55 protein-coding genes and 1 tRNA gene (2 of these 56 cut by a window edge) are annotated in these 57,671 nt (G+C 38.9%); 17 read left to right on the top strand and 39 right to left on the bottom strand.

What is annotated here, in order from left to right; translation table 11 throughout:
* The 12 genes from ABJN95_RS08720 to ABJN95_RS08665 form a co-directional block, all read right to left on the bottom strand.
* Positions 1-1,642: the 5' portion of an efflux RND transporter permease subunit gene (locus tag ABJN95_RS08720; RefSeq protein ID WP_348369995.1), read on the bottom strand. Its footprint begins 1,622 nt before the window's first position; 1,642 of the gene's 3,264 nt are visible here — the first part of the coding sequence; the start codon lies at positions 1,640-1,642; its stop codon lies beyond the left edge, outside the window.
* Complete coding sequence (locus ABJN95_RS08715) at positions 1,642-2,772, bottom strand: HlyD family efflux transporter periplasmic adaptor subunit (RefSeq protein WP_348369994.1); 1,131 nt, start codon at positions 2,770-2,772, stop codon at positions 1,642-1,644. The genes ABJN95_RS08720 and ABJN95_RS08715 overlap by 1 nt, the downstream gene beginning before the upstream one ends.
* Before the next feature lie 109 nt (positions 2,773-2,881).
* Positions 2,882-3,349, bottom strand: coding sequence for a MarR family transcriptional regulator (locus tag ABJN95_RS08710; RefSeq protein ID WP_348369993.1), 468 nt, complete (start codon positions 3,347-3,349; stop codon positions 2,882-2,884).
* Between the two features lie 410 nt (positions 3,350-3,759).
* Entirely contained in the window at positions 3,760-4,662 is a 903-nt protein-coding gene (locus ABJN95_RS08705) for a DUF5777 family beta-barrel protein (protein ID WP_348369992.1), read from the bottom strand.
* Positions 4,652-5,197: a YceI family protein gene (locus tag ABJN95_RS08700; RefSeq protein ID WP_348369991.1), complete on the bottom strand. Its 546-nt coding sequence runs from the start codon at positions 5,195-5,197 to the stop codon at positions 4,652-4,654. The genes ABJN95_RS08705 and ABJN95_RS08700 overlap by 11 nt, the downstream gene beginning before the upstream one ends.
* On the bottom strand, positions 5,190-5,531 hold the full coding sequence (locus ABJN95_RS08695; protein ID WP_348369990.1) for a hypothetical protein: 342 nt from the start codon (positions 5,529-5,531) through the stop codon (positions 5,190-5,192). Before ABJN95_RS08695 ends, ABJN95_RS08700 begins: the two co-directional genes overlap by 8 nt.
* 207 nt (positions 5,532-5,738) lie before the next feature.
* Complete coding sequence (locus ABJN95_RS08690) at positions 5,739-7,298, bottom strand: hypothetical protein (protein WP_348369989.1); 1,560 nt, start codon at positions 7,296-7,298, stop codon at positions 5,739-5,741.
* 481 nt (positions 7,299-7,779) lie between these two features.
* Positions 7,780-8,040, bottom strand: coding sequence for a hypothetical protein (locus ABJN95_RS08685; protein WP_348369988.1), 261 nt, complete (start codon positions 8,038-8,040; stop codon positions 7,780-7,782).
* 14 nt (positions 8,041-8,054) lie between these two features.
* A complete protein-coding gene (locus tag ABJN95_RS08680; protein WP_348369987.1) occupies positions 8,055-8,906 on the bottom strand; it encodes a DUF5777 family beta-barrel protein in 852 nt (283 codons plus the stop codon).
* Position 8,907: 1 nt separating this feature from the next.
* Positions 8,908-9,315 (bottom strand): hypothetical protein, encoded by a 408-nt coding sequence (locus tag ABJN95_RS08675; RefSeq protein WP_348369986.1) that lies wholly within the window; start codon positions 9,313-9,315, stop codon positions 8,908-8,910.
* Entirely contained in the window at positions 9,312-9,869 is a 558-nt protein-coding gene (locus ABJN95_RS08670; RefSeq protein WP_348369985.1) for a YceI family protein, read from the bottom strand. The genes ABJN95_RS08675 and ABJN95_RS08670 overlap by 4 nt, the downstream gene beginning before the upstream one ends.
* Before the next feature lie 34 nt (positions 9,870-9,903).
* The gene (locus ABJN95_RS08665) at positions 9,904-10,290 is read right to left on the bottom strand and encodes a hypothetical protein (RefSeq protein WP_348369984.1); all 387 of its coding nucleotides are present in this window, start codon (positions 10,288-10,290) and stop codon (positions 9,904-9,906) included.
* A gap of 222 nt (positions 10,291-10,512) precedes the next feature.
* On the opposite strand from ABJN95_RS08665, the gene ABJN95_RS08660 reads away from it, so the two are divergent.
* The 3 genes from ABJN95_RS08660 to ABJN95_RS08650 all read left to right on the top strand — a co-directional run bounded on the left by ABJN95_RS08660 (position 10,513) and on the right by ABJN95_RS08650 (position 13,015).
* Positions 10,513-11,622, top strand: a complete 1,110-nt coding sequence (locus ABJN95_RS08660) for a LytTR family DNA-binding domain-containing protein (RefSeq protein ID WP_348369983.1) — start codon at positions 10,513-10,515, stop codon at positions 11,620-11,622.
* A gap of 321 nt (positions 11,623-11,943) precedes the next feature.
* Positions 11,944-12,360: a hypothetical protein gene (locus tag ABJN95_RS08655; protein WP_348369982.1), complete on the top strand. Its 417-nt coding sequence runs from the start codon at positions 11,944-11,946 to the stop codon at positions 12,358-12,360.
* 31 nt (positions 12,361-12,391) lie between these two features.
* Complete coding sequence (locus ABJN95_RS08650; RefSeq protein WP_348369981.1) at positions 12,392-13,015, top strand: FISUMP domain-containing protein; 624 nt, start codon at positions 12,392-12,394, stop codon at positions 13,013-13,015.
* Between the two features lie 334 nt (positions 13,016-13,349).
* Here ABJN95_RS08650 and ABJN95_RS08645 read toward each other — a convergent pair.
* The 8 genes from ABJN95_RS08645 to ABJN95_RS08610 all read right to left on the bottom strand — a co-directional run bounded on the left by ABJN95_RS08645 (position 13,350) and on the right by ABJN95_RS08610 (position 22,129).
* A tRNA-Arg gene (locus ABJN95_RS08645) sits at positions 13,350-13,423 on the bottom strand.
* An 87-nt stretch (positions 13,424-13,510) separates the two neighbouring features.
* The gene (locus ABJN95_RS08640; protein ID WP_348369980.1) at positions 13,511-14,365 is read right to left on the bottom strand and encodes a fumarylacetoacetate hydrolase family protein; all 855 of its coding nucleotides are present in this window, start codon (positions 14,363-14,365) and stop codon (positions 13,511-13,513) included.
* Between the two features lie 29 nt (positions 14,366-14,394).
* On the bottom strand, positions 14,395-15,171 hold the full coding sequence (locus ABJN95_RS08635; protein WP_348369979.1) for an SDR family oxidoreductase: 777 nt from the start codon (positions 15,169-15,171) through the stop codon (positions 14,395-14,397).
* Positions 15,172-15,198: 27 nt separating this feature from the next.
* A complete protein-coding gene (locus ABJN95_RS08630) occupies positions 15,199-16,629 on the bottom strand; it encodes a c-type cytochrome domain-containing protein (RefSeq protein WP_348369978.1) in 1,431 nt (476 codons plus the stop codon).
* A 3-nt stretch (positions 16,630-16,632) separates the two neighbouring features.
* A complete protein-coding gene (locus ABJN95_RS08625; protein WP_348369977.1) occupies positions 16,633-18,093 on the bottom strand; it encodes a DUF1501 domain-containing protein in 1,461 nt (486 codons plus the stop codon).
* A gap of 3 nt (positions 18,094-18,096) precedes the next feature.
* Positions 18,097-20,439 (bottom strand): PSD1 and planctomycete cytochrome C domain-containing protein, encoded by a 2,343-nt coding sequence (locus ABJN95_RS08620; protein ID WP_348369976.1) that lies wholly within the window; start codon positions 20,437-20,439, stop codon positions 18,097-18,099.
* Positions 20,440-20,538: 99 nt separating this feature from the next.
* Positions 20,539-21,072, bottom strand: a complete 534-nt coding sequence (locus ABJN95_RS08615) for a YceI family protein (RefSeq protein ID WP_348369975.1) — start codon at positions 21,070-21,072, stop codon at positions 20,539-20,541.
* Positions 21,073-21,082: 10 nt separating this feature from the next.
* On the bottom strand, positions 21,083-22,129 hold the full coding sequence (locus tag ABJN95_RS08610; RefSeq protein ID WP_348369974.1) for an SUMF1/EgtB/PvdO family nonheme iron enzyme: 1,047 nt from the start codon (positions 22,127-22,129) through the stop codon (positions 21,083-21,085).
* A 162-nt stretch (positions 22,130-22,291) separates the two neighbouring features.
* Between ABJN95_RS08610 and ABJN95_RS08605 the strand changes: the two genes are divergently transcribed.
* On the top strand, positions 22,292-22,975 hold the full coding sequence (locus ABJN95_RS08605) for a head GIN domain-containing protein (RefSeq protein ID WP_348369973.1): 684 nt from the start codon (positions 22,292-22,294) through the stop codon (positions 22,973-22,975).
* 31 nt (positions 22,976-23,006) lie between these two features.
* On the opposite strand, the gene ABJN95_RS08600 is transcribed toward ABJN95_RS08605, so the two are convergent.
* The 4 genes from ABJN95_RS08600 to abc-f all read right to left on the bottom strand — a co-directional run bounded on the left by ABJN95_RS08600 (position 23,007) and on the right by abc-f (position 27,191).
* On the bottom strand, positions 23,007-23,189 hold the full coding sequence (locus tag ABJN95_RS08600; RefSeq protein ID WP_348369972.1) for a CPXCG motif-containing cysteine-rich protein: 183 nt from the start codon (positions 23,187-23,189) through the stop codon (positions 23,007-23,009).
* A 113-nt stretch (positions 23,190-23,302) separates the two neighbouring features.
* On the bottom strand, positions 23,303-24,172 hold the full coding sequence (locus tag ABJN95_RS08595; RefSeq protein WP_348369971.1) for a hypothetical protein: 870 nt from the start codon (positions 24,170-24,172) through the stop codon (positions 23,303-23,305).
* 44 nt (positions 24,173-24,216) lie between these two features.
* Entirely contained in the window at positions 24,217-25,110 is an 894-nt protein-coding gene (locus ABJN95_RS08590) for a leucine-rich repeat domain-containing protein (protein WP_348369970.1), read from the bottom strand.
* Between the two features lie 167 nt (positions 25,111-25,277).
* Entirely contained in the window at positions 25,278-27,191 is a 1,914-nt protein-coding gene (gene abc-f, locus ABJN95_RS08585; protein WP_348369969.1) for a ribosomal protection-like ABC-F family protein, read from the bottom strand.
* Between the two features lie 180 nt (positions 27,192-27,371).
* Here abc-f and ABJN95_RS08580 point away from each other — a divergent pair, with 180 nt between their 5' ends.
* A complete protein-coding gene (locus ABJN95_RS08580; protein WP_348369968.1) occupies positions 27,372-27,761 on the top strand; it encodes a DUF983 domain-containing protein in 390 nt (129 codons plus the stop codon).
* Here the strand turns inward: ABJN95_RS08580 and ABJN95_RS08575 are convergent.
* The 9 genes from ABJN95_RS08575 to ABJN95_RS08535 all read right to left on the bottom strand — a co-directional run bounded on the left by ABJN95_RS08575 (position 27,751) and on the right by ABJN95_RS08535 (position 39,996).
* The gene (locus tag ABJN95_RS08575; protein ID WP_348369967.1) at positions 27,751-28,806 is read right to left on the bottom strand and encodes an FAD-dependent oxidoreductase; all 1,056 of its coding nucleotides are present in this window, start codon (positions 28,804-28,806) and stop codon (positions 27,751-27,753) included. The genes ABJN95_RS08580 and ABJN95_RS08575 overlap by 11 nt on opposite strands.
* A 183-nt stretch (positions 28,807-28,989) precedes the next feature.
* On the bottom strand, positions 28,990-29,892 hold the full coding sequence (gene gldN / locus ABJN95_RS08570) for a gliding motility protein GldN (RefSeq protein ID WP_348369966.1): 903 nt from the start codon (positions 29,890-29,892) through the stop codon (positions 28,990-28,992).
* Between the two features lie 56 nt (positions 29,893-29,948).
* Positions 29,949-31,517, bottom strand: coding sequence for a gliding motility protein GldM (gene gldM / locus ABJN95_RS08565; RefSeq protein WP_348369965.1), 1,569 nt, complete (start codon positions 31,515-31,517; stop codon positions 29,949-29,951).
* A gap of 57 nt (positions 31,518-31,574) precedes the next feature.
* Positions 31,575-32,225: a gliding motility protein GldL gene (gldL, locus tag ABJN95_RS08560; RefSeq protein WP_348369964.1), complete on the bottom strand. Its 651-nt coding sequence runs from the start codon at positions 32,223-32,225 to the stop codon at positions 31,575-31,577.
* 255 nt (positions 32,226-32,480) lie between these two features.
* Positions 32,481-33,836, bottom strand: a complete 1,356-nt coding sequence (gldK, locus tag ABJN95_RS08555; protein ID WP_348369963.1) for a gliding motility lipoprotein GldK — start codon at positions 33,834-33,836, stop codon at positions 32,481-32,483.
* A gap of 120 nt (positions 33,837-33,956) precedes the next feature.
* Positions 33,957-35,114, bottom strand: a complete 1,158-nt coding sequence (locus ABJN95_RS08550; RefSeq protein ID WP_348369962.1) for a formimidoylglutamase — start codon at positions 35,112-35,114, stop codon at positions 33,957-33,959.
* A 146-nt stretch (positions 35,115-35,260) separates the two neighbouring features.
* The gene (gene topA / locus ABJN95_RS08545) at positions 35,261-37,753 is read right to left on the bottom strand and encodes a type I DNA topoisomerase (protein WP_348369961.1); all 2,493 of its coding nucleotides are present in this window, start codon (positions 37,751-37,753) and stop codon (positions 35,261-35,263) included.
* A 119-nt stretch (positions 37,754-37,872) separates the two neighbouring features.
* The gene (locus ABJN95_RS08540; protein WP_348369960.1) at positions 37,873-39,174 is read right to left on the bottom strand and encodes a hypothetical protein; all 1,302 of its coding nucleotides are present in this window, start codon (positions 39,172-39,174) and stop codon (positions 37,873-37,875) included.
* Between the two features lie 78 nt (positions 39,175-39,252).
* Positions 39,253-39,996 (bottom strand): hypothetical protein, encoded by a 744-nt coding sequence (locus ABJN95_RS08535; RefSeq protein WP_348369959.1) that lies wholly within the window; start codon positions 39,994-39,996, stop codon positions 39,253-39,255.
* Positions 39,997-40,139: 143 nt separating this feature from the next.
* Between ABJN95_RS08535 and miaB the strand changes: the two genes are divergently transcribed.
* The 7 genes from miaB to groL all read left to right on the top strand — a co-directional run bounded on the left by miaB (position 40,140) and on the right by groL (position 47,037).
* Positions 40,140-41,582, top strand: a complete 1,443-nt coding sequence (gene miaB / locus ABJN95_RS08530; protein ID WP_348369958.1) for a tRNA (N6-isopentenyl adenosine(37)-C2)-methylthiotransferase MiaB — start codon at positions 40,140-40,142, stop codon at positions 41,580-41,582.
* A gap of 33 nt (positions 41,583-41,615) precedes the next feature.
* Positions 41,616-42,884, top strand: a complete 1,269-nt coding sequence (locus ABJN95_RS08525) for a sigma-54 dependent transcriptional regulator (RefSeq protein ID WP_348369957.1) — start codon at positions 41,616-41,618, stop codon at positions 42,882-42,884.
* Between the two features lie 77 nt (positions 42,885-42,961).
* Positions 42,962-43,480 (top strand): LptE family protein, encoded by a 519-nt coding sequence (locus ABJN95_RS08520; protein WP_348369956.1) that lies wholly within the window; start codon positions 42,962-42,964, stop codon positions 43,478-43,480.
* A 107-nt stretch (positions 43,481-43,587) separates the two neighbouring features.
* Positions 43,588-44,502, top strand: a complete 915-nt coding sequence (locus ABJN95_RS08515) for a hypothetical protein (RefSeq protein WP_348369955.1) — start codon at positions 43,588-43,590, stop codon at positions 44,500-44,502.
* Between the two features lie 2 nt (positions 44,503-44,504).
* A complete protein-coding gene (secG, locus tag ABJN95_RS08510; protein ID WP_348369954.1) occupies positions 44,505-44,870 on the top strand; it encodes a preprotein translocase subunit SecG in 366 nt (121 codons plus the stop codon).
* 137 nt (positions 44,871-45,007) lie between these two features.
* Entirely contained in the window at positions 45,008-45,286 is a 279-nt protein-coding gene (locus ABJN95_RS08505; protein ID WP_348369953.1) for a co-chaperone GroES, read from the top strand.
* A gap of 119 nt (positions 45,287-45,405) precedes the next feature.
* A complete protein-coding gene (gene groL, locus ABJN95_RS08500; RefSeq protein WP_348369952.1) occupies positions 45,406-47,037 on the top strand; it encodes a chaperonin GroEL in 1,632 nt (543 codons plus the stop codon).
* A 97-nt stretch (positions 47,038-47,134) separates the two neighbouring features.
* Here the strand turns inward: groL and ABJN95_RS08495 are convergent, their stop codons facing one another.
* The 6 genes from ABJN95_RS08495 to ABJN95_RS08470 all read right to left on the bottom strand — a co-directional run bounded on the left by ABJN95_RS08495 (position 47,135) and on the right by ABJN95_RS08470 (position 53,305).
* Entirely contained in the window at positions 47,135-48,208 is a 1,074-nt protein-coding gene (locus ABJN95_RS08495; RefSeq protein ID WP_348369951.1) for a DUF3179 domain-containing protein, read from the bottom strand.
* A 5-nt stretch (positions 48,209-48,213) separates the two neighbouring features.
* Complete coding sequence (locus ABJN95_RS08490) at positions 48,214-49,182, bottom strand: hypothetical protein (RefSeq protein WP_348369950.1); 969 nt, start codon at positions 49,180-49,182, stop codon at positions 48,214-48,216.
* Positions 49,183-49,250: 68 nt separating this feature from the next.
* Entirely contained in the window at positions 49,251-49,610 is a 360-nt protein-coding gene (locus tag ABJN95_RS08485; protein WP_348369949.1) for a metal transporter, read from the bottom strand.
* A gap of 133 nt (positions 49,611-49,743) precedes the next feature.
* Positions 49,744-52,005, bottom strand: a complete 2,262-nt coding sequence (locus ABJN95_RS08480) for a TonB-dependent receptor (protein WP_348369948.1) — start codon at positions 52,003-52,005, stop codon at positions 49,744-49,746.
* A gap of 6 nt (positions 52,006-52,011) precedes the next feature.
* The gene (locus ABJN95_RS08475; RefSeq protein WP_348369947.1) at positions 52,012-52,737 is read right to left on the bottom strand and encodes a MauE/DoxX family redox-associated membrane protein; all 726 of its coding nucleotides are present in this window, start codon (positions 52,735-52,737) and stop codon (positions 52,012-52,014) included.
* Between the two features lie 151 nt (positions 52,738-52,888).
* Positions 52,889-53,305 (bottom strand): hypothetical protein, encoded by a 417-nt coding sequence (locus tag ABJN95_RS08470; protein WP_348369946.1) that lies wholly within the window; start codon positions 53,303-53,305, stop codon positions 52,889-52,891.
* A 129-nt stretch (positions 53,306-53,434) separates the two neighbouring features.
* Between ABJN95_RS08470 and ABJN95_RS08465 the strand changes: the two genes are divergently transcribed.
* The 5 genes from ABJN95_RS08465 to ABJN95_RS08445 all read left to right on the top strand — a co-directional run.
* Positions 53,435-53,890, top strand: a complete 456-nt coding sequence (locus ABJN95_RS08465; RefSeq protein ID WP_348369945.1) for a GAF domain-containing protein — start codon at positions 53,435-53,437, stop codon at positions 53,888-53,890.
* 215 nt (positions 53,891-54,105) lie between these two features.
* Entirely contained in the window at positions 54,106-55,635 is a 1,530-nt protein-coding gene (purH, locus tag ABJN95_RS08460; protein WP_348369944.1) for a bifunctional phosphoribosylaminoimidazolecarboxamide formyltransferase/IMP cyclohydrolase, read from the top strand.
* Between the two features lie 65 nt (positions 55,636-55,700).
* Entirely contained in the window at positions 55,701-56,729 is a 1,029-nt protein-coding gene (locus ABJN95_RS08455) for a rod shape-determining protein (protein WP_138657482.1), read from the top strand.
* Positions 56,730-56,815: 86 nt separating this feature from the next.
* Entirely contained in the window at positions 56,816-57,634 is an 819-nt protein-coding gene (gene mreC, locus ABJN95_RS08450; protein ID WP_348369943.1) for a rod shape-determining protein MreC, read from the top strand.
* Positions 57,627-57,671, top strand: partial view of a rod shape-determining protein MreD gene (locus ABJN95_RS08445; RefSeq protein WP_348369942.1) — the 5' end (the start) only. 465 nt of this gene lie beyond the right edge of the window; only the first 45 of its 510 coding nucleotides appear in the window; it begins with the start codon at positions 57,627-57,629; its stop codon lies off the right edge, out of view. The genes mreC and ABJN95_RS08445 overlap by 8 nt, the downstream gene beginning before the upstream one ends.

Genomic DNA, 57,671 nt, shown 5'->3' with positions numbered 1-57,671 from the left:
TCAAGGCCATGGCAAAAAAACCGAATACCAATAATTTATACTTCAAAGAAAAGCGGAGCAACGGACTATATAAAGTATCACGCATCCACGCCATAAAGCGATCTCCGGCTTGGTTGATCTTCCGTAATTCGGCAAATGCCTTGGCAATCCCCTTCTTTGGCTTATCTGTTCTGGGCTTTAACGCTTTTGAATGTGCTAAGTGTGCCGGTAATATAATCAAGGCCTCAACTAAGGATACTACCAAGGTGAGAATTACAATTACAGAAACTTCCCCGAAAAATTCACCTATTCTACTATCTAAGAACAGGAATATGGAAAAAGCCAATATTGTGGTGATAATTGCCGAAAGTATTGGTGGAAGCACTTCCAAAGTGCCATCAACAGCCGCCCTAACTGGAGACTTTCCTTTTTCGTAATGTTGATAAATGTTTTCCGCTATAACGATGCCGTCATCCACCAAAATTCCAATTACGATAATCATCCCGAAAAGAGAAAGTACATTGATGGTCACATTGAAAAATCCTGCAAAAACGAACATCCCTAAAAATGCAACAGGAAGACCGAATGCAACCCAAAAAGCGAGTCTGGTATTCAGGAAAAGTGAAAGAAAAATCAACACCAACAACATACCCTGCCAAGCATTTTTTACCAAAAGCTTCGTTCTACCCGTAAGCACCTCTGACTGGTCGCTAACTACGGTTAGCTTTATGTTATCATATTTCTGATTAAAAGTCTCTATATATTCGTTAACCATATCAGCAGAACCAATTAAATCTTCGGTATTCGTACTGGTAATTGAGGTGTTGACCGATAAGTTGCCATTGAAGAATGAGGCATTTGGAGTCTCTGAAAAACGATCGCGTATGGTAGCTACATCCTTTAGGCGAACAGTTTGACCCGAAGGATCGGCCCTTACTATGATATTGGAAAGTTCGTCTCCGTAATAGGAACGGTTATTGGCACGAATCAAATACTCTTCGGCATTGGTCTTTATATTTCCGCCGGTTACCAAAATGTTTGCATTACCCACTGCCTGAGATACTTCTGAAAAAGAAATGTTGTAGGCCAGCAAGCTATTCTCATTCACCGCAATCTCTATTTCTTCCTGAGGATAACCCGTAATCTCTATTTTAGAAATCCCCTCCATTGCCCTAATATCATTCTCAATTTGTCGTCCAATTTGCTTTAGGGTAACCAACGGTATTTGTTCTCCACTTATAGCAAAACTGATGGTTTGGCGAACGAATTCAAACTTTGACACTATTAGGGGCTCCATTCCTGTGGGAAAGGTCGGCACCCTATCTACAGCATTTTTTACCTGTAGTAACATGAAATCAATATCCCGTCCTTTTTCGATTTCAACGTTAATACTGCCGCTATTTTCACGTGAAGTGGAGGTAACCCTATCCACGCCTTCCAATCCCTTAAGATTATCCTCTATTTTCAGAACGATACCTTCTTCGACCTCTTGAGGTGAAGCTCCCGGATACGTTATGGCAATGGAGATATTCTTAGATTCGGTGAGTGGAAAAAAGGAGGATTTCAATGACTTTGCACCAACTATACCGAAAACGGCAAAAGCAATTATTATCACATTTACTGCTACATGGTACTTTATAAAATATTCAATGACCTTGCGCATTATCCTTTTGTATTTGCTGATTTATCTTCATACACTTTTACTGCCATTCCAGTATATGCCCCTAATAGGGGCTTAGACATAATTTTAATCCCATCAGGTACTTCTTTCAATACAACTCTTTTATCAGTAAAATAGACAGGCTTGACATCGATCATATCTAAAATGGTATCTCGTACTACAAAAATCTTATCTCCCTCTAACAACAGGCTTCTATCTATTTCAATGGCGTTGGTCTCCTCCTTGGCATCTAAATTCGCCTCTAGATACATTCCCTCACGCAAACTTTTATCCTTTACCTCTATAAAAGCCTTTATAGTTTGTGATGCTTGGTCCACCCTGCCATTGATCCTTGCCACTTTACCGATATAGGTCTTATCGTCATCTAGAGCTGACAATTCTACTTTTTCACCTACTTTCAAAAGGTCACTAAAAGCTTTGCTCACCGAGACCTCTAACTCATAAACATCTGTATTGATGAATTCGCCCAACTTCTGACCTGATCTTACTAGCGTTCCCTCAGTTACCAATGTTTCAGTGAGAACACCGCTAAAAGGGGCAGAAATTCGATATTTTGAAAGTCTTTGTTCAAGGTTTTTCACATTGTAAAAGCTGGTCAAAATTCCTCTGCCGCTTATGAAAAAACGCTCCTTTTCAAGGGTCATTTCGGGTAAAGGAGGGGTTACACCCTTCATGTCAAAACCGCTGAGATAGGCTTGCCATTTGGGAAAAATTTCAGGATAATCTAAACGCAAATCTGGCATTACCGAAGTCAACTGATTATAAAGATTACTCTTTGCCGATTGTACACTGGCGGCATATTCGGAGGCATCTATACGAATGATAGTTTCTCCTTTGCGATAGGTCTCCCCTGTTTTGAAAAGTTTATTCCCTTTTCTGAACACCCCTTGAACTTCGGCATAAAGTTCCACTCTATTTTTTGCAATCAGGTTTCCGTTTGCCGGAACCACAATCGGAACGGTACCATTGGTTACAACTTCGGTAAACACAGTTTTCACAACTTTTTGCGCTCTTGGTTTAAAACTCTTTTTGTTATCAATGATGGTTTTGGCTCCAAAGAAGCCCCCTACAATCAGTAAAACACCCAAAACAGATAATATTATTTTTCTCATACGTTGATAATTCTAAAAACATTTTTGTCGCAACCGATATTTAAATGTATTATCCATTCATCGGAATTAGACCATAGCATTTCATGCGGGTTTAACCTATAGTTGTTAATCATTTATTAAAAGTTAACTCAGGTTCAAAATTTACTTGCACTTTTTGAAGTAAGTCTATCATTTGCACTTTCTCTTCTGTACTTATATTCTGTTCCATTTTGTTAATTAGCTTTTTAATAACCGGTCTTGTTTTTAAATACGTTGCTCTTCCTGTCTTGGTCAAAAAAACTTGATTAACTCTTTTGTCATCAGTACTCTGTTTTCTAATGATGTACTTCTTTCGCTCCATTTTAGATAACAGTCTGGCCAAAGAAGACTTATCACGATAGGTAAGAAAGGCCAACTCATTTTGGTTTAGGCCATCTTTCTGGTGCAATTTCTTCAAAACGACCATCTGTTCTTTGGTCAGATCCAAACCGGCCGACTGAAGAGCTTCATGCATATGATAATCGAGCAACTTCATGGTTCTACCTAGCCATGGTCCGATAGACCTCTCAAAATCAATATGAACCTCTTTAGTTTTCATTCGGCAAAACTAGTTCAAATTCAAATAGTTGCACATGCAACTATTGTTAAATATATCTTAAATCTTGTTTAATATAAACACCATTTAGTTCCACAAAAAAAGAGTGTATGTAATCCGAAGAGCATCGAGGCGTGTATTACAAGCAGATTACCTGTTTTGGCTGTCTCAAAAACAAAAGTCCAGAATGGATGTAATCTACTCTGGCCCAAAATCATATTTAGCGAATACTTTAGTTTCCTAAACTCAAGGAGATACTTCAATCAACAATGAAGTCAATTAATTTGGCTTAACCACTACCGTTTGGTGGCACTAGTATTTAGGCATATACCGTTGATTGGCTGATACCCTAAAGCGCATTTAAACCAACAGCTAATTCATAAGGCTGCACAACTACTGTAAAGTACTTGACTCTATTTATTCTTCTTCAAGCCCTTTTTAAAATGTATGACATAGGCCACATTAAAGCCAAAATTTAGATTGGGGTTCCTAAAATTGAAGTTGTTTCTCGTTTGGGTGATAAATGAATCTTCAACCATGCGCACCGCATTGGTGAGCGAAAATTGTAGCATCACGTCACCAATCTCCCAATTAACACCCACCGCGAAGGGGCCGTAAGTATCAAAAGATGTTATGGGGTTTGTGTTGTAATAATACTCGGATACAAAAGAAACATGGTTGCCCAGCTTATATCGTATTCCCAAGCCAATGGCAAAGTGATTTTGAGGATCTTCTTCAGAATAAACCAGGCCACGATGAACAAAAGTAGGAGCGATCTGAAACGAAAAATTCGGTGAGATTTTACTAGCAATGAGTAGCTGCGTTGTATAGGAGAGGCGATTGCCCAGATCACCTTGTATTGTCGGTGCAGCAAGGCCTTCACTGAAATAACTTGCACTTTGCAAAAGTGAAACACTTAGTGGTGAACCTTTTTTATCGCTGCGTTGCCGCACCAATTTATATTTTAAGAACCCATCAAACAGCCCATCGTAGGTGGTTCCACCAAAGCCTAGTAATAATCGGTCTGATATACCATACTCCAATGCAATTCTTGTGCTCAGGCGATCGGCGGCAAAGCTTTGTGCCCTATCTGCCGGAGTATTCCAAAAGCGGTTTGCCACATAGATGTCTAGCAGTCCCTTTTTGCGTGTCTCAACCGAATGGCCAAAAGAAATTCTACTAAACTTAAACGTGGCCAATGTATATTGCGGAGCATCTTGTTGTTCTTTGTCAAGTATGCCCAAAAGGTCTTGGCCAGCAAGCGTATTTACCGCAAAGATCAAGACCAGATGCAAAAGTATTTTTTTAGCTTTCATAGGGCTGATATTCAAATCTAAAATCTATTGATATTGTTTTTGCAATGTTCCCTGCCAGCAACGGAGGTATTTTGATATTATAATCTTTTACGAAGGCTTCAAAGGTACCAGATAGCACATATGTGCCCTCATCATTTTCTATTCTTGTCTTTATTTCAAGTTCTTTTGATACCCCATGCATTGAAAATACACCTTTTATCATTCTAGTCTGCTCCCCTCCTATTGCCGGATCAAAATCAATGATTTTTCCATCAAAGGTAGCCTTCGGATAAATATCTGATTCAATATAGCTTTCATTAAAATGTTCTCGCATTAATGCCTTTTCAAATACAAAAGCGTTCATAAGCATACTAACGGCAATTTCACCTGTGGCTAAATCGATAATGCTCAAAGCTTGATTGTTCTCTGCTTTAATATGTTCTACCGCGGTATATGAAAAAAAAGATATACGTCCCTGCCGGGCAATTATTTTATTCTCGGTTGGTTGCTGCCCATAAAAAATGAACAGTAAAAAAAATAGAATCAATTTATTCATTGATTATTTTTTGTGAAATAACACAATTCAGAAAAATGGCATCTTTCAAAAATCCTTTGAAAATACCTTTTAATCTTATGGTGTCTTTTGGTTTAAATTTTTTCAGGTTTTTCGTTTGGTCGGCTTGCATATCACAAATGACAGAAGCAGATTCATTGGCACCCCCCTCAAGCAATACAGTAATTCGATTGTTAAGATTGTTAATCTCTTTAATTGTACCTTCTATCTCCACAATTTTTTCAGCACGTAATGCATAGTCGTTTTCCCTTTTAAAATGGGCGATAAGTGTTTCCGCATTCAAATACAGTTCTGGTTCAGCTTCAAGGATATTCACCGGTTTTGTGTAAAAAGTGTTCCATAAAAGAAAGAAGCTTATCAACACTAGCCCCAAAATCAGCACCCGAATAAATTTACCTAATCCTTTCAATATGTGTTAGAATAATTACAATTAAATATAAAGCGTATTTCTAAAATTAGTATAAACCTAGGGCCTCTATATCGACCCTAGGCAAAACTAACAAAAACATATTTCCTTTTTCAATTAATCAATAATAGCAAAGGTTCCTGTCATGCTACCATGAAACTCGCAGTTATAAAAAAGAGTGTCAGGAGCATCTGACGGTACGGTAAAAGTTATAGTTCCGGTGGCAATTCCATTGTTTGTCACCCCATCATTAAAAGCGTTGCCAGTACCAGTTCCTTGCACTGATTTTATTATAAAGGGATGCCCTGGTGTATTCACACTAAATTGATAAGTTCTTCCTCTACGCAAAGTGAAATTGGAATTTTCGTCATTATCAAAACCTGTACCACTAAACACATATGAAGTTGCACCAATGTTGCTAACATCAAAAGAGCTGGTTTCATTTGCATCTACAATTCGAATCCTTCCCGTCATTGAACCGTGAAATTCACAATTGTAAAACAACACATCAGGAGCATTCTCAGGTACCGTAAAAGTTATGGTTCCTGTCGACGCTCCATTGTTCGTAACACCTTCATCAAAAGTGTCATTAGTACCTGTACTTTGATTTGTCTTAATAAAAAATGGATGCCCAGGTGTATTCACAGAGAATTCGTAAGTGCTACCTCTTGTCAATTCAAGTTCTGGGTTTTCTAGGCTGGTAAATTCGAATACGTAAGACGTTGCCCCAACATTGGAAACTGTAAAGGTTCTTTCGATAGTAGCTGTTGGTTCCTCAGGTTCAGGCGCAACTTCCGTATCGAGGTTCAGAATTGGCCATACACCAGCAACTGGAAAGCCCACTCCAAAGTTATCGCCCCTTCCATCGTCGCCTCCAAATGTATAAAGGGGCCAACCTTTGTAGGTTAATTGCGCTTGACCAAAAACATCAATAGTTCCAAAATCTGCTGTGTTCAAAATACTTGGAACGTTTTGCAATTCTGAATTAAAAATTGGCCAAGACCCATTGTTTGAAAAATCTTCATTAGTAAAATTATTGGTTCCATTTTCGTCGTTGATGAAACTATAAAGGGTATTGCCCTCAGCATCTGTAATATAGAAGGTCTCCTCTTCTCCAGCTTCATATGCGCTGTTGAGTTCGGTATCATTTCCATCTGAATCTCTTCCAACCAATTGACTTCTTGTAAACATAACAGCGTAGTCTGGTTTGGCAACAAACCAAACTCCCCCTGAGCCGTCGCCATTTATTTCACCTGCAGCGGCATCATTGGCAAACAAATATAAAGGCCATCCTTTATAGGTAGTTTGTTCTTCTCCGTCGGATCTGGTAATTGAACCGAAGTCATCTGGGTTTAGTCCCTCATCTAAGGTAAGGTCTGTTGCATTGAACGCTGGCCAAGCCGCAACACAGCCATCCAAACAATTGGAATCTCCCTTGCTATCTGGGGCAAAAAAGTACAATGTAAAACCTTCTGAATTGGTTAAAACCGATCCAAATGTTCCATCTACAACCAATCGCACTGAATTTTCTACAACCACCGGGTCATCATCCGTTCCGTCGTCTTGATCGTCGTTTTGATCCTGATTTTGATCTTGGTCATTTCCATAACCACTATCATCTGAACTACAGCTGACCACAAATAAAGTGACCATTGCTAATAAAAAGATTTTCTTCATTTTTAAAATTATTTGATTAATTAATGATGACAAAGAAACCCCGTAACCACTGCGTTTGAAGACAAAACTTGGGTGAAAGGGAATATTTGCCTTTAAAAGGGAATATATTCCAAGTGTACCTCAGTGTTTTAGACTATTGATAACTTAGAAATATTCGTTTGTAGCTTCATCGTTCTGAATTAAGATGGTTCTTACCTCTTTCATTTGATTCTGCTGGTACATACGGCCCGTCAATAGTATTTGCTATTTGCATCTTGAAGTGAAATGGGGTATTGAACCAAGACCTTTTTCGTCTGCTGAAGTTGAAGAGCTGCTTGAAAGCCGTTATGAAATAGTTTTTACTAGTTTAAAAGATGGGAATTATGTTACTAGTTAGGGTCATGCAAAATGAAAAATGCCCTTACAATTTCAAAACATACTTCTTCATATTGGCAATAAAAAAAGGCTTCCAATATGGAAGCCCTTAGCTAACAACCAAACCCTAACATAAACATAATTTTGATTCCATCTTAGCAGCCTTATGCCATCGTTCCCCAACTTCAGGATACCCTATCTCCGTTAGGAGGTTGAGTACTTCAGACAACTCATTGGCTTTAAAAAAGTTAAAGACCACCAACGATTCTTTTTCATATAACTGAATGCTAGAAATATCTGGTATTTCTGCCAATTTAAGTAGAATAGCATTTTTACATCTTATGCAAAATTTATTCTGAACAGGTATTCTTGCGCGTTGTGCTTTCATGTTTTCGTTTTGAATTAAAATACTCTCGAAAGGTTGAACCCGAAGAAAAAATCACCACTCGTCCAGTCACCAGTTCCTTGTCCTAGAAAACCATTCGTATTCATTGGTTGAGCATTTGTGAAGTGCAATTGAAATACATGTCCGCCGGTTTCAATATCAATACCAATCGAAAGTGGATTCTTAAATGGTGAATTTGAGGCTCTGTTCATATGATAGCCGTAATCAAAATTGAACGAAAATCTTTTGGTTAACTTATGTCTTCCCCCAAAACCCAATACATATTGAGAGTTATTTTGTTCGTCAACGGCAACATAATTGTCATGAAAAAAAGTAGGCATCAATTGTAGGGAAAAGTTCTTATTGAATTTTTTTGAAATCAACAATTGCGCAGTATATCCCAAACGGTTCTCAAACTTTAACCCAGGCAAAATTTGTTCGTCTAAAGCCGTATTAATTAAAATATTGTTTGAGCTTACTACGGTAAATGGAAATCCACCTTTTTTTTCTCGAATCAGCCTTAATTTTAGTGATGACTCATAAATTTTTTGGAAGGAACTTCTAGAGAACCCGAAGTTGATGCCATCAGATATTCCGTATAACAAATTTAAACGGGTCACAGCTTGATCTAATCCGAAAAAATCTTCAAAACCAGTTTCAACCGATCCAAACCTATGTGAAACCACGAAGTACAATTCACCTTTTGAAATCATTTTTGTCGATTCAAAATTTACAATTTTTAGGCCTTTGAATGCCGCACTTTTGTAGGTGTTGGGTTGAACAGAATCAAATTCTGCAAGCAAATCTTCTTGTGCATATAGTGCACTCATAAACAGAAATAGAACCCCTATTGATAATTTTATCTTCATCTTATTTTGTTTTTATGGTCGTAGCTTGATCTATTTTCACCAATAGTAGAAGTTCATCAAAACCAACACATCTGCCTTTGACGTTTAGAATATCACCTTTATTAGTGTCTTCTTCCACACCGTTCAAAAAATCTACTTGAACCCTGTTTTCTAGAATAATATAGTTCTCGGCAATTTCGGTTACTGCACCATGGGTTTCCACCACTTTATCTATGAATTGATTGGTTGCCTTCGTCTCGTCATTTGCAAAATGAAATTGCAAATCTTCTGCGGGAATGGTAAATGCTGTAGCTTCTGTGGCTATTTGTCTGTGTTGCGCGTTGAATACCATATTATAAACCAAACCTACCGAGGCTAAAGTGAAGGCAACCAGGCCCATAAGGATATACTTCATCTTCTTTTTCTTCATGACTTTAGGTTAAAACTTATGGTGACTAGTACTTCTTTGGCAATCTTGTTGCTCACAATAGATGGAATCTCAATATCAAAATCTGAAGGGCTGACCCTAAAGTCGCCCTTCATGACTATGGACCCATTCAATTTTTGCAGGCTTACCGCTGTTTTGACTTGCTTTTCTTTTCCATGCAGTTCTAATTTCCCATCCACCTCAACTAAAATTGAGGTATCCGTCAAGCTCGAAAGGTCAAAACCAATCAACTTACCTTTAAATATTGCTTTAGGGTACGTTTCAGATTCTATATAGTTTTCGTTAAAATGTTCTTCCATAAGCGAGTTCTTGAATCGAAAGCCTGTGACCAACGCTAGAGAAGCGAAGTCTCCTGTGTCTGCATTTAATACGGCAGTGACTGATTCGTTTGCCGCCTCAACGGGCTCGAAAAGCTTTTCTGAAGCTTCAAATTTTATATTCCCAGATTTGTCAACATATTTTTGAGCATTCAAGTTGATGGCGAATACGCTGCTTAAAAGGACTATTGATAAACAAAAGGTTTTACGATTTTTCATTTTTACTATTTAGTTTTTAGTGTGACAGCTATTTTTAATTTTCTGGCAATTCGTTATTAATCCACTCTTGGATTTGATTAATTGTATTTTCGGGTAATCTTCCTGATGGAGGCATAGCACCGGCTGCGCCACTTTGTCGTGACATTGCATTCAGAATGCCATTGGCCCTGGCGCTTACCTGGCCGTAGTTTACCAATGCGAAAGGCGCTCCATTTCTTGGTGGACTATCATGACAGCCCGTACAACTGCTCTGTATGATCGCCTTTATGGTGTTTTCATAAGTGACACTATCACCATCTATGTCTTTCTCATCTTCATCTTGATCTTGCTGTATTTCAATTAAATCATTTTCACTGTCGTATGTGCAACTCCAAATACAGAGCATCATTGAAAAAATCACTATAAATCTTGAGGTCTTCATATTTATCTTTTTTTTGATTTTGTACATGACAAATGAAGCACCATTGGGGCTAAACAGCATTATTAATCTTGCTGAAAGGGAAAATTTAGGTTTAACAGGGAAATATGACCTTTAAAAAAGAACCTCAGATAGTGTGAATTGAGAAATTGACTTTGAATTGGGCATGCACAATATTTTGATGCGCACAAATTCTTATATTCAACAAAAATTTGCCTTATACTAATGAGAAAAGATAAACTCTATTTTCTTACTTTTTTGTCGATTACTGTTATATACATAGCTATCGCTAGTGTTGCCCTACATCATTTGGTTAAAGCAAGTACACACGAATTACTTGAAACTCATTTAGAATTTAGCAAAAAAGAGGCAAAGACGTTTGCAACCCTTGTAAGTCTTCAATTGGCAAATGGAATTAAAAAAGATTCGGTTATAAACTATATACAGACCAGTTTAAAAGGTACCGATTTTGAAATGGGGTTTTTAAGTATGTACGACTGGTCAGGAAGGGTGGTTTGCCACCCAGACATTAAGAATGTGGGACAGCCAGCCAGTTCCAGCGAGTCATTTGTGTCATCAGTTACAGATGATTTAAGTGCAGAGATTTTTTCAGATTTGTTGAAGGAACGACAAAAAAAATTTGAAGAAAGTAATGTAGATGTCTTAGATCAAAACTCAGAGGTAATTTATTTATATCCTGTTCAAAATTCAGATTGGGTAGTCGCAGCACATGCCAACATAAAAAACATATCACTACAATTAAGTGAAATACGAAAAAGGTTTTATACGATTTTTCTGGTGATGGGTCTTGTTGTAATTCTATCTTACGTAATTATTGTACGGCTATTGGGAAGCGCCTATGAGAAAAGACTCGAGCTTCAAAATCAAAAATTGGAGGACGAGGTTGTCAACCTGTCTAAATTGAATAGGGCTGTGGGAGACTATCAACAGATGGTCATAGAGAAAATACCGGTCTCAAAAACGAACGATAACAACGCAAAGAAAAGAATATTGACCTATGTGCGCAATGAACTTGTGCCAATTCCCATAGAAGAGATTGCTCATATTTACACCGAAAGCACCATTACCTATGTGGTTTGCATTGATGGTAGAAGGTCAACCACCAACTTAAGCCTCGATGAACTTTTCTCAAATCTAGATGAAAACTATTTTTTTAGGGCGAATAGACAGTTTATTATCGCGATATCGGCCATCAACAAGATCGTTAAATATGGAAACAATCAGCTGAAAATTTTAGTTAACCCAAATTCTGAAGTCGATATTATTATTAGTAAAAACAGGGCAGCGGAGTTCAAGCAATGGCTTAACCTTTAATTAGAAACATACTTGGTTGTACTTTAACCCTAGTTAGTATTGGATATTAAAAAAGCAAAACATACCCTTAAGGCTAAAAAACAAATAGTTATGTTCTTCTTTGGTATACTTTACGTTACTTTACTGGGTAGACATTACTTCGCGAACTTGGGAGGTAGCGTTGAGGACAAGGCAAGATTATTGAAAATATATTATTCAGGATTAGTCTTTTGGGTTACTGTAATCGTTGCTGTTTTCTTAGAAAGCAAAGGGCTATTCAATTAAAAAGTTCAAGTAAAGGATTCTATTTCTCTAAAACATAAAGTTAATACCAAATCAAAAATGAATAGTCAATATCCAGCTGCTCCAACGAATAAAAAGGAATTTATATCAGATATTGGAAAAATTTTAATACAAGAGCACGGTAAGAAAAAATACTATAAACCTGAAGAAGTAAAAAAGGCTTCCAAAAAGTCTAATTATCATGAATATGTCGGCATAGATTGGCATTGTTGGGCAATGTGTACATTTTCATCTCATTCTGATTTCGATGCCTATCATGAACTTACCGGTGAAATATGTGATTATGTTGAAATGAAATCTGAAATGCTGGGTGGCCTAGCGACATCTGCTTCGGCAGACTGGTTAACCATTCCAGATTTAGATATAGATGCTTCTTGGCTTGATTTTGGAGTTGCCTTTGAAGGAATTTTAGAAGGAGTAGGAGAGTTCATAGGTGGAATATTAGATGGCATATGATGCAACTGCCATTTAGTTTAAATAAAGGATCATGAAACAGTACATTTGCACTCTACTTTCTACCTTGCTTTTTACGCAGGCAGTAATTGCCCAATCCAATGACGCCTTCACTGACTCGCGCGATGGGCAAGCGTATAAAACTATCAGTTTTGAAAATGCTATGACGGGCACCACGGTTATATGGATGGCACAAAACCTGAACTATAAAGTAAAGGAAAGCTATGCTTATGATGACGATCAGAACAATCGCAAAGAGCTTGGCTTACTATATACTTGGGAGGCAGCTAAAAAAGCCTGCCCCAACGGTTGGCATTTGGCAACAGATAGTGAATGGTCTATGCTGGTGAGTCAATTTGGCGGAACCGACAAGGCTGGTGAAGCCCTAAAAAGTATCAATGGCTGGAAGGAAGGTGGAAATGGTACGAATAGCAGCGGTTTTGACGCGCTCCCAGGAGGTCAGCGTACAAACGATGGCAGTTATCGCAACCTGGGCAGCTTCAGTATCTGGTGGTCGTCAACACCCACTTTTGAAGAGGGCAAAGTTTGGATATGGGATATTAGTTATGGTGGTCCTGACATGTCAATAAAATCAAAGATATGGCGTTTCGATGCCGATATGCTTGGCGGACTCTCTGTCCGTTGCGTCCGAGATTAGCCTATTTGATTTATCTAATGAATGTCGCGAGGAGTAAACAACACCAACGTTTGCAAAGTTCAAATAAAGGATACTTAGTTTGATAAATGTTTCGAAAACACTTCGTTTTCTGCAAATTTCCGTACAAAAAAGGAATTACATTAGCTTTAAATGTAACTCCTTGACTATGAAGTGATAGTACTAGGATTACATATCCTATCAGATGTCCCCTTTGCAAATAAATAACCACTGGCTACCGCTCAAGTTCTTCGTTTAATTCCAAGATTTCGAATGAGTTCGATCTTTCCGTAAAAAAACAAAGAACCACGCCTTTGGCGTGGTTTCTTGATTGTAGTGATGGCACTAGGATTCGAACCTAGGACCGCCTGCTTAGAAGGCAGGTGCTCTATCCAGCTGAGCTATGCCACCATTTTTTTTCAAATGTGGGTGCAAACTTACTAAAAATTATAGTTTCCGTTGCCCTAAAAACCATCAAAAATTAAATAGAAATCTATCTTATTGAAAAGCTCTTGCCTCTTGCCTTGAAGTTCCTAAGCCTTCAATACCTAACTCAACCACGTCGCCAGGTTTTAAATAGCGCGGTGGATCAAACCCAAGACCTACTCCAAAGGGCGTTCCTGTAGATATGACATCGCCTGGGAGCAAGGTCATAAACTGACTGATGTAGCTAATCGACTCTGGAATATTGAAAACAAAATCGGAAGTATTGCTATGCTGTAGCTGCTCTCCATTAACATTCAACCACAAATCAAGATTGTGAGGGTCTTGAATTTCATCTCTTGTAGCAATAAAAGGACCCAAAGGTGCAAACGTATCACTGCTTTTTCCTTTTACCCATTGCCCTTCGCGTTCTAACTGAAATTCACGTTCACTATAATCATTGTGCAGCACATAACCTGCCACATGATTCATGGCTTCCGACTCAGAAACATAAGAAGCTTTCTTACCGATTACTACAGCTAATTCAACTTCCCAATCAGTTTTAGTACTTCCTCTAGGAATAATCACATCATCATTCGGACCTACTATTGCAGAACTTGCTTTAAAAAACAGCACTGGTTCTTTCGGAATCGCCATTCCAGCCTCTTGCGCATGTTTGGCATAGTTCAGTCCGATACATACGATTTTAGACGGTCGACAAAGGGGAGCTCCCAACCGGGTGTTTCCATCTATTTTGGGGCAGTTATCGGCATTTGTATCCAACCAAGTTCGAAGCCGTTCCAAGCCATCACCTCCAAAAAAATCTTCATTGTAATCTTGTCCAAAATCGGAAACGTCTAATCGTGATCCATCTTTTAGCTGAATTCCCGGTTTCTCATTTCCTATAGTTCCAAATCGTATTAATTTCATTCTAACTGAATTTATTCTTGTCGAGACCTTTAGTCTCCATTCAACTTTATAAAGCCCCCATCGATGGGGAAATCTGTTCCGGTAATAAAAGAGGCTTCATCAGAACATAAATACAATGCCAAATTCGCCACTTCAGCCGGTTTTCCCATACGTCCTATAGGTTGTGTTTGAGAAAGTTCTTTAAACTTTTCATCTATAGTATCTGGAAAATTACGCTTTAAATAGCCATCTACAAAGGGTGTATGAATTCTGGCTGGTGAAATGCTGTTACAGCGAATTCCATATTCCAAATAGTCTTTTGCCACAGAATAGGTCATAGTAAGCGCAGCACCTTTAGACATCGAATAGGCAAATCGATCCTTGATTCCGACTGTTGCAGCTACTGAAGCCATATTCAAGATTACGCCTCCCTTTTCCTTCATACAAGGAATTACAGCATGAATGCAATTGTACACCCCTTTTACATTGACGCTATATATTTTATCTAGGTCTGCTTCCGTAGTGTTTTCAACATTACCAATGTGGGCAATACCAGCGTTGTTAACTAGAATATCAATAGGTTTTTCCTTGCAAATTTTGTTGACAAGTTGAACTACTTCATCATGCTGTGCCACATTGCAAGTATGTTTTTCAGCCAGACCTCCAGCATTCTGGATGGTCGCGACAACTTCCTCGACAGTATCTGACTTGAGATCAAAAATATGAACCCTGGCTCCGTTACCGGCCAAAGCCACAGCAATAGCTCTACCTATACCACTACCACCACCGGTAATTATTGCTGATTTTCCTTCGAGATTAAATTTCATGTGTTGGCAATTTCACTTAAATATAATCTAGTTTTCTGAAATGGAGTCTTTCTTGGCATATAAAGCTTGTCTTTCAGGGTCAATACCGGTATTAATGCGCAATGCTGGTTTCGCTGTTCTGAGTTTTTGTAAGGCAGCTGAGCTAACCTTAGTTTTCCAAAGATAAATCTGTTTTAGGTTTTCCATATGCTGAATAACTGACAAGGTGCTATCTCCTATTTCAGTGTCATATATCTTTAGAGTTCTTAGTTTAGAAAGTACTTTCAAAGTATCTGTTTCAATATCAGTAACCGGAGTGCGGTCAATTTCTAACCACTCTAGGTTTTTACATGAGACGATTAGGCTCATTTCGTTCTTGCCAATTGGTAAACCACTGACATCCATCTCAATGATATTTTCAGCAATGGGTTGTAAGCTGATTAACAAATCTGAATTATACTCAGGAGGCATATACATAGTAACACTAAGGGCATCTAAATTGCTTGCCAACCTCTTAATTGTCACATAATCGGAGTTGAGCCTTGTGATAGTTGTATCGACTACCCTGGGTAATTCTGCCCAAGTTCTTTGTTCTGTTGGTTGCCGTAATTCATCAACCAAGCTTACCAATAATTCGTTATTGTCTAAATGGCTCAACAAAAGTGTATCTGAAGCTCCAAGGGCAATCCACCGTTCTAAGATTTGTATTTCGGTATCCGTAAGGCTCTTTTCTCCCTCTGGAGGCATATGGTTTTCATCAGATAAGGGAAGGTGCAATCGCTGAACCAATTCACTTTCTTCATAATTTCCTGGTACGATGGCAGCGCCACTTTCACCTCCTTTTAAAAGTTGCGATAAATTGGTCATTAAAAATTCCCCTTTTCGTTTGTTTGAACTATGACACTTCACACAAGATTCATCGATGATTCTGGCTACAACATCTTGGTATATTAATGGATTTTCAGGTATTGCCTCCATTGTTTTATTGGTAGGAAAGGCTAAAAATTCTTCACCGTGGGTCACCATACCGCCATAATGACCAGTAAAACCTATTAAGAAGGCCAAAGCGACTTGAAGTATTTTGGTATAGGTTTTTCGGTCTAAACCGGAAGTATGCAACCAATACCAGATAACAGCAAGAAGTGCGGTTCCGCCACCCAACCATTGATGCCAAAAGAGTAAATCACCTTTAGCACCGGCATCTGTTCCAAGAAAAAAACCTGAAATGGCCGTAATCAAAGCCATTATTGTGGCAAGGGGTAACAATGTTTTCGGAATAGTTTTACCGGTCAACCCTAAGAAAATAGCTAGCAATAACAGTACGATTGGAAAATGAAGCACCACTGGATGCCAGCGGCCCAGCCAAGCAACGAGATTTGGAAGCGCAATATAGGATTCAAAAATCAGGCAGAATACCAAAAAGATCGATAGGCCAAATATCACATAATTTACCCAACGCGAATTGTTTGAATTGGCCATGAATTATGCAAGTAAGTCTTTAACCACATTACCCGCCACATCGGTTAATCGAAAACGACGCCCTTGGTACTTATATATCAGTTGTTCGTGGTCAATACCCATCTGATGCATTAAGGTGGCGTGAAAATCATTAATATGTACTGGGTTTTCAACCACGTTGTACCCAAATTCATCGGTTTGGCCGTAGTTAAGTCCGGGTTTGATACCCCCTCCGGCCATCCAAATACTAAAAGCCCTTGGGTGATGGTCACGACCATAATTTTCTGGGTCGAATTTTCCTTGGGCATAGTTTCCACGACCAAATTCGCCTCCCCATATGACCAAAGTATCTTCTAGCATTCCCCTTTGTTTTAAATCCATGACCAACGCCGCGGAGGCTTGATCAACATCTTTGGCCTGCCCGGCCATTTCATTGTGCAAATTGCCATGTTGGTCCCATCCTTGATGGTATAGCTGAATGAAACGCACACCATTTTCCGCCAGCCTTCTCGCCTGCAGGGCGTTGGCAGCATAGGTGCCGGGTACTTGACAATCTTCACCGTATAAGTCGATAATTGACTGTGGTTCTTTCGATATATCCATTACATCAGGAACAGACATCTGCATGCGATAAGCCATTTCGTATTGGGCTATACGTGATTCGATTTCATCATCTCCGGTCTCCACATGATGCAATTTGTTTAGAGATGATACATGATCTAACAAATGTCTTTTGTCAGATCTCGAAATTCCATCCGGATCGTTTAAGTATAGTACAGGGTCTTTCCCAGAACGTAATAGAACGCCCTGATGCTTTGAATCTAAGAAGCCACTCGACCACAGTTTGGAATACAGGCCTTGACTGTTTCCTTTACCTCTAGAGGTCAGTACCACAAAGGAGGGAAGGTTTTTGTTTTCATTTCCAAGCCCGTAACTCATCCAAGAGCCCATACTAGGGCGACCTGATATCTGACTTCCAGTTTGAAAAAAGGTGATGGCCGGATCGTGATTAATAGCTTCAGTGTGCATACTGCGGATAACCGTAATATCATCTGCTATTTTGGCAATGTGGGGGAAAAAATCACTGATCCAAGTCTGACTTTCCCCATGTTGTTGAAACCCTATCTTAGGTGGCATCAGCGGAAATTTATCTTGACCTGATGTCATTCCCGTTAATCGCTGTCCGTTTCGTATAGATTCTGGTAAATCCTCACCCATTCGCTTTCTTAAGGTCGGCTTGTAATCAAAGGTTTCCAGTTGGGAGGGTGCACCCGCCTGAAAAAGGTAAATAATCCGTTTTGCTTTTGGTGCAAAGTGTGGCAAGCCTAAGGGTTGTTTTAATATATTTTCGGTACTCCCTTTGAACAGGTCAGGAATCAACAAAGAGCCTAAAGCCAGTGATCCAATACCCACGCTTAACTGTGAAAAGAAGTGGCGTCTATTGACTTTTAAAGGGTTTTCGGATATATTTTTTTTCTCTTCCATAATTCACTCTTTAGTTATGGTTTCGTCAAGATTGTAAATAACCTGGGCCGTAAGCATCAATGCCGCCGTTTGCGCCGGATCAACATCTAACTGTTCAAATTCACCTATGGCAGCCAATTCTTTCGCATCTTCAATGTTTGCCGAAAACTGTTCGAGTTCATCATGGTAGTACTCATTCAACATAGTAAACTCTTCCTCCTTAGGTGATCGTACTAGAATGCGCTCAAAGACATACTTTATAATTGAATTTTCTTTAATGCCCGAAGCTATCGTACGTTGCGCCAAAACTCGGGTCGCTTCCAATACTTGAATATCATTTTGCAAGGCCAATGCCTGCAATGGGGTATTCGTTTTTTGTCTGCGAACCTCGCAAAAATCGCGTGTTGGAGCATCGAAAATGCTCATGCTAGCTGGTGGTAAAGTTCGTTTCCAAAGCGTATACAGTGAGCGACGGTACAATTTTTCACCTGTATCGAGAACATAGGTTGTCAAAGTACCTCGATTACCCCCTGCATTGGTTTCTTCCCAAAGCCCAGGTGGCTGATAGGGTTTTACGCTGGGACCGCCAATCTCGGTATTCAACAAACCACTAGTAGCAAGCATATAATCGCGAATCATTTCGCCACTCATTCGAAAACGAGGTGCTCTTGCCAACAATTTATTTTCAGGATCTGCTTTTTTTATTTCTGGTCGTAGGGCCGAACTTTGTTGATAGGTTTCGGAAAGCATTATTTTTTTTAGGAGATACTTTATATCCCAGTTGTTTTCCATAAAATCTACGGCAAGCCAATCTAACAATTCGGGATGTGTAGGCAAGCTACCCTGTACTCCAAAATCTTCAGAGGTTTCTACCAAGCCGCGCCCAAATACCATGCCCCATATCCGATTAACGAAAACCCTAGCGGTCAGTGGGTTTTCTTTATCCGTCACCCATTTTGCCAAGCCCAAGCGGTTTTTTGGCAGGTCTTTTGAAAAAGGATGTATAATGTCGGGTGCATTGGGTAGAACCGAATCTGTAGGTTGATCATACTCTCCACGGTTCAATATAAAAGTGGTTTTTGGTGCAGAATCGTTCATGACCATTACCTTAACTTCCTTTCCTTTTTCTAACTTAACAAAATCAAGTACGCCTTCAGTTTCTTTAGCGGTTAGTGCCATGTATGGTGGGTCGGCAAAGAACTTCTGATTTGCGGCCTGCACGGCATCCATCTGAATTCCTTTTTCATTTACATAGTTGAAAAAAGAGAAAAACTCGTAGTAATTTTTTTGTGAGATAGCATCATACTTGTGGTCGTGACAACGTGCACATTCTAAAGTAAGGCCAAGAATACCTTTACCCAGCGTATTGGTGCGGTCTAACACATAATTCGTTCGGTATTCCTCCTGTATGACTCCACCCTCCTGCGTAATCGGGTGATTTCGATTAAAGCCTGTTGCCAACACCTGTTCTTTGGTGGCGTTAGGAAGCAAATCTCCTGCTAGTTGCCAGGTCAAAAATTCATCATAAGGTAAATTTTCGTTAAAGGCATGAATTACCCAATCGCGCCAGGGCCACATCGTTCTATAACTATCATCTTGATAGCCATGAGAATCTGCGTAGCGGGCCAAATCTAACCAAGACTGGGTCATGCGTTCACCATAAGCGGGCGAGGCCAAATATTCATCAATAGCTTTAGGTACAATATTCTCTGAATTATTTTGTAGCAAGCTGTCAACAACATCCTGTTTGGGTGGGAGTCCGGTGAGATCTAAACTAATTCTTCTTAATACAGACTTTATCGGTGCCTTTTCGGAGGGGGTTAATCCATTTTCCTGAAGCTTCTTAAGTATAAATGCATCAATTTCATTGACACCCCAAGCCGTACCGTCGCTAGCAGGGATTGCTTTTTTAATCGGAGGAATGAAGGCCCAGTGCTTTTCGAATTTTCCGCCTTGTTTAATCCATTTTTTGATAAGTTCCTTTTCATGTGGGCTCAAACGCAATTGCGAATCTGGCGGAGGCATAATTTCAGTAGCTTCGTCAGACACTATGCGTCGATACAATTCACTTTCACCAATCCTATTCGCGACGATTGCAAATTTTCCGGGGTTTTCTGGTAGTTCGGCTAGAGCATCTTCAGCGGTATCGAGCCGTAAGCCGGCTTTACGCTTATTGGCATCAGGTCCGTGACAGGTGTAGCAATTGTCAGAAAGTATTGGTTTTATGTGGAAATTGTAATCGACCACATCAGGCATCTTCAAGCTGACATAATCGTCTGAGGTGCTTTCAAAAAAACCAGACTTAAAGGCCCATAATAAGGCCGTTAATGCTAAAAGAGTAGCAGCGATAATAAGTTTTTGCTTCATTAGATCCTACGGCTACAAATTTGATTAGTCTTAAAGATACTAAAATTATAAGCCCAAAATCAAAGGGGAAACCATATTGCTCAAGGATTAACTCAAATGTTATATCCTATTAAAAATCAGATCAAACTTTATCGATACCTCATCACCCACAATAATCTGACCGAACATTGCTGTTGGCGGGTTTATTTCGAAGTCTTGCAATATGATTTTTTTCTCTCCTTTTATTTTCAATTCACTTCCATCAGTTTCAATTTCAGCATCAATTTCAACAGTTTTTTCAATTCCTGCTATGACCAAAACCCCAACTAAAATAGCGGTATTCTTGGTCTGCTCTAGTACAAAAGAAACCTTAGGATGCGTTTCTTTCTTCAAAGCTGCATGCATTTTTTTATCCATGGTTGCACCGCGCTCACTAATAATATCAGCAACTGTAACCTCAAAATTGATAGCGGCTGGTGACCCATTTTGCAAGCTTAGACTGCCTTTCATTTTGTTTGCGCTTACCGTCCAATTATGTACCGTAGAAGTGCCATCAATAGTCAATTGACTTTCTGATGCTATGCGATACGATTCTTGGGCTAAGACGGCCATTGAGAATCCTAGGCATACGAATAGCGATACTATATTTTTCATGGGTGTCATTTTATTCATCTAAAACGGTCTGCCAGAATTTTTTCTGCTCTTCTTCTGATGGTTGGTTTTTAGGGCTTACTAAACGGAAGCCTACAAAATTTGAATCGGTAAACCACCAAAAGCTTTTTGGAATTTGTGGGTCTCTTTTTTGCAACTTCGAACTTGACGCTGATCGTGAAGCCGAACGCAGTGTTTTTGCATCATCGTCCCAAGAACCGCCGCGATACACTCTTGGGTGGATTACGGTTGGGGTCTTCCAAGGATTAGTTGCCTCTAAGGTAGTATAGGCTTCAGCGTTATACTCATCTAATGTCCATTCGGCGGCATTGCCATGCATATCGAATAGGCCCCAGGCATTGGGCTTTTTTGTGCCTACCTTGGCGTATACACCGCCAGCATTTTTATAGTACACTGCATACTCATCAATAGCGGTAATATCTCCAAAACTATAAGCAGAGGTACTTCCCGCTCTAGCGGCATATTCCCATTCCGCTTCTGTGGGCAAACGGTAAAATTTTCCCGTAACGGTGCTCAACCATTTACAGAATACCAGAGCCGAATAGGCTGACATACTTACAGCCGGGAAATCCTCTTTTCCCATACCATAAGAAGGATCTTCATAAGGTGGACTCGGTCTGGTTATGGCGTCAATCTTCATCACCCTATCATCCTCAAGTTTTACAAACAATTCCTTATTCTGTTTAAAAAAGAGTTCGAAGACATCCCATGTAACTTCGTACATACCCATATAAAAGGCATCAACAGCTACTTCCCGTTGTGGCCCTTCGTCAGCCTTTCTGTCAGTTTCCGATTCCGGACTCCCCATTAAAAACGTTCCCTCGGGAATTTCTATCATTGCAAAAGAAACATCAGTGGCTGGTACAGTTTCCGTATAGCTATGCTGCGCTTTTGGTGTGGTCGCAGCAATTGCTGCTTTTGGTGATACAGTCGTAGCAGAAGGTTCGACAGTTTTCTGAGTCGTCTTACAGGATACGACCGTAATAAGCAGGCATCCGATCAGGAGAATTTTAATAATAGTAGTTCTATTCAATTTCATTATTTGGTTCCTAGTTAGGTTAAAAATATTAAAAAATTATTTGGTGTATTTAATAATGTTTAAGGCTGCTATGGTCTAAATGGAATTTATGTCAAATTATCTTAAATTTGGTATACTTCATGATACTATCTTGAGGTCGATACAAGAACAAAAATATAAAGCATGAAAAATACGATTACTACCTTAATATTATTGCTATGTGCTCTCAATTCTTTTGCTCAAAAAGAAAAAACAACAATAGATTTGGAAAAATTCACCGAACTAAAAGCATTCGATCAAATAGAAGTCACCTTGATCAAAAGTGACAAAAATCAGGTCGTACTTACTGGAGATGATCAAGGAGATGTGAATGTGGATAACAAAAAGGGGCTTTTAAAAATCAAAATGGATTTTGAAAATCATATGGATGGGGAAGATATTGAGGCTAAAGTCTATTACACCGAAGAACTGACCTTGTTAGATGCCAATGAAAATGCAAAGATTTTCTCTGAAGGAACGTTCAAAAGCAAGGAGGTCAAAATTGCGGTTCAGGAGGGTGCTGATGTAGAGATGAAAGTGGATATAGACAACCTATATGTTAAATCAACCTCGGGTAGTGCGGTGAGGCTTACCGGAAGTGCCCGAATTCAAGAAGTAGTTGCCAATGCCGGTGGTAAGGTATATAATAAAGCATTAAACACGGAGGAAACCAAGGTCACCGTGAATGCAGGAGGTTCAGCCGAAATAAAGGCTTCTAAAAAAGCGGCGGCAAAAGTACGTGCTGGTGGTTCTATATATATTTATGGAAACCCTAAACAAGTAGATCGAGATAAGGTTTTTGGAGGAAAGATCAAGGTGATGGATTAAGTCTAGCTATTCATAAGCAGTCACGTTCAACCTATTGTGCTATATCAATAGCATTAAAAGCGACGAGCTCATTTTCTTGAAATTCGGAGGTTATTTGTATGGGGTTGCAACACACTTCACAATCTTCAACGTAGCTTTGCCTAGCTTCGGAAGGATCAAGAAGCATAGAAATTTCTTCCCAGCAATAGGGGCATTGAAAAAAGTGTTCGATCATAGACAACCAATTTAAGTAATGTCTGGCACAAAAGGTGTAAAACCCAATAGAGGATGCTCTCGCATCCCCTATACCAAATTACTAACTAGACTATAGCACCACCGTTCTTATAGCTAATCGTCAATATCATCATCATCCTCAAATTTAGTGTCCGCCATACGGGTTTTATTTTTATTGAGATTATCGAAATCGAATTCAAAATCTGCCCCGGCATCGTGGTCAAATGCTAATAAGCCCTTCACATTTATCAATTTTAGCCCCTTAAAAGAGTCAAATCTGTTGTTCTGAATTTGCAGTACCCTTAGACTGGCCAATTGGCCAATCTCGACGGGAATTGCCCCACCCAGTCGATTGTTGGCCAATACCAGTTCTCTAAGATTTGAAAGTTTACCCATTTCTGATGGGATAGTACCCTCCAATGAATTTTCAAAAAGCCCCAAACTTTCCAATTTGCTCAAACTACCGAGCGAATCAGGAATTTGACCCTTTAGGTTGTTGCTCGACAAGTTAAGCACTTTTAAGTTTTCAAGCTTTCCAAAGTCTTCTGGAATATGGCCTGTCAAGAAATTGTTGAAAGCCGAAAACTCCTCCAAGCTCTTCAACTGGCCTATTGAATCAGGCAGTACGCCCTTTATTCTATTCATTTCTATTTTTAATACTCTCAAGGCTGATAAATGCACCAATTGCTCCGGCAATTCGCCAGAAATGCTATTAAAAGCAAGATTTAGGTGGGTAAGATTTTTCAATTTCCCAATGCTTTCTGGTATAATTCCGACAAGATTGTTGTTGAATAGATTTATTTCAACAACCTTACCTTCTTTAACCTGTATACCATGCCAGCCGGCCTCATTTTCCTCAAGATTCCATGGTTGCTTCCAATTTTCACCATTCATCTCATGATAAATATCGAGAAGTGTTTGTTTCTCCTGTTCAGAGATTTGAGCATTCACGATAGTGATAGCTGTAAAAAAAACAACTAACATCAGCCATAATGAGATTATATGTATATTCTTAAGGTACATGCTACTTATTCATTGTCTTTGTCCTCCTCAAACCTCGTATCAACCATTCTGGTGTCTCCTTTGCGATATATGTCTCTAAAATTATCTCGTTCCGATTTATGTGTACCCTTGTCGAAATCAAATAAAACCAAATCTATATCTACTGGGATACTGTTACGCAGGCGTTCTTGGTCGAAACGATTTCCTTGTATTTGCAACGCCCTTAGATTGGGCAGAGAAAAAACTTGAGAAGGAAACTCTCCTGAAAGTCGGTTCTCAGATAGCACCATCATTTTCAAATTGTCAAGCAACCCTATACTATCTGGAACATCGCCATAAATATTGTTATTTGCGATTTCAAGGCGTTCTAAGCTGGTTAAGTCTTTAATTTCTTCAGAAATACGCCCTGTAATGTTATTATCTGAAACCAACAGTACTTTTAGATTTTTTAAAACAAACAGCCCTCTAGGTAATATTCCCGACAGTTTGTTCGAAAAAAGATCTAAAATTACCAACTTTCTTAAACTTCCAATTTCATAAGGAATACCTCCCGTAATTCTGTTTTTTCCAAGTCTTAAAACCATCAAATTTTTAAGTTCCACGATGCCCTTGGGCAAATCACCTTCTATCTGATTAAACGCTAAGTTTAGTACTTGTAGCTTATTGAATGCTCCTATAGATTCTGGCAAACTTCCCTTTAGATTATTATTCATCAAGCTAAGGGAAACCACATTATCATTTTTAATTTCTACACCATACCATTCAGAAACATCCTTTGACAAATCCCAAGATTCTTTCCAATCATCACCCCCGGTACTAGTATACAGCTCTATTAAAGCCATCTTTTCCATTTCTGGTATTTGGCTAAAAACAATACTGTTCGTGATTAAAACCACTAGTAAGCAAAGGTATTTTTTCATTCGTCGTATTTTTGCAATTGCCTATTTATAAGAATTATCTTACAAATTAACGTGAAATACCGATAATAGTACAAAATATACCCACTAATTAAACTGAGAAACGTGGTTTTTGTTGTGAAATGCCCAAAAAGTGTTGTAAGAATTTAGCTACTTTCTTGAAATAACTCTTAAGATGTGCCTTCTAGTTCGATAGTCAATCGTTCCCATCTTTTCATTAGCTCTTCCACATCTGCTTTCTTTTTTTTGTAGTCTTCAAAAAAATTATCCTTGGCTATTGTTGCATCATAGTCCATAAGTAGGTTGTGGTCTATTTCGGCTATTTCTTTTTCAAGAGTCGAGATATTTTTTTCAACCGTACTTAATTTGTTCTTAAGTGATTTTATCTTTTTTTGATTTTGAAAGCTTTGCTGCCCTCCCTTCGGCTTTTCTTTCTCCTTTGGTGTATGTTGTTTTTTTTCAATGGCCCTGAAGTCTTCTGCCTTACGTTCTTCTAGATAGTAATCGATATCTCCTAGATACTCTTTGATCTTTCTATCTTTGAATTCATATACTTTATTGGTTAGTCCTTGTAGAAAGTCACGATCGTGAGATACCAAGATCAACGTGCCCTCGAAATTCCGTAATGCCTGCTTCAAAACATTTTTCGACTTAATGTCTAAATGGTTTGTAGGCTCATCCATCACCAGAACATTAAAAGGTTGTAATAGCATTTTTGCCAGAGCCAGTCGGTTGCGTTCACCCCCTGATAAGACCTTTACGAATTTGTCGACCTCATCACCGCGGAACAGAAAAGAGCCTAAAATATCTCTAACTTTACTTCTATTTTTTTCGTTTGCGGCATCAAGCATGGTATCATGCACAGTTTTGCTTCCATCTAAATACTCCGCCTGGTTTTGAGCAAAATATCCAATTTGCACATTGTGGCCAAGTTTAAGCTTTCCTTCATGTTCTAACTCGCCAACCATGATCTTTGCCAAAGTTGATTTTCCTTGTCCGTTCTGACCAACAAATGCGGTCTTGCTATCGCGTTCAATCAACAAATCAATACCCTGTAGCACATGATTGTCTCCGTAGCTTTTCGAAAGATCTTCAATTTCAGTTACTACTTTTCCAGGGGTAATAGAAATGGGGAATCGCACATTCATTACGCTATTGTCATCTTCGTCAACTTCGATACGTTCAATCTTATCAAGCTTCTTTATAAGTGATTGGGCCATGGAAGCCTTAGTTGACTTCGCACGGAATTTTTCAATTAAACGCTCGGCCTGCTGAATCTCCTTTTCTTGGTTCTTCTGGGCGTTCAATTGCTGTTGTTTCATTTCACTTCTGAGAACTAGATATTTTGAGTAGGGTTTGTTGTAATCATAAATACGGCCCAGGGAAATCTCGATGGTGCGATTCGTCACATTATCTAAAAACATTTTATCATGTGAAACAATTACGACGGCACCGGGATAACTTTTTAAAAAGTTCTCCAACCAAATGATTGATTCAATGTCTAAATGGTTCGTTGGCTCATCTAGCAGCAACACATCATTGCTTTGCAAGAGTAATTTTGCCAACTCTATACGCATACGCCAACCGCCCGAGAACGTTTCTGTTTTTTGATTAAAATCGGCACGCTTGAAACCAAGTCCCTGAAGTATTTTTTCGGTTTCACCTTGATAGTTATACCCCCCTATAATCTCATAGTGATGCGTTACATCACTTAAATCAATTATCAGCTGGTTGTAACTTTCACTTTCATAATCGGTACGTTCAGCAAGTTGTTGGTTGATCTCGTCTAATCGCATTTCAAGGCTTTTGATTTCTTCAAAAGCCTGATAGGCCTCTTCCAACACAGTTCGGCCTTGCTCGAAGTCAATATCTTGTCTAAGGAAACCGATTTTTATATCCTTTTCAACTGCGATAGTGCCCGAATCATAGGGCATATCTTTAGTGAGCAATTTCAGCAAAGTAGACTTACCTGCTCCATTCTTGCCAATAAGCCCTACACGATCACCTCCGTTAAGGCGAAATGAAATTTCTTCAAACAAATATTCGCCTCCAAAAGAAACGGAAAGATTGTGGATATTGAGCATATGCTAAAATACTAGGTAAATCGTAATTCTATTATGGTGTTAGGCTCCAAACTGAACTTCATGTCACCTACTACATCTGTCTTTCAATAATTGGTTTTAACGATTTGCACATTGAATTTTGTAATGCTAGTTACATTTTCAAAATTGTCAAATCAGTACCTTTACACAAAGATTTTGCAAATGTTAAAAAAAGGAAACAAACTATACAGTATTTTAACAGGAAGTTGCCCTAAATGTCATGAAGAGAGCATGTATGTGAATAAAAATCCATATAAACCTGGACATTTATTTAAGATGCATGAGCGTTGTGCTAACTGCAATACCAAATACAAAATTGAACCTTCTTTTTTTTATGGGGCGATGTACGTTAGTTACGCAGTAGGAATTGCTTTTGCAGTTGCAGCCTTTGTGATTGCAAGATTGTTTTTGGGGGCGAATTTAATAACCACTTTTATCGCTATTGTCGCCACCATGGTTGGATTCATGCCCGTAATTATTCGTTTGTCAAGAAACATTTGGATCAACTTCTTTTTCAAATACGATTCTGAAGCTGCGCAAGCTAATTCTTAAAGTGTTTTTTAGTAAAGCGTGATATGTCCATTTCTGGATGTATGGCTACGCCTTTTTCAATCAGATTTAATAGTTGTTTGGAAGCAAAGGGAGCAATCATAACCCCTCGAGAACCAAATCCATTTAAGACATACATATTTTTATTCTTTGGATGTTGGCCCACCAAAGGTCTCCTATCTGTCACTGTGGGGCGAATTCCCGCCAGTTGATCTACCACTTCATAATCACACTTCAACAAGGCATCTAATTTCTGAAGCAACTCGCTTCTTGAAGCTTTCGTCGGAAGGTTGGTGGTATCCTTCCATTTATATGTTGCTCCTATTCGATACAGATCGTTTTCCCAAGGAATCAGAAAAATCGACGATTTAATAGCCTTGGTTTCATTTAGGTCGGGTACTTTGACGGTCAAGTATTCTCCTTTTGTACTAGTTAATGGCAAGAAATCGAAAAAAGGATTTTTCTTCATACCATATCCCTCCGCAAAAACAATCTGCCGTGCACTTACAGATTTATAACCTAAACCATCTACATTGAATTTTAAGGCGCCGTAGTCAAAGGTTTCCTGTACGAACCTGTCCTTTGACCGTAAATACTCCTTATACGACAACAGCAATTTTGCGGTATCTATTCTGCCGGTATGCAATACTTCTCCAAAGCCGAAGGGAGCATCAATTTTTGGGTTTTGGTTGCGCTGAATTGTTGTTGCCAAAAAGTCTTTTAATCCTATCTTATCGGAAGCTTCAAACCACATATTCTGCTCTTCGATAGAGGCAAATCTCCGCAAGACCGGTAGCTTGTAATTCAACTTTATTTTTAGTTTTCTTTCGAGAGATTGGTAAAACGGAATGGCCAGGTCGAGTTGCTCCTTGGCGTTCCAGGCCATGGTAAATCGTTTTAAGATTACCGGGTTGTATAATCCACCAGCTACAAGCGAGGATGTTTGTGAAGCATCACTAATGACTTTGTAGGTTTTGCCACTTTGCTCAAGCCGTTCACAAAATGATACGCCGGCTATTCCTAAGCCTACGATTAGATAGTCTATCATGTGGCAAAGGTACTTATTAAACCTCATTGGGAGGAGAGCACCACAAAGCTAGCTGTAAACGTTAGAGTCAAAGTCAAGAGCCTACCTCCATGTACTCACAATAACAAAAAAAATCCTCAACATTGCTGTTGAGGATTTAATATGTTCTTGAATTGGAATTCTAATACTTGTTAAGCGTACGAATTAGTAGCTCCACATGTCTTGTTCTCTATCTCTGATGACCTCTTTAATTCTTTTGGCCTCCAGTAGTTGGAACAAGGCATTATCAGCGACGTAATCATTAACCTTTCGGTCACCGTGTACGTTGTCTTCTCTATAAATTACACCATTGAACCTTCTTGCATTCAACAACATATCAAAAGATATGGGTTGTGCAGAGTTGCGTTGGTTAAAAACCTTGGCTTCATGAAGTATTTGCCTGGCACCTGGGTACCACACCCAGAAAAGTTCTACCTTGGCATCTTGAAGATCCATTGATTCATCGTCTATAAAGTTAACATCTGGTGCAACAGGAGCGATACCCAATAAACGGTACTTTAATTCTCCTTGACGTTTGTCGAAATACCAGATTCCTTTGATACGGTACTCTTCAATATCCGCGGCTGAAAGTTCTCTTTCGTTGATGTACTCATCTGAAAGTTCTTCACCAGCATTTATTTGTTCGTAACCATAATCGGTTGTATCTCTTTTCTTTAAAGTAGCTTCTAAGTCACCAAAAACTCTTTTTTCGGTAAAATAAGAATCAACATATACATCCTCAAGTTTTCCGTTTTTGATATTCTTAATTAAAACATCATACAACGACCTTCTATCTGCACCTATATCAACGGTGTCAGTAGGATAGTATAAAGGAAAATTTACACGCTCATCTAAATCAATGACTTCCCATACAGTTTTAGACCATAAGATATCTCTATCATCTACATAACCATACTCTAGAGGAGCATCATTGTCTAGTGCTTTTTGAGCTTCAGTCCTCATACCTATCTCTTGTGGCTTCTTCGCGTTTAAAATATTTGCTTGGGCCATCATTGAAGCAGGTAGCAAGGTCACAGCTCCGATTAGTAAAACATTCTTCCAATTCATGCTTGAATTAATTTAAAATTACCGAGCGACTTACGCCGCTCGGTTTTCTATTAGTATTAGTTTGTGATCTCCACAACAACTGGAGACACTTTCTTTAATTTATAGGTTTTGTTGTTGCTAATGAAAGCATTGATATCAAAGATCTGAACTGCATCACCACGCTTTGCTCTTTTCAAAGCAGACTTGGCTCTAGCATCTAATTTACCACCTTTAACAACTACTGTAGGCTGACCTGGAACTTTGAATTTAAACCCACTTACTCTAAGGTTCAAATCAAAATCGAAGTCTTCTAAGATTGCACCAACTGTAGATTTTTCTAAGTTAGCTCGTGGCATTTTAGCGCTTCCTGTTTCACCTCTGATCGAACCAGAAGGTCTTGGAATATCTTTGATTCTGAATTCGGATCTAGAAGAAACTCTCTGACCGTCAGGTAAAGTACCAGAAGCCGTAATAGTTACTGTTCTTCCTTTACCAGGGCTCATCACATACTTGCTACCGCTGCTTTTCTTAAGACCCGGGGCAGAAGCACTAACCTTATTGTTAGGTATACCAGGTATAGAGATAGACATTGGGTTAGATACACCGCGATAAACAACGTTCATCTTGTCAGCAGCTATCAATGCAGCATTTGGCTTAGAAATAGTAGCGAAAGAATTCTTTACAGGAACTTCAATCTCATTACCATCTTGCATGAAGTATAAGGTTCCAGCTACCTCATGGTCTCCAGCAGCGCCAGAACCAATAAGCATTTTTACACCACCAGCTTCAATCTTATAATCTCTTCCCTCCGAAAGTTTTCTTCCATCAAGGGTCAATTCAGCTCTTACGGGAGTTGATGAATTATCAGTTTTACTAATGATAATTTTACCATCATACTTTTCTCCTGTATAGTAAGCTGACTTGCTTGCAAAAAGAGAAGTTGCAAAGTTTTTCAACGATACTTGTTCAGTCAACTCACCTGCCAACATCGACTTCAAAGCATCTTCTTCAGTTGCTTTAATATCAGCCTGCAAGGCAGTCAATTTAGTCAAAGACGCCACAAGTGGAAATCTTTCATAGTGATAGTTGATCCAATCAACTTTGTCACCGCTACGGTTGGTAACTTTACCATTCTCATCACCTGTTTGGAAACGAGCTACTACAGATGCTTTAACATCTTTCATAGTTGCTGGTAAAATATTATTGACACCATCACGGTAATCATTGATTCGCTTTAAGAACTCTTCTCCTTCCGGCGTCAAGTTATCTCCTTGGAAAAACTTTCCATCAAGAAAATCAGACTTGTCCATAACTTGGTAATCCGTAGGATCTTCGACTCCTTCTAACATACCATCTTTCAATGATTGAAGGTAATCGTAGTACTCTTGAGACATCTCTTTGATTTGGCCAGCTTTGGCGTACAAATCGCCATATTTAGCCGCATCTTCAGATGCTTTTGTACTTAGACCATCTAAGAAAGCTAGGTTACTTTCCGTAGTCTTTACGTTAGAAGTCTCCATCTTTACATTCATCAAACCGAATGCAGCTAGAACTTCTTTACTCATATTTAAGGCCAACATCGCGATGAAGATCAAATACATAAGGTTGATCATCTTCTGACGTGGTGTTGCTTTTCCTCCTGCCATGTTTTCTAATTAGTTTTTAATTATTATTTGATTTGGGGTCATTTTAACTAAAACTAATTAGTTTCTGGTCATTGCGGTTAACATACCTCCGTATACACCGTTCAATGAAGAAAGATTGGTAGCAAGAGATTCCATTTGCTCTTTCAAAGCAGCTGCATTTTGCAATTGCTCTTCATTAGCAGTAGCTTGCTTGCTAGCACTTTCTAATTGTACTTTGTAAAGGCTGTTCAATGATTCCATCTGAGCGGCAGCTTGTACCATTTCATCAGAGTACTTACGTGTAGATTCCATTGCATCTACTGTAGGAGCGATACCTTTGGCTGCACCTTCGAAGTTTCTAATGCTATCTCCTAAGCTTTCCATAAGCTGTGCATCAACACCAGCTTCAGCTAAAAGGTTGTCTAATTTAGCAGATAATGAAGACTCGGTTTCTTTGATCTCAGCAAGTTCGTTATCTCTTCCTGAAGACATACCACCACTTAATTCTGGGTATACTAAAGACCAATCGTACTCGTCATCTACTGGTTCGAATGCACTAATAGCAAAAATAAGTGCTTCAGTAATAAGACCTACTGCAAGTAAAAGACCACCTGTAAGCGGACCAAACTCCCAGTGAAGGATTTTAAATAATGCTCCGATAATTACTACCGATGCTCCAAGGCCATAGGCCATGTTGAATAGTTTCTTTGTTGATTTTGACTGTGCCATAATTTAAAAGTTTAATTTAAGATTTAATGTTAATAATAAGTATTTGGTTAACGTTGCTTCCGAACTATTCGGAAATATTTTGGATTTTGTGTATTTGAACTACTTTGTACTTAAGCTTTTTGTAACCCTAACCTTTTTTCAATTTTCAAGACCGCCATAGTCTCTTAAAATGTTGATATAAAATTAGTTGTTACTTTTTGTTTTTGGAATACCCAGAAGAATGTATTTTTTCTACTGGTTTTCCTTTATTCAATTTTATTGTGTTGAATCTTCTTCACCCATATAGTCTTGTACAGTTCTAAAACCGATATAACTACGCGCTGAATCAGAATATTCATAATCTCTAGTACTTACTTGTAAGAAGTATGCAACATCTTTCCAAGAACCACCTCTAATTACCTTTCTGGCATTCGCACCATCGCCACCATTTGGATTCATTGTTGATACATAATCATATGAACTTGGATCGTAGCTAGAATTTGTCCACTCCGATACATTACCGGCCATATTATATAAGTTGAAATCATTGGGCTCGTACGACTTAGCCTCTACAGTGTATAGCGCTGCATCTGCTGCATAGTCACCACGTTGCGGTTTGAAGTTGGCCATAAAGCAACCTGTGTCGCTAATTACATAAGGGCCACCCCATGGGTATGTTCCACCTTCAATACCACCTCGAGCAGCATATTCCCATTCCGCTTCGGTAGGTAATCTGAACTTATTTACAAATTGTCTGCCTCTACTTTTGTTATCATCATTCTTGAACTTTGTTCTCCAATTACAAAAAGCTTGAGCTTGTTTCCAAGAAATTCCAACCACTGGATAGTCGCTGTACGCATCATGCCAAAAATAGTCATTGTGCATTGGCTCATTATAGGAGTACTCGAAATCACGAATCCAAACTGTAGTGTCAGGATAGATTTCCAATTCTTCTTGACGAATGAAGTCTTTTCTTCTACCAGATCTCGATCTTGCAGCAGCTTCGATATCCATCCAACTGTATTTGTATTTTAATTTTGTCACGTCGATAGTACGTTGCCCATTGTAAGATTCCTCTTCTGGAATGTACAACGAATCCATGACCTCAGTATAATACTCATCTGGATACTCAGAAGTATCCCAAATAAGATCTTCATCTTTGTTCAAAGAATATCCTTCGTAACCTGTATCTCCCATTCCTGAATAATTATCAAGCATGTACTTGTCATAAACCGAAGCTTTCGTCGTATCGGCTTGCTTGAATGCATATTCTCCAATACCTCCATCTTCAGCACTTAATCCTAACTCATCGGCAAGAATGGCTAACCTGGTTCTGGCGATAGAGTCTTGAACCCACTCTACAAATTGTCGATATTCGCTATTGGTGATTTCCGTATCATCCATGTAGAAGGAACGTACGGTTACGGTCTTTGTAGGGGCGTTGAGAACCTTGGCTTGATCTTCTTCAGATTTCCCCATGATAAATGAACCTCGAGGAATGAGTTCCATCCCATAAGGTTTCTCTGGATACCACTTCTTTCCTTGGGCTCCAACTAGCTCTCCTTTTGATTTCGACCCACAACTTGTGAGTAAAAAAACAAACGCTATAGATAATAACAATAGCTTCTTCATACTTTAGGTTAAATTTCGATTATGGTTATAAACTGCAATCACTTATTTATTCTACACTCTAAAACTACGATTTGATTAAATTATTGTATCAAACCCCATTATACTGCAAAAAAAAATTGATTAGTTAAAGCCTTTTTTATAGGCCTTAAACCACCGTTCTGGAATGTTCTGATCGCAAGCGTCTAAATAGTCCTTTTCGGTGCAGGGTAATAACGAAGATGATTCGAGTTTAGTATTTGAAGTGAAAATAGATGGTACTTCGACCCACCATCTTTCGGTGAAATGACTCTTATAATAGATTAACTGCTCTGTTTCCGTTGGCACGGTATACTTCGTGAACGCTTCGGAATTAACGTATGGAGACTCTTTTATTCGAAAATTAAACCCTTCAACGAAGTACCAAATGATCTGCGCCATGAGCTGGCACGATTGGTTTGAATTTTCCATTTCATAGATACCAAAGACACTTACGTTATCACTAATACCAGCATAACGCGAGATAGCGCAAATCTCCCTACCAGTAAATCCATTAGGCGAGAAAGTATTTGAATACCCAATATCAGCCGCTCGTATGGCGCGAGCATCTAGACTAACCATGTGAGCATTGCGCAAAACGGGTTCAGCAAGCGCAATATCATTAATCAAATCTCCCAAACGATACGCATCAAAAAATAGACGTTCCATCAAATCGATTTCTTCCTGGGCATTGAAATAGCTTTGGTAACCAAGATTGGAAAAGTTGAATAGATTATTGGGCTTGTCTGTAATAATCTTGCTCATGTAGGAATGTGAGGATATCAATTCGTCTTCCATGCCAAAATCAAAACGACTGTCAACGGCCACGAGATTTATCATGTCTTTAATACCATCAAAAGATCTATAGGCGGGATAGGTAATATCTTGCGTGGCCCCTATGATAATGGGAACGATATTTTCTTCAAGTAAGCCAGCAACAATCTCTTTTACCACAAAGTAGGTATCCTCAACGGATTCTCCTTCTTCAATGTCACCCATATCAACTAAGGTAGAATTCCAATTGCCCATTAACAACTTATACAGTTGTATTCGAATAGCAGAAACGTCAAGTTTTTCAGTTTTTTTCTCGAAGGCATTTCGCGATTCCTTTACCCCAATAATGGCCAAGGAAGCAATTGCCAAAACGGGAAGTCCATCGCGAACCGTATGCTTATGAATATTCTTTCCTAAAGATTGCGGTGGTAGTAATTCGGTATGAGCCAATACCTTATCTTCAATAGGGACTAGGAAATCAAATGCCATCGGGTTGGTGGGTTAAAAGGTTACTGGTATTTGAAGGCAAATACGCATTTCAAAGTTAATAACTGTACCACCACATAAACAATAGCTACATGCAATTTATCGAAAGATTAAATTCCGATGATTAAACTATCGCTAAAATCAACAAATTACTTCTTCTTTGCTTTAGGTTTTGCTTTCGCTTTCTTCTTTGGGCTTTTCTTTTCGATAAGTGTTTTGGCCTCTTCTAATGTAACTTTTGTGGCATCAACCGTCTTGGCAATTTCTACCTTTACTTTGCCCTTTATGATGTTATGACGGCCCCATCTTGCCTTCTCAATTCGAATGCCTTCTTCTGGCCATTCTTGAATTAGTTTGTCAATTTCCTTTTGCTTTTTGACCTCAATCAATTCTTCAATATCAGCCTGGCTCAGGTTATCAAAATCATACTTCTTATTGACATTAATAAACATACCATCCCACTTGATGAACGGACCAAAACGCCCAGTTCCCTTTACCACATCTTTACCCTCGTAATTAGCAATGGGCGCATCTGCTTTTTCCTTGGCAACGATTAATTCGATGGCTCTATCGAGTTCTATTTCCATTGCATTCTCTCCCTTGGCCATAGAAATAAACTTCTCGCCAAACTTTACATAGGGCCCAAAACGACCTACATTTGCCAGAACTTCTTCGCCCTTATAAACACCTAATTTTCGTGGCAATTTGAACAAATCCATTGCCTCTTCAAAGGTTATGGTGTTTAATGATTGATCAGGTAGTAAACTGGCGAAGGTTGGCTTCTCTTCGTCATCCACTGTGCCAATTTGCACCATTGGTCCGAATCTGCCTAGCCGAACAGCAACACGTTTTCCAGATTTTGGGTCCTCACCTAAAATACGTTCACCGCTAGCCCGATCGGCATTCTCCTCAACATCTTTGACTATGGGGTGGAAATCTTTATAAAATGATTTCATCACTTTCTGCCAGTCCTCGTGACCTTCAGCTATCTCATCGAAATCTTCTTCTACCTTCGCTGTAAAGTTGTAATCGAGAACTGCTGAAAAATTACTAACCAAAAAGTCATTTACAATCATTCCGATATCTGTTGGAACAAGCTTTCCCTTATCAGATCCTACCATCTCGGAAAGATTCTTTTCTTTCAATGCGCCGGCCTCCAATACCAACTGGCTGTATTTGCGTTCAGTACCTTCAATGGTTCCTTTTTCAACATACTTTCTATTTACGATAGTAGAAATAGTTGGTGCATAGGTAGAGGGTCGACCAATACCCAATTCCTCCAATTTCTTCACCAATGACGCTTCCGTAAAACGATAGGGTGGTCTTGAAAAACGTTCAGTTGCCGTAATAAAATTATTCTGTAAAGCATCTCCAACCTGCATGGCAGGCAACATACCTTCTTGTTCCTCGGCGGCATCCTCTTCATCTAAGCCCTCCATATATACTTTTAGAAATCCATCAAATTTGATGACTTCTCCATTTGCAGAAAATTCCTCGCTATGAGTATTTACCTTAATCTTTACATTGGTTCTTTCCAATTGAGCATCACTCATTTGAGAGGCTATGGTTCGCTTCCAAATTAGCTCATATAATTTTTGTTGATCACGCTCTAATGAAGGTGATTGGTTCATCATGTTCGTAGGACGAATCGCTTCATGAGCTTCTTGCGCTCCTTTAGACTTTCCTTTGAAATTGCGAACATTACTATACTGCTCACCGTAGTTGGTGATAATCGCATCTTTTGCTGCATTGATTGCCTCACCAGATAAATTCACACTATCAGTTCTCATATAGGTAATCAAACCTGCTTCATACAAGCGTTGAGCAACTTGCATAGTTCTTCCTACTGAAAAATACAACTTACGAGATGCTTCTTGCTGTAAGGTAGAGGTTGTAAATGGAGCAGAAGGGGATTTTTTAGCTGGCTTTTTATCCAAATTTCCCACTGAGAAATTGGCTCCCATATTTTGCTTGAGAAATGCTTCTGCCGCTTCTTTTGATGGAAAGGTCTTGTTCAGTTTCGCGGTAAACACATTTCCTTCTAGAGTTTTAAACTGGGCCGATATTTTGAACGAAGCTTCTGCAGTAAACGCTTCAATATCACGTTCTCTTTCAACAATCAAGCGAACCGCTACTGATTGTACACGACCGGCTGATAGTCCTGGTTTGATTTTCTTCCACAGAACAGGAGACAACTGGTATCCAACAAGCCGATCTAAAACACGTCTTGCTTGTTGTGCATTTACCAGATTGTAATTTATTTCACGAGGGTTTTCAATTGCTTTCTGAATAGCAGATTTGGTAATGGAATTAAAAACTATGCGCCTCGTTTTTGCTTTGTCTAAACCTAGGGTTTCAGACAAATGCCAAGAAATGGCCTCTCCTTCACGATCCTCATCACTCGCTAACCAAATCAATTCAGACTTCTTAGCAAGGTCCTTTAATTTTTTCACAAGAGCCTTCTTGTCGTCGTCAACAATGTATTTTGGCTTGAAGTCGTTGTCAACATCTACACCTAATTCTTTAGAAGGCAAGTCGGCTATATGTCCGAAACTAGACTCTACTTTAAAATCTTTTCCTAAAAACTTTTCTATCGTTTTGGCCTTTGCAGGCGACTCTACTATTACTAGATTCTTAGCCATTCATCAGTTTTTGAGCCAACAAAAGTAGTTGAAATTTTTAATTTGCTACTATACCTTATATATATGTAAAAAAAAACACCCCATTTTCACGAGGTGTTTTTCTTAGGTTTAAGAACTATTTATTTTAAGTCAAAAGTGCTTAACAAGCGTATTTCATTATCGAGATATTCATATTGGTACAAAACTTTATCACCAATCATTAACAAGGAACTTGACAACGGAATTACATCATAGGTGTTGATATCTTTAAAGTGGTTTAGTTGAACCAGATCGTCGATATTGGTCTTATCATATACTTTCAAACCATCAGGACCATCACATATGAAAAGCTTTTCCTCTTTGATACCCAAGCCGTAGGGCTCGGTCATTGGATAGGTTTTCTTCAGAGTAGGCTTGTTAAGATCAGAAACATCTACAATATAAAGTCCGCTTTCCGTACCGTCACCGCAAAAATTACTACTTCTTAAGGTAACAAAGGCATAATCACCGCTAACCACAACTGGATCACAAGCCCTACCATGTGTAAACTCTGATACATATGTCGGTTTATCAGGTGACGAAATATCATAGATATACATGCCTTGCGTACCCCCTAAGAATAAGATATCACCTTGATTAAAGATGGTTTCTATGTTGCCGTTGGCGTATACCTCTTCCAATACCTTCGGATTGTCTAAATCTTCTATATTAAAAACATTGATACTCCAAGGTTCAACAGCGTAGAGATAATCGTCAACAATTTTAAAACGTGCAAACGAACCACCCTGACCAGTAGTTGACGTAGTAGGAGCTGCAGCCTCGGCAGCAGAATCGTTTGCTAGAAAAACATCAGTTCGGGTAGAACCATATTGGGCCTCAAAGTCAGCAGTAGACATGCGTACTTCGTTTACCTCCCAGCCCGTTAGGGCATCTCGATTGGCATCAAAATCGCTGTAATCATATGCATCTGCCTCGGGCCACGCTACGTCAAAACCAACGGTACACCAAAATATTTGATAGATGGCATTTTCCATACGTTTGGCAAATTTGATGTTCTTGATATCCGAAATATCCATCACTACCAAATCACCATAACTATCGGCAAAAAGCCGATCGTCTTTAATTGATATATCGTTGTTTCCCTCCAATTTTATAAAACCAATGTTCTCTGGAGCTGATGGATTGGTATTATCAAGAATATGAAAACCCCGATAGACATCATTTACAAAAATGTAATTTTTATAGGCATAAATTTTTCCAGATTCAATTATCGGAACCGGTTCTGTTACTGCAACTGCCTCTTCTTTAAAAGTAATAAGATTGCTCTTTAAAGGAGTTGCTATCAAATAGGTTTGCATCATATCTAGAGAAGAAACCTGATCATCAAAATCGCACGATTGAAAAAACACTAAGGCAAGCAGAAGTATTCCTATCTTTTTCATAACTATTATTTATTGGGTTGCTTCATTAGGATGCCGATTGGGGTATCACGTTGCGTGCGATCTAAGAAATTAACATTTCTAAGCAGACTCTAGCCCTTCCTCAGCTGAAAACCCGATTCCGTCTTTATACACATAGTATACAGGAACTTTTGACAACATTGCTGTAAAAAATAGGCCAACAAAACATAGAATAATACCCAATTCTGCGAGGAAACCCATAACCAGAAGCAATCCAAAAATGACTAACCAATTCTTATTGCCCAATTGAAAGCTTGCTTTCACGATTTCCATCGGAGTCAATTCATCGTTGAAGGCAAGCAAAGCAGGAATCAGCGACAAGGGAACCATTAGATAAATAAGACCAATACCACAAGTAAGCATACCCAGAACAGTAAGACCAAGGTAAATTGAAGCCAAAATAACTAGTTTGCGCAAGCGTCCATTCTTGAAATAGAAGAAATAATCGTCACCACTATTTTCATTGAAGTCCTTTATTTTACATATCCGAAGAAAGGCGGCCATAAAACCCAATGAAATAGTCATTACTGCTATCATTACAATCGGAATCGAAACAATCAGCCCAATGATAATTGGTAGACTCAATTCTTCATGTTGCAACATTTCAGGATCTGTTATACCTGCTGCAATCAAAGGCAGGTAGGCCAAAATGTAGAATGGCAAAATACATACCATGGTCAATAGTAGTATTATAAAACCTTGTACCCATACTTTTTTAAAGAGTTCAAAAGACTTACTAAAAATAGTACCAAACTCAATTGGATTACTATCATCGATCTTGCGGTTAATCATTTCAAATTTCATCGGTTGTCATTTTACATAAAAATAGGAAGATTCTGAGAAAGTAAATCGCACAAAATACTATTAAAATATACTGTCAATTTGTCATAAAATTGTATTTAGCCCTATCTTTGCCATCCACTTAATGACAAGGATTTCTTTAATAGATGGAAAAAACAATTGATGAAACCATTCAGGGTACTTCTTTATCTGGTACCCATAACAATGCCAACGCTCGGAAGCTCTATATAGAGAGTTATGGCTGTGCAATGAATTTTTCCGATAGTGAAATTGTGGCTTCGATTTTGGCAACCGAAGGATTTAACACCACCCAAAATTTGGAAGATGCCGATTTGGTTTTGGTTAATACGTGTTCGATTCGAGAGAAAGCGGAACTGACTGTTCGCAAACGTTTGGAAAAATTCAATGCGGTCAAAAAAAATAGACCCCATTTAAAGGTAGGTGTTTTAGGATGTATGGCCGAACGTCTAAAAAGTCAATTGCTAGAGGAAGAAAAAATCGTCGATATGGTGGTCGGGCCTGATGCTTACAAAGACCTGCCCAACCTTATCAAAGAAGTTGATGAAGGACGAGATGCGGTAAATGTTGTGCTTTCCAAGGAAGAAACCTATGGTGATATCGCACCTGTTCGTTTGCAGACAAATGGCGTAAGTGCTTTGGTATCTATAACACGAGGTTGCGATAATATGTGCACCTTTTGCGTAGTGCCTTTCACACGTGGCAGAGAACGAAGTCGCAATCCTCAGTCGATTTTAGAGGAAGTGAATGACTTATGGGAAAAAGGCTTTAAAGAAATTACGCTTTTGGGTCAAAATGTAGATAGTTATTTGTGGTATGGTGGAGGTTTAAAAAAAGATTTTGTCAAAGCTTCCGAAATGCAAAAGGCCACAGCAGTAGATTTTTCAAACCTTCTAGGTATGGTAGCGGAAGCCCAACCTAAAATGCGCATTCGATTTTCAACGTCGAATCCTCAAGATATGACCCTAGACGTGATTCGAACTATGGCCAAATATGATAACATCTGCAATCATATTCATTTGCCCGTGCAAAGTGGAAGCAATCGCATTTTAAAGGAAATGAACCGATTGCATACGATTGAGGAATATTTTAAACTCATAGATAATATTCGCGAAATACTTCCTGATTGCGCCATTTCACAAGATATGATCTCGGGATTCCCTACCGAAAGTGAAGAAGACCATCAAGCCACCTTGGCCGTTTTAGAGTATGTAAAATACGATTTCGGCTATATGTATTTGTATTCAGAAAGACCGGGTACTATGGCCGCGCGAAAGTTAGAAGATGACGTTCCCATGAACGTTAAACAAAGGCGGCTGGCGGAAATCATAGCCCTGCAACGCGAACATTGCAAATTCAGAACCGAGGAACACCTTGGGAATATAGAAGAAGTACTGGTCGAAGGAACGTCAAAGAAATCAAATGCGCATTGGATGGGAAGAAATTCGCAAAATACCGTTGTAGTCTTCCCTAAAGGAAATTATAAAGTTGGCGACTTCGTAAATGTAAAAATAAGCGATTGTACTTCGGCAACTTTAATTGGAGAGGCATTGGGTTATAGTAAGAACTAAAATAGAGATTTCCTCTTTAGAGGGTATATACATATGGAAGGCATTCAATCAATAAAACAGCGTTTTGAAATCATCGGAAACGATCCGAAGCTGAATCGGGCCATTGAAAAGGCAATTCAAGTGGCTCCTACCGACATTTCTGTTTTGGTAACCGGTGAAAGTGGTGTGGGAAAGGAATCAGTTCCTAAAATCATACATGCGTTATCTCATAGAAAGCATGCTAAATATATTGCTGTAAACTGTGGAGCTATACCCGAAGGCACTATTGACAGTGAGCTTTTTGGGCATGAAAAAGGAGCATTTACTGGAGCTACATCAACGCGAAGTGGTTACTTCGAAGTGGCAGATGGTGGCACCATTTTTCTAGATGAGGTCGGTGAGCTTCCACTGACAACACAGGTTCGTCTTTTGCGTGTATTGGAAAATGGAGAGTTTTTAAAAGTGGGATCCTCTCAAGTGCAGAAAACTGACGTACGTATCGTTGCGGCGACAAACATCAAAATGTTCGAAGCGATTAAGAAAGAAAAGTTTCGTGAAGACTTGTATTACAGATTGAGTACGGTTGAAATTAACATTCCACCACTGCGTGAACGCCAAGATGATATTCATTTGCTGTTCCGAAAGTTTGCTTCTGACTTTGGACAGAAGTACAAAATGCCTACCATACGTTTAGAGGATGATGCTAGAGAATTATTATTGAAATATCGCTGGCCAGGAAATATACGTCAATTGCGAAACATCGCCGAACAGGTTTCTGTTCTCGAGGAAAAACGAAGTATTTCGGCCTTCACGTTAAATGGATACCTGCCCAATGCTAGCACCTCAAACTTGCCCGCGGTAGTTGGGGGTGATAAAAAGGAAAGTGACTTTAGTACGGAACGTGAAATTTTGTACAAAGTGCTTTTCGATATGAAAGGTGACTTAAATGATCTTAAAAAGTTGACCCTAGAGCTGCTTAAAAATAACGATACCGAAAAAGTTCAAGAAGAAAACGAGAATTTAATTCGTAAGATTTATGGAGATGACGGTGAGGAAATACCTAAACAAGAAAACGCCTCCGTTGAACTTTTACAGCTTCCAGAAACCCAGATTGAGCCTGTAATTCAACAAGCCGTTCAAGAAGACAAATACCATTTTGCCGAAGAAATTCAAGAAGAAGAAACTCTATCTTTACAGGAGAAAGAGATTGAATTGATTAAAAAATCATTGGAAAGAAATCGAGGAAAACGAAAAGCAGCCGCCGCAGAACTCGGTATTTCCGAACGTACTTTGTATCGAAAAATAAAGCAATATGATTTGTAAAAAGTGTTAAGCTTACATAAAAAGCTTTGTTCGTTTCTTTTTATTCTAGTTTCTTTGAAACCTAAACCTAATTTTAAGTGCAAGGACCTAAAAATTTAATACTTGTCATACTCCTTAGCGTAAGTCTTAGCTCATGTGGGGTTTATAATTTTACCGGTGGTGACGTTGGTACCGCTGAAACATTCCAAGTGAACTATTTTCAGAATTACGCATCTCAGAGTCCCGGTTCAATTTTTGAACCAGGTATGGATAGAGATTTTACCTTGGCACTTCAAGATCGTATTTTAAATCAAACAAGTTTAGACTTGATTGGATCTAGTGGCGATTTACTCTATGAAGGAGAAATTGTTGAATATCGGATCTCGCCTATGAGCGCAACGGCTCAACAAACAGCTGCCCAAAATAGACTTTCAATAGCCGTGCAAGTACGTTTTACAAACAATACCAAGGAAGATGCTGATTTTGAACAACGTTTTTCCTTTTTCTTTGATTACCCGGCTGAATCACAATTGTCTTCGGTGAAATCGGAAGCCCATGAGGTTATCTTTGAAAGAATAACCCAAGATATTTTTAATGCATCCCTTGCTGATTGGTGAAAAGAAAACTCAAACTTAGCGACCCGAAGTAGAAAGTACATTGTGAGTTATTTGAAACGCCTTATATTGTATTCGAGAAGCAACCAACATCTAGCGTCTAGCGAACAATGAACGTAAAAGACTTTACATATTTATTACAGAACCCAAACAAGTCTATCTCTGCTGAACAAACAAAGCAACTCGAAGATGTACTTTCAGAGTTTCCCTATTTTCAGGGAGCACGTGCCGTTCATTTAAAAGGTCTGAAAAACGCAAACAGTTTTAAGTATAACAATGCCCTTAAAGTAACGGCAGCGTATACTACAGATAGAGACACTCTTTTTGACTTTATAACTTCTAAAGAATTTCTACAAAATTCCATTGCCGATTCCATTTCAGGTAAAACGACCGCCTTGGTCGAAACCGAAATAGTTTCCGAAGAAATTGTGCCTAAAGTTCAAGAGAAGGATATCCTCATCGAAAAATCTCCTGATGAGCCCTTACCACAAACCATTGATGATGCAGATACCATTTTAGATCCCGATTTGTTCAAATCAAAAGATCCTCGTGTAGATGCAGCCATAAAAAAGGCAAAAGAAGAAGCCGAGACTGCCCTTGAAATAGGTCAACCACTTTCCTTTACCAAAAACGAAAAATATTCTTTTAGCGAATGGCTACAGTTGACTTCACAAAAAACAGTTCAAAGACAAGAAAAGGTAGCAGCACCAAAACCCGAAGCTTTTGAATTGGAGGCAGCGATTTTAAAAGAAAAAAAGTTTGAGCTTATCGATAAATTTATAGCCGAGAGTCCGAAAATCATTCCTAGCGAACAGCAATCTCCAAAAGTGGCGGTCAAGAAAGCAACAAAATTTGATGCTAACGAACTCATGACAGAGACTTTGGCAAAGGTATATTTAGAGCAGAAAAAGTTTAAAAAAGCCATACAAGCATACCGTATTTTAAGTTTGAAATATCCGGAAAAAAGTGGTTTCTTTGCAGACCGAATTAAAGCGGTGGAAAAAATTCAAAAAGAAAATTCCTAGTAATGAGTACATTTTCAATATTCTTAATTCTTATCATAATTGTTTGTTTGCTGTTGATGTTGGTTGTTATGGTACAAAATCCAAAAGGTGGAGGTTTGTCTTCATCCTTTGGTGGAGGTGGCAGCCAAGTAGTAGGAGGTGTAAAGAAAACCGGAGACTTTTTAGATAAAAGCACATGGACTTTAGCAATTACCCTAGTGGTGTTGATTTTAGCTTCTAATGTTGCGCTTAAAGGTAATTTTGGAACTGCCGATTCAAAGCTGTTAAACGAGGACGGTATTGAGGAGACCCTGCCAGATGAAGTACCAGAAACTTTACCTGAAGATGTGCTTCCAAATACTGACAGCACTCCGAGTGACAGTATATAATTATACATAAAATAAATAAAATGCCAGCCCCAATGACAAGCTGGCATTTTTAGTTTAACAAAATGTCAGTTTCTAGGTAATGGCATAATTTCTGCCTAGAAAAACCAAATATTGAATCAATTTAAAAACTGAATACTATGGCTAAAGTTAGCATTAAACCATTGGCAGATAGAGTTCTTATCGAGCCTATGGCAGCTGAGACAAAAACTGCATCTGGTATATACATTCCAGATACAGCAAAAGAAAAACCGCAAAAAGGAAAAGTAGTGGCTGTTGGTCCTGGTACCAAGGATGAGCAGATTACTGTAAAAGTTGGTAATACCGTTCTTTACGGAAAGTATGCCGGTACTGAGTTAAAGTTAGAAGGTACAGACTACTTGATGATGCGGGAAAGTGATATACTTGCAATTATCTAAAAAATAAAATTCCAAAAACCAAAATCTAAATTCCAAAATACACACTCCCAAAACTACAAATCATTGGGGTTGGAAATTTTTCAGTTGGAATTTAAAATTTTTAAAACAAAATTTTCATTATGGCAAAAGATATAAAATTTGACATTGATGCTCGTGATGGCCTAAGAAGAGGTGTTGATGCCTTGGCCAATGCGGTAAAAGTAACCTTAGGACCAAAAGGAAGAAACGTAATTATTAGCAAGTCATTTGGTGCTCCACAGGTTACCAAAGATGGCGTTACCGTTGCAAAAGAAATAGAACTAGTCGATCCATTAGAGAATATGGGTGCGCAAATGGTAAAAGAAGTTGCCTCTAAGACCAACGACTTGGCAGGAGACGGAACTACTACTGCAACGGTTTTGGCACAATCTATCGTAAAAGAAGGTTTGAAAAATGTTGCTGCGGGCGCTAATCCAATGGATCTAAAAAGAGGTATAGATAAAGCCGTTGAGGCCATCGTTGAAAATTTAGGCAAGCAGTCTAAGAAAGTAGGCGATTCCTCTGAAAAAATTAAGCAGGTTGCCGCTATCTCCTCCAATAATGATGAAACTATTGGAGAACTAATTGCCCAAGCCTTTGAAAAAGTTGGCAAGGAAGGTGTTATTACGGTTGAAGAAGCTAAAGGAACCGATACCTATGTTGATGTTGTTGAAGGAATGCAGTTCGATAGAGGTTATTTGTCACCATACTTCGTTACCGATTCAGAAAAAATGACTTCCGATTTAGAAAGTCCGTATATCTTGTTGTTTGACAAGAAAATTTCAGCAATGAAAGACTTACTTCCTGTATTAGAGCCTGTTGCGCAATCAGGAAAGCCCTTATTGATTATTGCTGAGGATGTTGATGGGGAAGCCTTGGCTACCTTGGTTGTTAACAAATTAAGAGGTTCTTTAAAAATAGCTGCGGTCAAAGCTCCTGGATTTGGAGACAGAAGAAAAGCGATGCTTGAAGATATTGCCATATTAACAGGCGGTACAGTTATTTCTGAGGAAAGAGGTTTTTCTTTAGATAATGCATCCTTAGATATGTTAGGTACCTGTGAAAAGATTACAATTGACAAAGACAACACTACTATTGTTAATGGTGGTGGCGTTGCCAAGCACATCAAAAGTAGAGTAGGTCAAATCAAGTCACAGATTGAAACTACTACTTCCGATTATGACCGAGAAAAACTTCAGGAAAGATTGGCTAAATTGGCTGGTGGAGTTGCCGTACTTTACGTCGGTGCAGCTTCAGAAGTTGAAATGAAAGAGAAGAAAGACCGTGTTGATGATGCCCTTCACGCTACCAGAGCTGCCGTTGAAGAAGGTATTGTTGCTGGAGGTGGTGTTGCTTTGGTAAGAGCCAAAACAGTACTTTCTAAAGTCTCAGTTGAAAATGCCGATGAAGAAACCGGATTACAAATAGTAGCCAGAGCCATCGAATCTCCACTTAGAACCATCGTTGAAAATGCGGGAGGTGAAGGTTCTGTTGTTGTTGCGAAGATTATGGATGGTAAGGCAGATTATGGTTATGATGCCAAATCGGAAAAGTATGTAGAAATGATGAAGGCTGGTATTATCGATCCGAAGAAAGTAACCCGTGTAGCATTAGAAAATGCCGCGTCGGTTGCTGGAATGATATTGACTACCGAATGTGCTTTGACTGATATCAAAGAAGATACGCCTGCAGCCCCACCAATGGGTGGAGGCGGAATGCCAGGCATGATGTAAGTCAGCGCCGTCGACTGGCAAAGTGTTAGCTAGTTTGCGGATACATAATTTAAAAAACCGTTCTCGAAATTCGAGAACGGTTTTTTTATTTGTGCGCTTAGTTGCTATTTGCGTATATCTCTGTAGTATAAAAAGCAGGTATAGAAAACCAATAGCCCATAAACGATTGAGAAGCTTGCAACCGCTGACCTTGTTTCGGGCCTGAAATTGCCTCACCAAAAACATTCCATTCTGTGCCTTCACTATCTCGTACTACGACATCTGAAGCACCGTCGAAAACATACTCAAAGTCCAAGTTGTTTTGATTGGCGTCTAACTCAAAAGAAGTTATAAACTTCGCATTTCCTACTATCAAGTAATTTTTACCTTTAAAGAAATCTTTTATGGCATTCGCCGTATCGAAGTCTGAAAAACGAAACGCTTTTGCACTATCATCACTGATTATCGCATGAACGCGCTCTTTAAGTGGTAATCTTGGATCTTTAGGAGTAGGAAAGAAAAATCTACTGTCACTGGTTCGGTAATCTACATAGGGGTAAACGCCATAGGTTCTTGAAAAACCAGTGTTGTTTATATTAATGAGTTTTGTAGTCGGGTACATGGCTTTCCAAGTTTGCCAATCGGTTTCAACTAACTGAATCAAATCAGCCTTCTTCCCCGCTAAACTTCCGTTTACCGATTCGTTCAAGATTTGTGACCAGTTGCTTTTCGTGGCGCGATCAAACGGAATGAGGTTGGTTTGGTATAATAAGCCCGAAACTCCAAAAGTGGTTTCCTTGCCATCAATTACCCTACTCCACCCAATACCCGTTCCTGTAAGCGGACAATAGGTAACCGCTAAAGAAACATCTCCTACATTATCGTTTACGATTTCATGCCAGTCTAGTACAATATGTTGGTAAGCTCGTATATCATCTCCATTTTTGTAACCCAATACCAAATCGGTATCAAATAGTATAGATGAATTTTCAGCGGTAACCATCTGCGGATTCTCCAGGGCAGGTATTCCATCTCTACCGGGACCTCCATCTAAAACTTCAGCCACGGGAATACTCCATTCTACAGATGTATTTTCGACTTCATCAGGGTTAGATGTTGCGTTTTGCGTACTTGATTTACTACATGATGCAAGTACCAAAACAAAAACGATCAAAAATAAGTTCTTTTTCATTGCAATTAATTTATGATGTTCAATGTATTACTTTTAAATGTAAATGCTAGTCCCGTAGTAAAGCGCAAGGTCGGCGTCAACTGTGTACCATCGACATAGCTATATACGGGAATTTCCAGTCGTGAACTGAACGATATGCTGGGTGTGATTTGCACCCTCAATTCAGGACGTACAAAAACCCATTCTCCACCTGTATTGGGAAGGTCAGAGCGCTCTACCTTATCAACAGATGCCTTTCGATACTTCAAAATCAATCCCGGATTGAATATAGTATTGAAAAGTAGAAATTGGTCGGTATAGCCCATATTTGCTTGAATCACATTGCCAAATTCATAGTTTGACGTATTGTTTAAATAGGAAGTATTCTCGCCCGTAGCTCTATAGATAAAGCTACCAGAGAGCGTAGCGGATGGCCTAAAACCTAAGCCTTTAGAGACTGACAGCCAACCCAAAATGTCCCAAGCACCGCTGCCTGGTTGCAAATCAGCGGTTAACTGAAAACCTTCTGCCGTTGTTAAATCTGACTTTCCTAAAGGCGCCTTGGTACCTACACCTAGATGCATAACCGATTGCGCACCAAGCCAATCAGGAATAGCATATTTTATCAAAAAAACGGCATCACCGATACCTTGTGTCTCTGAAAGGTTTTCATTGCCAAATTGTGAAATGGTACGCGTCTGATTCACCCAGGTAAAAAGTGTTTCAAACGAAAATCTATCGGTAAAGGCATATCCGAGATTTAGCAAAATTGAATTGGTAATTCGAAGTCTTGAGTCATCATCTAGTTGGTCAGCACCTGCATTCAACGTATTCAGGTTGTTATAATCATAGTTCAGGCCAAGGGTTAAAGAACCTTTTCCTTCATTGGGCAAACCCAAGTTATTAGACAAAGGAACACCTCCTGAACAACAGGTTTGAGAAAAAACCTGATGACAGCCAAATAGTAAAAGAACGAAAAAAAGAATCCGTATCATTTCTTTTTCACAGAGCGATACGGATTTAGTAAAGTAAATTAAGATTTCCTTACAGAAAGATGCACTTTTTATTTGTTCTCATGACTCTTCACAACCGCTTCGTCGCGATATTTGCAACAAGGCATCACCTTATTGTAAGCTTCTTCTGTAGCCTTTAACTCCTTTGTATCATGACCAACAGCTACCAAAGCTGTTTTGATTTTCATGGGGTTGGTTTTTCTCTCATCTATTATCAAAGACAATTGATGCGATGGAATATCCCAAAGTGCATATTTCACTCCTTTAACACCTAAAGCCGCTTTTTCAATTCTAACTTTACACATCTGACAAACACCATCAACTTCCATGGTCATTTTTTTGTTCTTCTCTTGAGCAAAAGTGGTGGTCGTAAATAAAACCAAAGCGAATACTGTAATTATTTTTTTCATGATTAGTTATTTTTATTTTTTCACCCTTCTAATAGGGTCATGTTTTAGCAGGTTGTACGATACGACAGCATCTGTTTTGGGCCTTTCGGCTGCAATCTTCATGCACTCTGACAAAAGGAGTGCTAAGATCTTTTTACAAATTATATCGAAACCCTGCATAGAACATTCGTCCCATTATTGGGGCATATACAATACTAGTATCAAAATTTAAGCCAAACGGGTTTTCGTCACCCAATACAGGATTAATCTGTCTAAAATTAGTCAAATTCTCACCACCCACATAAAACTCGAATTGATTTGAAAATACTTTTGTGACTTGTGTATTCATCAAATTATAGGAAGCTGAAAAATCTCCAAGTCGAAATTCGGGCGGATTTACATCTGTATTCGGCAATCTTTGCTTTCCAACCCTGTGCAAGGTGTAATCGAAACGCCACTGCCCTCCATTTTCTTTTGGCTCAGTTTCATACCCTAAGTTTGCAAAATACCGATGTTGAGCCAGCAACGGTTTTTGCAGTACCCCATCACGATAGGCCGTTTTTACATCATAGTACTTGTAGGCAGTTCGCAACTCTAGATTTTTCAATATTTCATGGTTTACTTCAAACTGAAAACTATTGGCGTAGCTTTTCCCATCCAAGTTATAAAAAGATACAGCTCTTGGGTTTTCCCAGTCTACTACGACTTGGTTTTTGAAATCGGTTTTGTAGAAATCAACAGTTACATTACCCGGACGATTTAAAAAGGTAAATCCTTGCAAGAAACTGACGCCATAATTCCAGGCATCTTCTGGGTCAAGCCCATAAACACTACCTTCTGAATTTAAAATTTGAATCTGTCGAGCCGTTGCGAATACTTGCTGGTTTTCGGCAAAAATATTAGCTGCTCTCCTACCCCTTCCAAAAGAAGCTTTCAGGCTTCCTCTCTCCCATGGGGTATATTGAATATGCAAGCGCGGTGTGACAAACGTACCTAATCTGTTATGCGTATCAATTCGAAGTCCTGCAGTTAAATTTACCTTCTCTAAATTGTCATAGCTGTATTCAAAAAATGCCCCGACGGAAGTATCTTCCCTTGAGAAATCTGTAATATTCACCAACTCATCATAACCATCATAGGCAAAGGTGAGCCCAGTTTTAAACTTGCTTTTAGTATCTCCAATAATGGAATTGAATATCAGATTTGAATAGATACTTTCGTGCGTAATCTCATAGCGATTGATACCGTAATAAGCATCTTGTCTATGATTGCTATAAGAGGCCTGAAACCCAAAACTTTGAAAAGGCAGTTCTGGAAAAACATATCCCAACTTTAAAGAAGAATCAAAGCGGCGGGTATCGATTTCACTTCCCCACAATTCGTTTCCGTTTAATACGGGCGGCGTACTGGCAATCCTATCGGTATCAGGATCGAAATCAACTTGACCGACTTGTTTTTCATCATTTAAAAACCGAAGATTCAGAAAACTTACCCAACCCGTTTCAGGGTTCTGATATTGCCAACGATTCATCACATTGATTTGGTCTGCCAATGGGGCGTCTAAAAAACCATCACCGTTTCGGTCTTCTTTTTGACTTCTTTTGTTGCCATGAATATAAAGGCCTGTGCTCCATTTCTCATTCAACCTACTATTTAAGTGGGTATTCAATTCCATTCGTCCATTCCGATTAAAGTATCCATTTACAAAAAGTTTTTTGTCTGTTAAGGGTTTTACCAACTCTGTGTTGATCTGACCAGAAATACTTTCATAGCCATTCACCACGCTACCGGCTCCTTTAGTAATTTGAATACTTTCAACCCAGGTGCCCGGGGTAAAAGTAAGTCCGTAAGCTTGGGAAGCCCCCCTTACCATAGGAATATTCTCTTGTGTAATTAACAAATACGGACTCGTAAGCCCCAACATCTGAATCTGTTTGGTACCCGTAAGTGCATCAGAAAAATTGACATCAATAGCCGGATTAGTTTCAAAGCTTTCCGATAGGTTACAACAGGCGGCTTTTAGCAATTCAGCACTATTCACGGTAATGACATTTTGCGCACTGAAATAGGCTTTTTGAACGGCATCTCGTTTCTTTTGCACTACTACTTCATCGAGCTCATTAGAAGGTCGCAACGCATGATGTAACATTTTCGGCTCATTGATGGTCAATGTATCCGATTCAAAACCAACATAACTGATAATAAGTTTATTATAATCAGTTGAAAAGGGAATACTAAACAAACCCTCATCATTGGTGATTGTCCCTATTTGGGAGTTCATCCAATACACATTGGCTCCAGGGAGACCAATGTGTTTGTTTTCTGTATTGGCTTCCATGACCATTCCTTCTACCTTATCTTGAGATAAGGAAAAGAGGGGCAGCAAGCCGATTACTATATATAGGTATAATTTCATTTTTGTTTAAATAAATTGAATAAATAGCATGGAGATCGCCATTACCAACATGATGAAGTTTTCGATAAAAGTCGCTTCTGTCATCGGCAATTTCAAGGCCGTTCCTAAACAGGCACAACGAATACTTTTTTTGTCTAAAAGTGTTTTTGTAACGCCAAAAGTTGTAATACCCAAAATCAAAATGGTAGCTACTAATGCCGTGGTAATTTGAAATCGCATTAAGAATAGCAGCCCTAACACCAATTCAATAAAGGGATATACCCTGCCATAAACTGGAATCGCCTTTGCCAAAGGATCATACATGCGAAAACTTTCTGGGAAACCTTTTAAATCTAATAGCTTGAAAAAACTAAATACGATATAAAAAAGCCCCATAAAATCAAGCATGAACTCACCAGCATCCCAGTCATTGTAGTTTAATAAAATTGCTGAAGTAAACAGATAAAGGAAAATCAGCAGTAGCGGTTTTAGCTGTTCTAGTTTAGATTTCTCCCTCTGGTTGATAATTTCAATTCTCGAAGTTTGATTTCCTCTTTCCGAAATCGAATATTTATCTCGTAGAACAGATTTTAGCATTGCGATTGGAATATGCTTCGCCATGTAAATCTCGGCTTCTGCCCGATCCAAATCTACATTTATCTTTTGTACCCCATCAACTTTTGACAGCGAGTCCGCAACAGATGCAACACAATTATTGCAGGTCATTCCGGCTATTTTGTATGTATGTTTCATGAATTGTTACTTTATTTTCATTTTCCCGATTGGGAAATCTTCTACACATTAGCATGTGTCTTGTTCTCCCTTTGTCTAAAAAGTCAAAAGAAAGTTGATTCTAGCCCAAAGTCATCTCGAGCAGGGTCGAGCGGCTAGAATGAAAATAAAATCAGATTAAATATACCTCGTCAAGTAACTGAATGTCCTTGATTAGAAGAGGTGGAGGGTATTGTTCATGAGGAACGGGCTTTTGCCTTACATCTTGCAAAGCGCCTAAATAAGTATAGGTAAGAGCAATTAGAAAAGACTGCTGTTCAACATTCAAATCATTGAAGGAGATCTTCAAATCGTCTTGACCGTCAACAAAAATAACCTCATCGTCACAGCAAGAATTTTTGGTTTCATCCAAACTGTCTTCAGGCATCGACATAGTCATGTCCATTCCACAAGTTTCGGCATCTGTAAATAATGCTACATTCATCAATCGCCCCATGCAATAGTGCTTTTCTACCTTCCAAGATATAGTGGAAAGCAGAAGCAGCAAGCCCATTGCTATTGCAGCTATTTTATGAAATACTTGTTTCATCTGCGCAAAATTACAAAATATTGTTCGAGATAAGGTAATGCCTTGATATCTTAACGAATATTTAAGTACAATCGTATTGTAATTTTTTAGCAAAAATTCGACTTTTGAAATGCATTCTAAACACACAAGATGTTTGAAACACTTAAGCCTGAGATCGAACTAATTTTAAATAAGCCAGAGGCTACTATTGATGATCGCTTGCAAAAAATTTGCGAGTTACTTAAAGAGCGTCTGGAATACTATGATTGGGTCGGTTTTTATTTTAGAAATGGTACAAAAGAGGAATTAAAACTAGGGCCATATGCCGGAGAACCTACCGATCATAGTATCATTCCCTTCGGAAAAGGTATTTGCGGTCAAGTTGCCGTTTCCAATGAAAATTTCGTCGTACCCGACGTTAAAGCACAAGACAACTATATCGCCTGTAGCCTTACGGTACGATCTGAAATTGTAGTACCGTTGTTTGTAAAAGGTGAGAATATTGGTCAAATCGACATCGACTCAAACACGCCAGACCCATTTTCATCAGCCGATGAGCGGTTTTTAGAATTCGTAAATGCAAAAGTGGCTGAAATTCTTGAATAAAGCTTTCTGACGACCATAGGCGAATTACGCCAATTTTTTTCTTAACCACTGCTATAGTTGCCAAAACTAAATTGCCCTGCCAAATGACACTAGTTTGTTGATTCTTTCCTGATTCCGTTCAAAACTTTAGCCTTTTTGTTGATAACCTGACCCACTTTTTCATTGCAAAAAAAGTATTTTTGCTTGCTTATAACCTAACAATCAGCACACAAAAAATGAGCACCAAAAAAGCCAGTTCAGCCTTAATTTCAGTATTTCACAAAGACGGATTAGAACCTATCGTTCGAAAATTTGACGAATTGGGTATCGCCATCTATTCTACGGGGGGAACCGAAAAATTCATAACAAACTTGGGTATTAATGTGGTTCCCGTGGAGGAGGTTACTAGCTACCCTTCAATTCTTGGAGGACGGGTGAAAACTTTGCATCCCAAAGTCTTTGGAGGTATTTTAAATCGCCAAGACCACGAGGGTGATGTTGCTCAGTTACAGGAGTTCGAGATTCCTCAGTTAGATATCGTTATTGTTGATCTATACCCCTTTGAAAAAACCGTTGCCAGTGGAGCTTCAGAACAAGAGATCATAGAAAAAATTGATATCGGCGGAATTTCTTTGATCCGTGCGGCGGCTAAAAATTACAAGGATGTTCTGTGCGTTTCATCTATGGAGGACTATGGCGAAGTCTTAGAATTGATTTCCTCAGGAAACGGAAGTACTAGCTTGGAAGATAGAAAGCATTTTGCCGCGAAATCGTTCAATATTTCCTCTCATTACGACACTGCGATTTTCAATTATTTTAATAAGAACCATGAGCTTGCCGCTTTAAAAGTTAGCGAAACGAAAGGCAAGGTATTGCGCTATGGCGAAAACCCCCATCAAAAAGGATTTTTCTTCGGAAATTTCGATGCCATGTTCTCTAAACTGCATGGAAAAGAGCTTTCGTACAATAACCTTTTAGACGTAGACGCGGCAGTTAACTTAATGCTCGAATTCAAAAATGACGATCCTACCTTCGCCATTCTAAAACATAATAACGCCTGTGGTTTGGCTCAAAGATCGAGTCTACATCAAGCCTATGTAGATGCGCTAGCAGGAGATCCTGTTTCAGCTTTTGGTGGTGTTCTTATCAGTAACAAGCAAATCGATAAGGCCACGGCAGAAGAAATACACAAATTATTCTGTGAGGTAGTCATTGCTCCTAGCTATGCCGATGATGCCCTTGAAATTCTAAAAGGCAAGAAAAACCGTATCATTTTGGTGCAAAACGAAGTAGAAATGCCTGATATGATTGTGCGAACCTGTCTCAATGGAATGCTACTACAAGAAAAAGATCACAAAACCGATTCCGTTTCCGATTTAACGAATGCTACCACCAAAGCACCTTCTTCGACCGAAATAGAGGACTTACTTTTTGCCTCGAAACTATGTAAGCACACCAAATCAAATACCATTGTACTAGTCAAGAACAAACAATTGTGTGCAAGTGGAACCGGACAAACATCTCGTGTTGATGCCCTAAATCAAGCTATTCACAAGGCAAAATCCTTTAATTTCGATCTTGATGGAGCGGTTATGGCCAGCGACGCTTTCTTCCCTTTTCCAGATTGTGTAGAAATTGCGCATAAAAACGGTATTTCGTGCGTTATACAACCGGGCGGATCGATAAAAGACCAATTAAGTATTGATTATTGTAATGAAAACAACCTTGCCATGGTAATGACAGGCACGCGTCATTTCAAGCATTAATTTTACTACTTTTGTCGATGAAATGCACCCCACGCATACATGAAACATAACCAAACGAATTAATAATGGGATTTTTTGATTTCTTGACCGAGGAAATCGCCATCGATTTAGGAACGGCGAACACCCTTATCATCCATATGGACAAAGTTGTAGTTGACAGTCCGTCGATTGTTGCCAGAGACCGTATTTCTGGTAAAATCATTGCAGTTGGCAAAGAGGCCAATATGATGCAAGGTAAAACTCATGAAAACATAAAAACGATTCGCCCACTGAAAGATGGTGTAATCGCAGATTTTGATGCATCTGAAAAGATGATCAATATGTTTATCAAAAATATTCCAGCTTTAAAGAAAAAATGGTTCCCACCCGCCTTACGCATGGTGATTTGCATTCCTTCAGGAATTACGGAAGTAGAAATGAGGGCGGTAAAAGAATCAGCAGAACGTGTAAATGGTAAAGAAGTATACTTAATTCACGAACCAATGGCGGCAGCAATTGGTATTGGGTTAGATATTATGCAACCTAAGGGAAACATGATTGTTGATATCGGTGGTGGTACTACAGAAATAGCAGTTATTGCTTTGGGTGGAATTGTATGTGACAAATCAGTGAAGATTGCAGGTGATGTTTTCACCAATGATATCATATATTATATGCGTACTCAGCATAACCTGTACGTTGGAGAAAGTACAGCAGAAAATATTAAAATTGAAATTGGTTCGGCAACAGAAGATTTACAAACTCCGCCAGACGAAAAATCAGTTCAAGGGCGTGACTTACTTACTGGAAAACCAAAGCAAGTACAGATATCTTATCGTGAAATTGCCAAGGCATTAGATAAGTCGATTTTGCGTGTAGAAGATGCGGTTATGGAAACCTTATCGCAAACACCGCCAGAATTGGCTGCCGATATATACAACACTGGAATTTACTTGGCAGGTGGAGGCTCAATGCTGCGAGGATTAGACAGAAGACTTTCCCAAAAGACAGATTTACCAGTTTATATTGCTGAAGACCCCTTAAGGGCAGTAGTTCGAGGTACCGGTATTGCGCTGAAAAACTTGGAACGCTACAAAAGTATATTGATCAAATAGGAGTTGCTAACCATAGCCCGATTGACTATTACCTACTTTTTTATAGACACTAGGCTTTAAATAGCGTCGCATAAAATTAAAAATGCATGCAGCAGATTATCAACTTTATCTTACGATATAAGAATTTCATTCTCTATATCTTTTTGATGATCATCTCCTTGGGTTTTACGATTCAGTCACATTCGTATCATCAATCGCGTTTTTTTAATTCTTCAAGCTGGGTTGCTGGAAACATTTACGAAACTTCATACGGCATTACTTCTTACTTCGACTTAGATACCGAAAATGAAAAACTTGTCGAGGAAAATAAGCGGTTGCGACTGCTACTATTCAACAGACAACAACCTATTGCCTCTGAATTAGATTCCACGCAGATGATTTATACGATTACTTCGGGCCAAGTCATTAAGAACAGCTATGCAGACCCTAGAAATTACATCACCATAAATAGGGGCGAAATCGACAGTGTAAAACCTGATATGGGTGTTATTACTGCAAAAGGTATTCTGGGCATTGTTGAAAACACTTCGAATAAATTTGCCACTGTGCAAAGTATTTTAAACGAAAATTCAAACATCAATGCAAAACTAAAGAACACCAACAATTTTGGCTCCTTGGTTTGGAACGCAAGAACGTATAACGAAGTACAGTTGGTAGATATTCCTCGTCTGGTACCATTGGTCGTTGGCGACACAATAGTCACGGGAGGTATGAGCAGTATTTTTCCCGAAAACGTACCTATTGGTACTATTAAAAAGTTTGACCTAAATGATTCAAAAAGTTTTTGGAATATACAAGTTGCGCTGTTCAACGATATGACCAATATTAAAAATGTTTATGTCGTAAGCAATGCCAATAGAGAGGAAATTATAGAATTGCAAGAAGAAACCGAGGGCAATGATTAGCAACTACTACTTCATCAATGTTATTCGATTCACACTA

This window comes from Maribacter sp. (genome assembly GCF_039974175.1).
Lineage (GTDB): Bacteria > Bacteroidota > Bacteroidia > Flavobacteriales > Flavobacteriaceae > Maribacter_C.
Note: the sequence above shows the minus strand (reverse complement) of the source record. Positions and strands in the feature narration are given on the sequence as shown.

Bases quoted from the DNA above. Each gene is read 5' to 3' on its own strand.
- ABJN95_RS08715 (WP_348369994.1), bottom strand. From the start codon at position 2,772: ATGAGAAAAATAATATTATCTGTTTTGGGTGTTTTACTGATTGTAGGG.
- ABJN95_RS08710 (WP_348369993.1), bottom strand. From the start codon at position 3,349: ATGAAAACTAAAGAGGTTCATATTGATTTTGAGAGGTCTATCGGACCA.
- ABJN95_RS08705 (WP_348369992.1), bottom strand. From the start codon at position 4,662: ATGAAAGCTAAAAAAATACTTTTGCATCTGGTCTTGATCTTTGCGGTA.
- ABJN95_RS08700 (WP_348369991.1), bottom strand. From the start codon at position 5,197: ATGAATAAATTGATTCTATTTTTTTTACTGTTCATTTTTTATGGGCAG.
- ABJN95_RS08690 (WP_348369989.1), bottom strand. From the start codon at position 7,298: ATGAAGAAAATCTTTTTATTAGCAATGGTCACTTTATTTGTGGTCAGC.
- ABJN95_RS08685 (WP_348369988.1), bottom strand. From the start codon at position 8,040: ATGAAAGCACAACGCGCAAGAATACCTGTTCAGAATAAATTTTGCATA.
- ABJN95_RS08680 (WP_348369987.1), bottom strand. From the start codon at position 8,906: ATGAAGATAAAATTATCAATAGGGGTTCTATTTCTGTTTATGAGTGCA.
- ABJN95_RS08675 (WP_348369986.1), bottom strand. From the start codon at position 9,315: ATGAAGAAAAAGAAGATGAAGTATATCCTTATGGGCCTGGTTGCCTTC.
- ABJN95_RS08670 (WP_348369985.1), bottom strand. From the start codon at position 9,869: ATGAAAAATCGTAAAACCTTTTGTTTATCAATAGTCCTTTTAAGCAGC.
- ABJN95_RS08665 (WP_348369984.1), bottom strand. From the start codon at position 10,290: ATGAAGACCTCAAGATTTATAGTGATTTTTTCAATGATGCTCTGTATT.
- ABJN95_RS08660 (WP_348369983.1), top strand. From the start codon at position 10,513: ATGAGAAAAGATAAACTCTATTTTCTTACTTTTTTGTCGATTACTGTT.
- ABJN95_RS08655 (WP_348369982.1), top strand. From the start codon at position 11,944: ATGAATAGTCAATATCCAGCTGCTCCAACGAATAAAAAGGAATTTATA.
- ABJN95_RS08650 (WP_348369981.1), top strand. From the start codon at position 12,392: ATGAAACAGTACATTTGCACTCTACTTTCTACCTTGCTTTTTACGCAG.
- ABJN95_RS08640 (WP_348369980.1), bottom strand. From the start codon at position 14,365: ATGAAATTAATACGATTTGGAACTATAGGAAATGAGAAACCGGGAATT.
- ABJN95_RS08635 (WP_348369979.1), bottom strand. From the start codon at position 15,171: ATGAAATTTAATCTCGAAGGAAAATCAGCAATAATTACCGGTGGTGGT.
- ABJN95_RS08630 (WP_348369978.1), bottom strand. From the start codon at position 16,629: ATGGCCAATTCAAACAATTCGCGTTGGGTAAATTATGTGATATTTGGC.
- ABJN95_RS08625 (WP_348369977.1), bottom strand. From the start codon at position 18,093: ATGGAAGAGAAAAAAAATATATCCGAAAACCCTTTAAAAGTCAATAGA.
- ABJN95_RS08620 (WP_348369976.1), bottom strand. From the start codon at position 20,439: ATGAAGCAAAAACTTATTATCGCTGCTACTCTTTTAGCATTAACGGCC.
- ABJN95_RS08615 (WP_348369975.1), bottom strand. From the start codon at position 21,072: ATGAAAAATATAGTATCGCTATTCGTATGCCTAGGATTCTCAATGGCC.
- ABJN95_RS08610 (WP_348369974.1), bottom strand. From the start codon at position 22,129: ATGAAATTGAATAGAACTACTATTATTAAAATTCTCCTGATCGGATGC.
- ABJN95_RS08605 (WP_348369973.1), top strand. From the start codon at position 22,292: ATGAAAAATACGATTACTACCTTAATATTATTGCTATGTGCTCTCAAT.
- ABJN95_RS08600 (WP_348369972.1), bottom strand. From the start codon at position 23,189: ATGATCGAACACTTTTTTCAATGCCCCTATTGCTGGGAAGAAATTTCT.
- ABJN95_RS08595 (WP_348369971.1), bottom strand. From the start codon at position 24,172: ATGTTAGTTGTTTTTTTTACAGCTATCACTATCGTGAATGCTCAAATC.
- ABJN95_RS08590 (WP_348369970.1), bottom strand. From the start codon at position 25,110: ATGAAAAAATACCTTTGCTTACTAGTGGTTTTAATCACGAACAGTATT.
- abc-f (WP_348369969.1), bottom strand. From the start codon at position 27,191: ATGCTCAATATCCACAATCTTTCCGTTTCTTTTGGAGGCGAATATTTG.
- ABJN95_RS08580 (WP_348369968.1), top strand. From the start codon at position 27,372: ATGTTAAAAAAAGGAAACAAACTATACAGTATTTTAACAGGAAGTTGC.
- ABJN95_RS08575 (WP_348369967.1), bottom strand. From the start codon at position 28,806: ATGATAGACTATCTAATCGTAGGCTTAGGAATAGCCGGCGTATCATTT.
- gldN (WP_348369966.1), bottom strand. From the start codon at position 29,892: ATGAATTGGAAGAATGTTTTACTAATCGGAGCTGTGACCTTGCTACCT.
- gldM (WP_348369965.1), bottom strand. From the start codon at position 31,517: ATGGCAGGAGGAAAAGCAACACCACGTCAGAAGATGATCAACCTTATG.
- gldL (WP_348369964.1), bottom strand. From the start codon at position 32,225: ATGGCACAGTCAAAATCAACAAAGAAACTATTCAACATGGCCTATGGC.
- gldK (WP_348369963.1), bottom strand. From the start codon at position 33,836: ATGAAGAAGCTATTGTTATTATCTATAGCGTTTGTTTTTTTACTCACA.
- ABJN95_RS08550 (WP_348369962.1), bottom strand. From the start codon at position 35,114: ATGGCATTTGATTTCCTAGTCCCTATTGAAGATAAGGTATTGGCTCAT.
- topA (WP_348369961.1), bottom strand. From the start codon at position 37,753: ATGGCTAAGAATCTAGTAATAGTAGAGTCGCCTGCAAAGGCCAAAACG.
- ABJN95_RS08540 (WP_348369960.1), bottom strand. From the start codon at position 39,174: ATGAAAAAGATAGGAATACTTCTGCTTGCCTTAGTGTTTTTTCAATCG.
- ABJN95_RS08535 (WP_348369959.1), bottom strand. From the start codon at position 39,996: ATGAAATTTGAAATGATTAACCGCAAGATCGATGATAGTAATCCAATT.
- miaB (WP_348369958.1), top strand. From the start codon at position 40,140: ATGGAAAAAACAATTGATGAAACCATTCAGGGTACTTCTTTATCTGGT.
- ABJN95_RS08525 (WP_348369957.1), top strand. From the start codon at position 41,616: ATGGAAGGCATTCAATCAATAAAACAGCGTTTTGAAATCATCGGAAAC.
- ABJN95_RS08515 (WP_348369955.1), top strand. From the start codon at position 43,588: ATGAACGTAAAAGACTTTACATATTTATTACAGAACCCAAACAAGTCT.
- secG (WP_348369954.1), top strand. From the start codon at position 44,505: ATGAGTACATTTTCAATATTCTTAATTCTTATCATAATTGTTTGTTTG.
- ABJN95_RS08505 (WP_348369953.1), top strand. From the start codon at position 45,008: ATGGCTAAAGTTAGCATTAAACCATTGGCAGATAGAGTTCTTATCGAG.
- groL (WP_348369952.1), top strand. From the start codon at position 45,406: ATGGCAAAAGATATAAAATTTGACATTGATGCTCGTGATGGCCTAAGA.
- ABJN95_RS08495 (WP_348369951.1), bottom strand. From the start codon at position 48,208: ATGAAAAAGAACTTATTTTTGATCGTTTTTGTTTTGGTACTTGCATCA.
- ABJN95_RS08490 (WP_348369950.1), bottom strand. From the start codon at position 49,182: ATGATACGGATTCTTTTTTTCGTTCTTTTACTATTTGGCTGTCATCAG.
- ABJN95_RS08485 (WP_348369949.1), bottom strand. From the start codon at position 49,610: ATGAAAAAAATAATTACAGTATTCGCTTTGGTTTTATTTACGACCACC.
- ABJN95_RS08480 (WP_348369948.1), bottom strand. From the start codon at position 52,005: ATGAAATTATACCTATATATAGTAATCGGCTTGCTGCCCCTCTTTTCC.
- ABJN95_RS08475 (WP_348369947.1), bottom strand. From the start codon at position 52,737: ATGAAACATACATACAAAATAGCCGGAATGACCTGCAATAATTGTGTT.
- ABJN95_RS08470 (WP_348369946.1), bottom strand. From the start codon at position 53,305: ATGAAACAAGTATTTCATAAAATAGCTGCAATAGCAATGGGCTTGCTG.
- ABJN95_RS08465 (WP_348369945.1), top strand. From the start codon at position 53,435: ATGTTTGAAACACTTAAGCCTGAGATCGAACTAATTTTAAATAAGCCA.
- purH (WP_348369944.1), top strand. From the start codon at position 54,106: ATGAGCACCAAAAAAGCCAGTTCAGCCTTAATTTCAGTATTTCACAAA.
- ABJN95_RS08455 (WP_138657482.1), top strand. From the start codon at position 55,701: ATGGGATTTTTTGATTTCTTGACCGAGGAAATCGCCATCGATTTAGGA.
- mreC (WP_348369943.1), top strand. From the start codon at position 56,816: ATGCAGCAGATTATCAACTTTATCTTACGATATAAGAATTTCATTCTC.